Raw genomic sequence first — 56,607 nt, 5'->3', positions numbered from 1 at the left:
CAGCTTGCCGTCCACCACCGACATCTCGTCACGGCCCATCTTGCAGGTGCAGGTTTCGTGGAAGTAGGTGCCGGCGGCGTTGCGGATGAAGCGCTCCAGCTCCTTGCCCTTGAGTTCGCCCGGCATGATCTCGCGCTTGGCGTAGGGCTTGAGGTGCTTGGAGTTGCCCAGTTCGCGGCAGATCTCGACCGAACGGGTGAGCGCCTTGATGTCCTGCTCGGTGGAGAGGAAGTTGGGGTAGATCAGCGGCGGATCTTGCGGGCGCGGGCCGCTGATGGTCATGTGGCCGCGGCTGGTGGGCTGCACGATGGCCGCCGCCAGCACCCAGGCTGCCTTCGGGATGGTGTATTGCTCGCGGGTGACTTCGCTGGTGTAGGGGAATTCCTCCAGGAAGGGCTGCAGGTCGGGGGTCCTCAGCGAGGAATCGCTCTTCCAGAAGAAGGTGAATTCCGCCGAGTTGTTGCGCCCGGGCTCCGGCGTGAAGTACTCCCACATGCAGCCGCCGAGCAGGATGTGATCCTGGAAGTTCTGGCCCACGCCCTCCAGCTTCTGCACCACCGGAATGCCGTGCTTCTTCAGCTCCTTCTCCGGGCCGACGCCGGAGATCATCAGGATGCGCGGGGTGTTGATGGCGCCGGTGGAGAGGATGACCTCATGCTTCGCCGCGATGGTGTGCACCTTGCCCTCATGCACGAACTCCACGCCGGTGACGCGCTTGCCCTTGAACTTGAGCCGGTTCACATGCGCGCCCAGCAGCACGGTGATGTTGGAGCGGTCCATGATGGGGTGGATGTAGGCCACCGCCATCGACACCCGGCGGCCGTTCTTGACGATGAGGTTGGGCATGCCGGCGCCGCCCTCGCCTTCCATGATCTCGCCGTTGAGGTCCACCACCTTGGGCATGCCGAAATCGCCCGCCGCCTCGATCAGCGCCGGCGCCACTGGGTTGATCGGCGCTTCCGGCAGCGACAGGTAGACCTCGCCGCCCTTGCCGCGCCGCTTGGGATCGGCCGGCCCTTGCCAGTCTTCGATGCGGCGGTAGATGCCGAGCACCGACTCATAGCTCCACGCCTTTTCGCCGGACACCTCGGCCCACATGTCCCAGTCGTTCTTGTGGCCGCGCGCCCACACCAGGCCATTCACGCTGGAACCGCCGCCCAGCACCTTGCCCATCGGGAAGGGCGGCGTGCGGCCGTTGAGGGTGGGCGTGGGCTGGCCCTTGAACGCCCAATCGCGTTCGCTGCCGATGTTCTCCGGCCAGCGGGTGCCGTCCATCACCTGCGGCACGTTGTCGGAGCCGCCGGCTTCCAGCAGCAGCACCCGCACGTTGGGGTTGTCCGCCAGCCGGCGGGCCACCGCGCAGCCGGCCGAGCCGGCGCCGCAGACGATGAAGTCGTACTCGGCGGTGAGCGCCGCGCGGTTGGCGGACTGCTGGGCGAAGGCGCGGTCGGCGAAGGCCATCATCGAGGTGGCCGCGGCCATGCTGTAGCCGGCGGCGGTGGCAGCCTTGAGAAACTGGCGGCGGTCGCCGCGGCCACGCATCAGCGCGGATTCGAGGCGGTTCACCTCCTCGTTGAGTTCGAGGCGGGACTTGTTTTCCTTATCCATGGAGTTTTCCTTGTCGGGGGGTTGCGCTTCTCGTTGGGGTCGGGGGAAGGAAGGCGCGGATCGTGTCGCCCGCTGCGTTCAGAAGGGATAGGTGACCGGGCGGGACACCATGGACACCCACTGACTCTGGGTGAATTCCTCGGCATTCACCGGCCCGCCGAAGCGGCCGCCGTTGCCGGAGGCGCCCATGCCGCCGAAGGGCACGTTGAATTCGGCATTCACCGTCTGGTCGTTGATGTGCACCATGCCGGTCTTCAACCGCTGCGCAAGTTCCAGGCCACGGGCGAGGTCGCGGGTATGGATGGCGGCGGAGAGGCCGTAGGGCGAACTGTTCACCAGCGCCACCAGGGCGTCGTCGCCGGCGAAGGGGGTGATGGGCGCCACCGGGCCGAAGATCTCGTCGATGAAGGCCGGCATGTCCGGCGTGACGCCGCCGAGCACGGTGGCCTCGTAGAACAGGCCCTCGCCTTTGCCGCCGGCCAGCAGGCTGGCGCCGCGCGCCAGCGTGTCCCTGACGATGCCGCCCACCTTGGCGCGCTGCTGGGCGTTGATGAGCGGGCCGAGATGCACCGTTTCGGTGTCCGGGTTGCCCACCCGCAGCGCCTTGGCGCGGCGCGCCAGCGCCTCGGCGTACTGCGCCGCTACCGCCTCGTGCACCAGGTGGCGGCCAGCCTGCATGCAGATCTGGCCCTGGTGCAGGAAGGCGCCCCAGGCGCCGTGGGAGGCGGCGGCCTCGATGTCGGCGTCCTCCAGCACGATGAAGGCGTTATTGCCGCCCAGCTCCAGCGCCACCTTCTTCAACAGGCCGCCGCAGAGTTCGCCGATGCGCTTGCCCACCGCGGTGGAGCCGGTGAAGGAGATCATGCCGACGCGGGCATCGCGCACGATAGCGTCGCCCACGTCCGCCTCGCCCGGCAGCACGCTGAGCACGCCCGCCGGCAGGCCGGCGTCGCGGAACAGCTCGGCCAGCAGCAGGCCGCCGCACACCGAGCCTTGCAGCGCCGGCTTCAGCAGCACCGCGTTGCCCAGCGCCAGCGCCGGCGCCAGCGAACGCATCGCCAGCAGCAGCGGGTAGTTCCACGGCGCGATGATGCCGACCACGCCGATGGGCACCCGCGACCACAGATTGGTCCGGCCCGGCACCGAGGACGGCATGATGTGGCCATGCGGCTGGGCGATCAGCCCGGCGGCGTTGTGCAACTGCTCGTAGGAGGCGTTCAGCTCCCATTCCGCCTTGGGCAGAATGGAGCCGCACTCGCGCACGTTCCAGCGGTTGAAGGTGTCGGCGCGCTCGCGCAGCAGCTCGGCGGCACGGCGCATCACCGCCGCGCGCTGGTCGAAGGGCGTCGCCGCCCAGGCGGCCTGCGCGGTGGCGGCGGCTTCGGCGGCGGCAGCCACGTCGGCCACCGAAGCCAGCCGCAGCCCGGCCAGCGTGGCGCCGGTGGCCGGCTCCAGCAGGGGCACCTGCGGGCCGGTGAGCGGAGCGGGGTACAGGTGGGCTATCTTCTCTGTCATGGGATCTTTCCTGTTCAGATGCGGGAAGGAAGAGGGGCAACGGGGGGCGCGGCGGGCGGACCGCATGCGGCGCGCGGGCCGGACGCAATCCACCCCCCGCCCGCCGGCGCCTCAGAAGGCGTAGCCGACGCGCAGGTTCAGCCGGTTCTTTTCCTTGAAGCCGTCGGTGACGTCGATGTCGCGGCCATAGACGAACAACAGCTGGGTGCGCGGCACGATCTGGTAGCCGAAGCCGACGCTGAACTTGGTAACCATGGCCTGGCCGGTGGTCTCCACCCCATCCACCTTCACCTTGCCCACCCAGGAGCGGGCGACGCCGACGCGGAAGTCCAGGTCCGGCCGGATGTGGTAGCGGCCGAAGGCCTGGAACTGGTAGGTCGGGTCCTGCTTCATAGTGGCGCCGGTGCTGCTGTAGTCGGTGTTATCGCCGTGGAAGGTGACGTCGCCCAGCAGATCGACGGTGAACTTGTCGCCTATGCCCTGGATGTAGCCCAACTGCAGTGCATAGCGCCAGCGGTTCTCGCCCATGTTCAGGGCTTCGCCGCGGTCGTAGTTGCCGATGGGCACGTAGAGGAAGGGCGTGATGCCCAGGTAGCGGCGGTTCACCGGGTCGTTGATGGTCCACAGCGTGGCAGCCAGTACCGGGTCGGCAAAGCCGCCGTTGCTGCCCAGGCTGGAGAAATCGCCCGAGCCGCGCAGGTTGCCGAAGGGGATCAGGATCTGGGGGTCGATGATGTAGCCGCCCAGTTCCATGAAGTGGATGAAACGCAGGATGCCGACGTCGCTGCGGAACTTGCCCTTGCCGGGCACCTTGTCGCCGCTGGCGTAGAGGTCTTCGCGCTCCGCGTGCTGCATGTAGAGAAGACCCAGCGTGGTGCCGGCGGGCGCAGCGGTGTAGTCGCCGGCTTCGACGTCGATGGCGTGGGCGGGCGTGGCCACTGCGAGCAGGGAAAGCAGCAGCGGCATCAGGCAGGCGAGGCGGAAACCACGCGACGGTACCGGCCGGCCGGCCGGCGTTCTCTTCATTGGGGTTGGGCGCATCTTTTTCTTTCCTTCGAGGGGTTGAGGATGCTTATCCCGGCGGCTGCCGGGGCTGAGCGTTCGAGGCCTCGAAGAGGAAATAGCAACGCCGGTGCCAGTGCGCGGGAGCGCTCCGGCCCATGCCGCCCTTACGGCGGCTTTTCCTTTTCTTTCAGTCGATTGGATGAGGAATGCACACGGCCAGCGCAAGGGCGGCAGGCGGCGTGGCGGCCGGCGCTGGCGCAGCCCGCCGCGGTGGTGCTCAATCTGACCCGGTCAATCTGACGCAGTGGTCTCGGGCTGCGGTGCCGGAGCCAGAAACGGGGTGGCCGGCGTCCAGCCGCCGGGGCTCGCTCAAGCCGGCTCCTCGCAGGTCTCAGTCAACTGTGCCCGCACCCAGCGGTGGGCCGGCAAGTGATGGGTGCGCTCATGCCAGGCGAGGGTCTTGATGAAGCCCGGATTTGATAGGCCGCGCCCGCCTCGCCAACCCACACTCCCCTACCAAGCCGCGCTGGCGCTGAAGAAGGAGAAGCCGCCCCGGGCGCTGCCGGCGCCTTACGCGCGCTGGCTGGAACGCTACCGGATGCTGGGCTGAGGCAGGCGGGCCGGCCCGCGGTGATGCCCGGGCGCAGCCCCCCTTGGCCGCCGCCGCTCAGGCGGCCTGCAGGCCCGCCAGCGCCTGGGCCAGGCCCGCTTCGATATCCACGCCCTCGTCGCGCTGGCGCACCGCGAACTGGGTGGATTTCTCCAGCACGACCATGCGCACCCGCGCATCCTCGGTGACGTCGTCCATCATCCTGATCGCCACCTCGATGCGGTTCTTGCCGTGCTCCGCGCTGGAAGTGGCCTGCTCGACCCGGCTGCCGGCGTCGGCGGCGGTGCGATGCAGGCCCTGGGCGATGTCGCCGATCTCCTTGCTGGAGAGCGCCGAGCGCTCGGCCAGCTTGCGCACCTCGTCCGCCACCACGGCGAAACCGCGGCCGCTCTCGCCGGCGCGCGCCGCCTCGATGGCGGCATTGAGCGCGAGCAGATTGGTCTGGCTGGCGATCTCCTGGATGCTGGAAACGATGTGCTCGATGCGGTTGGACTGCTCCGTCAGCTCGGCGAACACCTGCGCCACCTGGGCGCTGTAGTCGCGCAGCTGGGTCAGCGCGCCGTCGCTCTCCTGCACCGCCCGATAGCAAGTGGCGATCTTCTCGGATGCCCGCTCGGCGGCACCGGTGCCGCGCGAAAGGTGCTCGCAGAACTCCACCTGGGACGCACACAAGGCAGCCAGCCGAGCGCGCAACCCATCCAGCACCCGGTGGCCGGCGCCGGCGGCCGCCTGGGGCATCGCGGCAGCCTTCGCCTCGGCGGCCCGCAAACGCTGCTCCGCTGCGGCCTGCCCTTCCTCGGCCGCTTGCAGCTCGCGCAGCAGCTTGCCGATCGCCCTGGCCAGGCCTTCGGCAACGCTGCCGGGCGCCGCCCGCTGGCCGAGCGCCTGCGCTCCCGCCCAGTCGCCGGCAGCCAGGGACGAACCCAGAGCGGCGGCATCGGCACGGCTCAAGCCGGCCGGGGCCGCGGCGGCCAGGGCACGCACTGCGAGCGCGGCGAGGACCAGCGCCGCAGCGGCCCCTGCCGGCACACCGCCACCCTCGAAGACCGCATAGGCGGCGGACAACACAGCCAGCGCGAGCAAGGCGCCGTCAGCGTAGCGATTCATGGTTTTCTCCTTGTTTTGTCGGGTATTGCGAGGGGTTGGAAAGCCGCAGCCCCGGCGTCGGGAAACGCCAGGGCTGCGGCAACTCATCGCAAGCCCCGTGCCAGCGGCAGAGGAGGAACATCCGCTTCCAGGAGGGGGAAAGAGTGCGGCAGCCCGGCCACCGGCCCGGGTTCCGCGCGAGCGGCTGTCCAGCCACCGCGTTCGCAACACGGCCGGAGGGGCGGCCACACCAGGGCAGTGCATCGCAGCACCGCCGCCTTGCCGCCTGCGCACCACCGCGGGCACCGGCGCCCAGCCCGGCAGCAAAGACGCAGGCCAGCTGCCATACTCAATCCAGGCGGGCTGCAGCCCGGCTGCGTTGAGCGCCGGCACTTGGCCCGGGCGGCTGCGGTCCAGCCCATTGGCGCGGCCGGAACTGCAAAAAGCGCAATACTTCTTTGTATAATAGCTATCTTTGCCTAGCGATCCATTCCGTTCTCATGCCCGCCAGTACCAAGCGACAAACCACCGGCACCGCCACCACGAAAGCCGGCGCAAGCTCGGCACGAAAGACGTCCAAGCTCACCGTGTCGCGGCCGGAACTGCTGGTGGACGGTAGCGACGCTGCCTTCCGCGCACTGGTGCACGACCTGCTCGCCTTCTCCGCGCGCATCCAGGACATCCGCAACAAGTTCGGCCGCCTGCTGGACCTGTCCGGCACCTCCTACACCATCCTGATGTCCATCGCCCACTTGCAGCATGGCGAGGCCGGCATCAACGCCATTGCCGACCACCTGCACTTCAGCGGCGCATTCATCACCACCGAGGTGAACAAGCTGGTGAAGGCCGGCCTTGTGGCCAAGGTGACCAACCCCGAAGACCGCCGCCGGGTGCGGCTGACGCTGACGCCGGAAGCGCGCACCCAGCTCGACGCCCTCACCGGCATCCAGAGCCCGGTGAACGACATGCTCTTCCCGCTCAGCGCGGAGGAGTTCCAGATGCTGGGACAGATCATGTCCAAGCTGGTGGTTTCCAGCGACCAGGCGCTGCACCTGGTCGATTACCTCGCCCTGCAGGCGAAGGTCGCCGAGGGCTGACGCCAGCCTCCAACGGAGGCACACCCGCTTTTTCCGACACGGGCCGCATCGCGGCCCGTGTGCTTTTGCGCGCCGCAGAAGCCCGCCCGCCCATCCCTTTCGCGCCCCGTGAGCGTGGTCTTCCACTATTTGCCGAACAGGCTTGCCTGCCGCTGCAACAGCTTTCTATAATAGCTTCGCAACCAAGCTAAATTTAGAAAATAACGAAGCCGCCACGGCCCGCCGGAGAAGCCCCCGGAAAGCCCTGGCAGCCAGCCCCAGGAGCCGTTTCGTGCAAGCCCCGACAGACCCTCGCGAATTCCGCCATTCCCTGGGGCAGTTCGCCACCGGCATCGCCGTGGTGACCGCCCATGCCGCCGACGGCGAGCATCTGGGGATGACCGTCAACTCCTTCTCTTCCCTCTCGCTCGATCCGCCGCTGGTGCTGTTCAGCCTGATGCGCGGTTCCGGCGGCCTGGCCCGCCTGCTGGCGGCGGACGGCTTCGCCATCAATGTGCTGGGTGCCGGCCAGCGCGGGCTTTCCGACCTGTTCGCCCGGCCGCAGGACGGTCGCTGGGACAAGGTCGCCCACCGCCCCGGCCATGCGATGGCGCCGCTGCTGGAGGGCGCCCTCGCCCACTTCGAGTGCGGCCACCACTGCCAGTACGAGGGAGGCGACCATGTGATCGTGGTCGGCCGCGTGCTGCGCTTCACCTACGACCCCGCGCCGCCGCCGCTGCTCTATTTCCGCGGCCGCTACCACGGCGTGCAGCACGAGGCCGCGCAGGCCTGAGAACAAGACCGGCGGCTGCAGGCCCCACCGCAGCCGCCCGCTTCCCGCTTCACCCCCATCCCGAACCAAACCGTCCCCAACGGAGCAGAAATGATCAAGACTGGAAGCCAACACATCGCGGGCCTGAACGACGGCCGCGCTGTCTACATCGACGGCGAGCGCGCCGCCGACGTCACCACCCATCCCGCCTTCCGCAACGCGGTGGCCTCGGTGGGCAAGCTGTTCGACTTCGCCCAGGCCAACCAGGAACTGATGACTTTCGAGACGCCCGAAGGCGGCCGCGCCAACCGCATCTGGCAACTGCCCTTCAGCTACGACGACCTGAAGCAGCGCCGCCAGGGCCTGGAAGCCTGGACCGAGCTGCACGGCGGCTTCCTCGGGCGCGCGCCGGACCACGTCGCCTCCTGCATCGCCGGCATGTACATGGGCCTGGAGGTGTTCGAGGCCTACGATCCGAAGCGCGCCGGCGCGTTGGCGGACTACTACAAGTACGCCCGCGACAACGACCTCTACCTCACCTACGTCATCATCAATCCGCAGGCCGACCGCTCCAAGAGCGCCGCCCAGCAGCAGGATCCCTTCCTCTCCGCAGGCGTGGTGGACCGCGACGCCGAAGGCCTGACCATACGCGGCGCCAAGATGCTGGCCACCGGCGGCATCATGGCCGACGAAGTGCTGGTCACCTGCATCCAGCCGCTGCAGCCGGGCGACGAGAAGTACGCCTTCTCCTTCGCCATCCCGATGAACACCAAGGGCCTCAAGGTGATGTCGCGCAAGTCCTATGAAGCCAGCGCGCCGGAGGTGTTCGACAACCCGCTCGCCAGCCGCTTCGACGAGAACGACGCGGTGCTGTTCTTCGACGACGTGAAGGTGCCCTGGGACCGCGTGTTCGTGGTGGACAGCCTGGAGATGTGCCAGAAGCAGTTCCACGCCACCCCGGCCCACGTCTACCAGAACTACCAGGCCATGATCCGGCTGTCGGTGAAGCTGCGCTTCCTCATGGGCATCGCCCGCCGCACCGCCGAGATGAACGGCATCATCGGCTTCCCGCAGGTGCGAGACACCCTGGGCCAGTTGTGCGCCGAGGCGGACATGGTGGATGCCTTCGTGCACGCCATGGAAGCCAAGGGCACCCAGCGCGGCGCCTACTTCATCCCGGACCGCCACAGCCTCTACGCCGCCCAGGCGCTCACCCAGCAGATGTACCCGCGCCTGGTCACCGCCATGCGCGACCTCGCCGGCGGCGGCCTGATCATGCTGCCGTCCTCGGTGAAGGATTTCGCCAACCCGGAAATCGCCTCCATCATCGAGAAGACCCAGCAGTCGCCGGTGGCCGGCGCGCAGGAGCGGGTGAAGTTCTTCAAGCTCGCCTGGGATGCGCTGGGTTCCGAATTCGCCTCGCGCCACACCCAGTACGAGATGTTCTATGCCGGCGCCACCTTCGTCACCAAGGGCCATTCCTTCCGCACCTACGACTGGGACCGCTCCGCCGGCATCCTGGATCGCATGCTGGCGTCGTACTCGCTGTAACCCCAACCCGAGAGACAGGAGAATCCGAAATGGCAGTGAACAAGCTACACGACGAGTTCCATACCATCGACATGGTGGACGGCTGGGAAACCCCGCCGGGCTACCCGCCGGGCGCCCGCGTCCAGCAAAAGATCCTCGCCGGCGGCCTCGACGTGGAGAACAAGCGCGGCAGCCAGACCCGCCTGCTGCGCTTTGAAGGCGGCGTCTTCACCACCAAGCCCTTCGTGCATGACTACTGGGAAGAAGTGTTCCTGGTCAGCGGCGACCTCACCGTCGGCAACGACGAGAACGGCGAGGGCGGCACCAACTACAAGCCCTTCACCTACGCCTGCCGCCCGCCCGGCGCCTGGCATGGCCCGTTCAAGTCGGAGAACGGCTGCGTGCTGCTGGAAATCCACTACTACGATCCGGTCTGAAGAACCGGTTTCACCGGTACCGCAGTTGCTGCCGAAACCCGCCGCGAGGCGGGTTTTTCATTTGAGCTGCCCCACGGATCTCCTCTTCCAATCCGGCCGTAGCAGGCTCGACACCACGAGAGGAAAAAGGAGGTGAGGCGATCCCAGCCAGGAATACGGCCGGGTTCAAGGAGCAGGCCGTCAAGCGAGCCGATGAGGTCGGCAGCATCAGCCGTGCTGCCGGCGCGTTGGGCTGGCTTGAGCAAAGGCTGCGCAACGGGGACAAGGCGGCGAAGGCAGACCGCTGAATCGAGCCGGTGCAGGGCATGGGCCGCGCGACTCGAAATGCGGCGACGAGCGATCCCCTTCAATACATCGCCGTCTTCTGCAACCAGAGCCCCCGCCACTCCGGCCTGGAGTCCCTGTCGCCCACCCCGTTCATGCAGAACCGGATCAGCAAGGAATGGCCGCATGAAGACGGCCGGCTGGAGGGCGGGGAAACGTTGGGCGCCTCATCGCGTCGCCGTTGTTTCTCTGGCGACGCGTTGCTCGGACTCAGGGACCAGCGAGGAGTCCGACCAGCCCGCCCCCAGCGCCTTGTACAGGGCAATGCCTCCTTGCAACTGCGCCAGTTGGCTGAGGGCCAGCGTATCGCGCGCCTGATTCAGGCTGCGCTGCGCCACCAGCACCGGCAGGTAGGCGCTCAATCCTCGCGTATATAGCTGGCTGGCCTGTTGCAGGGCCTGCTGGCTGTCGGCCACGGCCTTCTGCAACGCGGCTTGCCGCTGGCGTTCGCTGGTCCATGCGGTCAAGGCGTCCTCCACGTCGCGCAGCGCCACACTCACGTCCCGCTCGTAGACGCGCCGCACGGCGTCGGCATTGGCCTGTGCGGCGGTCACGCCCGCCCGCGCGCGGCCGCTGTCGTAGAGGGAATGGCTGCCCTGCATCGCCGCCGACCACGCCAGGCTGGCGCCGGAGAACAGGTCGTGGATGACGCTGGCGCTGGTACCGATCCCCAGGGGAATGCGGAACCTGGGGAAGCGTGCGGCCTGTGCCACGCCTATCTGCGCGGTGGCGGCAGCCAGGCGCCGTTCGTCCGCGCGCAGATCGGGCCGTTGGCGAATGACGTCCGAAGGCAGCGACAGCGGCAAATCGGCTGGCATGGGCAACGCGGGAGCGGGCGTGGCGAGGACGGCATGCCAGTCGCCGGGAAACCCGCCCGTCAGCACGCCTATGGCGTGACTGAAGCGGGCGACGTCCGCATGCAGCAAGGGTGGCTGCGCCTCGGCCATTTCGCGCTCGGCGCGGGCCTGGGTGACATCGGCCAGCGCGCCCAGGCCGCTGCGCTGCGCTTGTTCGGCCAAGCGCTCGGCTTCGGCCAGCGTGCGGATGTTGTCCTGCGCGATGGCAAGGCGCCGTTGCGCAATGCGCAGCCCGGCGTAATCGGAGACCAGTTCGGCCACCAGACTCACTTGCAGCGCACGATGGTCCTCGGCCAGCGCCTGGATGCCGGCGTCGGCGGCCTCGACCGCGCGGCGCGTGCCGCCGAACAGGTCCAGCTCCCAACTGGCATCGAAGCCCAGGTGCCAGGTTCGCGCCTGTCCGCCGGGCTGCGAGCCGAGTGCCTTGCTGCCACGCACGGCCTCGCCGGCAACGCCGATCGAGACCTCGGGCATGGCGGCCGCGGCGATCTGCACGCGCTCGGCGCGGGCCTGGCGCAGGCGCGCCAGGGCGATGTCCAGCTCCTGGTTGTGCGCCAGGGCCTGATCGACCAGGCGGTCGAGCAAGGGATCCTGAAAGGCACGCCACCAGGTGCGCAGGCCGTCGTGCTCGCCATCGGGCGGGGCGGCGTCGGCCTCGATCCAGTGCGCGGGCACGTTCGGCGCCTGCGTCTGGTAGTCCGGGCCCACGGTGGTGCAGCCGGCCAGGACGGTCAGCAGCGAGGCCAGCAGTGCCTGCCGAAGGCGCGGCTGCGTGCGAGGGAGGGAGACATGCATGGACTCGCCCTCACATCCAGCGGTGCAGCAGCGAGATCAGCCGGCCCTGGGGCACCGGCACGCCTGCCGAGGGCGTGACCTCGATGCTGCCGGTCATGCCGACCGCCAGCACAAGCTCATGCGGGACATGCTCGAACTCGACACGCACCGGAATGCGCTGCGCCAGCCGGACCCAGCTGAAGCTGGGTTCCACGCTCGGCAGGCCCTGCGCGTCGGCCTGCTGGTTGCTGTCGGTGATGCCCCGCCCGATGCTGGCCACCCGCCCCGGCAAAACCTCGTCGAAGCCCATCAGGCGGATGCGCGCCGCCGCGCCGGGCTGGATGCCGTGCAGCTTGGTTTCCTCGAAATACCCGGTGATCCAGAAGCTGTGGGCGTCGATCACAGCCAGGTTCGGCTGGCCCGCCACCGCGTAGTCACCTTTGTTCAAGCGCAGGTGCGTGACGTAGCCATCGGTCGGCGCCCGCAGTTCGGTGCGCGTCAGGTCCAGCTTCGCCCTGTCCACGGCGACCTGCGCACTGCGCAGTTCGGCCTGGGCGATGGCCATCGCCTGGTTCGCGCGCTGGATGTCCTCGGCGGGCACCAGGCTTTCCATGCCGCGGCGGCGCCGCGCCTCCTCGGTCTTCTGGCGCCAGGACACCTCGGCCGCTGCCAGTTGCGCCTCGGCCTGGGCCAACGCCAGCGCGAAGCCGGCTTTGTCGATACGGTAGAGCACATCGCCCTGTTTGACGTATTGATCGTCCGTGACCGAGACCTCGGCGACGGTGCCTGACACCTCGGGGGCGATGCGCACGATCTGCGCGCTGACACGGCCATCGCGGGTCCAGGGGGCGACGACGTAGGCACGCCACAGCGCGCTGACCAGGAATACGGCAGCGACGGCCACCGCGAGGGTAAATCCTGCCCGTAGCAGCAGCTTGGCGGAGAAAGAGCGTTCAGACATAAAGCACCAGAAGGGAAACGAGGCAGAGGGAAATCGCGAACTCGAACAGGCCCGGATGCCACACCCAGCGCAGCACCCCGCTGCGCGCGAGCACGAAGCGCAGACCCAGGTAGATAGGCAGGGCCAGGCAGGCGTAGACGAAGAAGGGCGGCAGGTAGATGCCGGCCAACGAGAACTCACTGAGCATGGGCGTGGCCTCCAGAGGTCGGTACGGCGGCATCCGCATGGCGCTCCAGCAGCGCGGCGATGTCGAGCAACACGACCGTCACGCGCCGCACGTCATCCATCGCGGCGTGGGAGCGCGCCGGCAAACGCGCCAGGCAAGTCGCCGCGCGACGGGCATGGCGCGCGGCCCGAGCGGGATCGCCCGCCAACTGGCGCATATGACGCAGCGGGCGCGCCACCAACCGCGGCCATTCGGCATCCTGGGGGGCCTCGCGCAGCCAGCGTCGCAGGCGCAGGACTTCCCGGCCCAGATGCAGGCTGCTCAACGCCTGGGCGATGGCACGATCCATCGCCTGCGGCTGCGTCCTGAGCAAGGCCCCGAGTTGCGCGATGCGATGCTGCTGGCGCCATTGCCAGGCTTGCGCATCGGCCGGCTCGCCGCGCAAGGTGCCCAGCGCCGCGTTGCGGATGCGTTGGTGCAAGCGCGTGGCGTCGCGCGCCCCGTTGCGCGGCAGCACGATCCTGAAGCCCAGCAGCGTGAAACACGTCGCCAGGATCCAGGCCACGGCGCCATTGAGGAACAGCGCGAAGTCGTAGCGCATCGGGTTGTCCGCCGCCGCAAGCGTGGTGAACGCCACCAGATAGGCCACGCCCGCCAAGGCATGACGCGGCATCGTGGTGGCATACACGCCGGGCAGCCAGAACAGGCTCAGGATCACCAGCAGCAGCGGCAGGCCTGAGACGTGCGGCAGCACGATGAAGGTGCACAGGAAGGCCATCGCCACGGCGGCCACCGTGCCCTTGATGAATTCGACCGCCCCCAGCGCGGGATTGGGCGCGGTGGACAGCAGCGCGCAGGCCGCCGCCAAGCCCGCCAGCATCATGTTGCCTTCCGTCCAGCCGGTGGCGATCCAGAAGGCGCCGCCCATCAGCACGGTCAGCAGGGCGCGTACGCCGTTCTGGAAAGCCGCCACCGTGTCGCGGTGGAAGGGCACGGACAGACGCGCCGGCGTCGGCCTGGGTTGGTGGAAACGTTCGATGCCTTCGAGGGCTTGCCGGTAATCGTCGAGTTGCTCGATCAAGCGATCGCCCGCGATCATCAGCGCGGCCTGCCCGGCGGCATCGTCCACCGAGGTGGCGGTGAGCGCTGCCACCAGCCGGGCGCGCAACTCGGCCAGCCGCAGGATGGCAAGCGCCCTTCCGGCCGGGCCGGGTTCCCGCTCCAGCACCTGCCCGAGCTCCCGCCATGTCTGTTCCCAGCCCGGCTGCAACGCACTCAGCGCACCGGCGCCGCGTTCGCGCATGGGCGGCGCGCCGCCCACCAGGGCGGAAAACAGCGACACCATCGTGTGTCGCACCGTGCCGGCTCGATGGGCCAGGTCGGCGGACTCGGCCTTGCCCAGCGCCAACAGATCGTCCACGCCATACACCTCGGTGATGAGCGAGCGCCGTGCGGCATCCAGGGGCTGGGCGCCTGGTTCCGCGCCGCCCTGGATGGCCTGGTGATGCGTCGCCAGCACGCCTGCCGTGGCGGCCGCGAGGCGGTCGAGCAGCGCGGCCAGGCGGCTGTGCACGCTGCGGCTGCTGAACAGGGCCGAGACCAGCGCCAGGCAGACCACGCCGATCAGCACGGATGCGCCGCGCCCCATCACCTGGTCGAAGGTGAGTTCCGGGTGCTGCATGGCGCCGTAGGCCGCCAGGCCCACGGTGTAGCCCGCCAGCGTGGCGCCATAGGCCCGGAAGTGACGCAGCAGCGTCATGCCCACCACGCAAACGCCCAGCCACACGCCGAAACCGAGCAGGAACAGCCAGGGCATCTGGCCGCAGGCGCTCATCAGCACGAAGGCCGCCAGCATGCCGACCAGCGTGCCCAGCACCCGCCACACCCCCTTGCCGATCACACCGCCCTGGACGGGGTTGATGACGAGCAGCACGCTGGAAGCCGCCGCGTAGGGCGCATGCAGTTCCAGCAGATAGGCCACCACCAAAGCGAGGCAGGCGGCCAGGATGGAACGCATCACATAAGTCGCGCGCGGCGTCGTCAGATCGAGATAAGGCAGCCCACGCGCAAGCCCCTCCCGAAACCGGGAAAGGCGTGGAGAGACGCACGAATCCGCGTCTGGTGCGTTCGTCGAATGCACGATGCAGCCCTTCTACAGTGATCGATACGCATCACTGTAGGGAGACCGGATCATTCCAAAAAGTGAATTTATTGCAATCTAACCATTGCACGATACGCACGCATGGCGGCGAACGCGCCGCTATGGCTTGGCGCGCTTCGCCGCCTGCGCCTGGCTCTCGTTGCAGAGCGTATGAATGGTCCGCCGCAGCCATTGATGGGCCGGGTCGCCCTCCAGGCGCGGGTGCCAGGCCTGCGTCAGCAGCACCGTTTCCAGCGGTATCGGCAGGTCGAACAGGCGAATGTGCAGGCCCGCAGCCAGCGCGGTGCTGGCCAGATGCCGGGGCAAGGGCAACAGCAGATCCGAATCCAGCAATGCGAACAATGCGGTGTACGGATTGGGCACCACCAGGGCGACATGCCGTCGCAGTCCCTGCGCTTCCAGCGCGGCATCGACGGGCCCGGCGGCCCTGCCGCGTCGCGAGACGTTGATGTGCTCCCAGTGCGTGAGGCGTTCGGGCGTGATCTCCTCGTCGAAGATCGGATGGTGGGCGCGCGCGACGCCCACGAACGTGGTGGTGAACAGCGACTGCACGCGGATCTCCGGCCCCAGCTTGCGCGAGGCGCTGATGAACAGGTCGATGCGGCCGCTGCGCAGCGCCTCTTCGTCCACGTCGTCTTCCTCCGGCGAAAAGCGCAGCATCGCCCGCGGCATTTCCCGCGCCATCGCATCCAGCAGATAGCCCAGATGGATGCTCACGAACTCATCGGTGGCGCGGACGCTGAAGCGCCGGTCCAGCGATTTCAGGTCGATCTCGGCACTGGAGGCGAACACTTGCGAGGCCTGCTCGACCGCCACCCGTACCTGTTCGCGCAGTGCCAGCGCCTTGGGCGTGGGCATGAGTTTGCGGCCGACCTGGACGAACACCGGGTCGCCCAGCGCCTCCCGGATGCGGCTCAAGGTGCGGCTCATCGCCGGCGCGCTCAGATGCATGCGGCGCGCGGCGCCGATGACGCTGCCCTCCTCGAGCAGCGCATCCAGCGCCAGCAGGAGATTGAGATCGGGACGTGGCATGGCGGCCCCTCTTTGGATTTACCTTAATGCAATCATAGGTTCTTTTGAATAACGACAAAAACATGCAATGGAAAGCCCCCCGGCTATTGCCTGTTTCCCATACCCCTCCACGGCTGGGTACCGCCGCACGATCTGCAGCCCAGCCGCTGCGGCACCAGAAAGTTGAACCGCCAGGCCTGAACGCGAAGCAGCGCACCGCGTCCGGCGGACAATGAAAAACGCGCTCCGGGGAGCGCGTTTTCGTTTGCTGCGACAGGAGCAGGAATTACTGCTTGGGCACGCGGCGGTCCAGCAACGTCCATTCGCCCTTCTTCACTTCCAGCACGTAGATGGGCTTCACCGCATCGCCGTCGGCGTCGAAGGTGATGCCGCCTTCCAGCGCCGGGAAGTCCTTCAACTTGACCAACTCGTCTCGGATCACCTTGCGCTCGTCGGCCAGCTTGTCGGCGGCGGCGCCGACCTTGCCGTTGCGCATGGCTTCGGCATACAGGTAGACGATGTCGTAGCTCGCCGCGTCCATCTGGTTGGGCACGGTGCGGGTCAGGCCGGCGGCCTTGGCGCGGCTGGAGAACTCGGCGGAGAACTTCTTCGCCTTGTCGTCGTAGTCCTTGAAGAAGGTGGTGCCTATGGTCATGGTCTCGCCGGCGCCGTCCATGCGCTGCGGCAGATCGGGGTCGGCGATGGTGGTACCGCCGATGAGGCGGGCCTGCACGCCCTGCCGCTTCATTTCCTTGGCCAGGTTGATGGCGGCTTCCGGCGGTGCGCCGACGCCGATCACGTCAGGCTTGATGGCGACCAGGCGGGACACCTGCGGCGACAGGTCGAAGGCCTTGTACTGGAAATCCACCTCGCCCTTCACCGGAATCTTGTATTCGCCGAACAGCTTGGGGAACACCGCGGTGCCCATGGACTTGGAGACGGTATCGTCGGTGGCGTAGGCGATGGCGCCGGTGGCGTGCGGCAGGCCCTTCTCCTTGATGGAGCTGAGCACTTCGTTCACCACCCGGCCTTCGTCGGTGGTGTTGCGGAAGCCGAAGCTGAAGCCCTTGCCCAGGCCGGGCGCGGAGGAGCTCATCGCCATCTGGGGAATGCCCAGGCGCTCGCCCACCGGGAAGGAAACCTTCACTTCGCTGGAGCTGAAGGGGCCGACGATGGCCAGCGCCTTGTCGTCCTCGGCGAAGCGGCGCACCGCCAGCGTGGCTTGCTTGGGATCGCCGCCGGTGTCGAACTTCACCACCTTGATCTGCTTGCCGTTCACGCCGCCGGCCTTGTTGATCTCTTCGACCGCCATGTCCACCGCGATCTCGTTGGTATTGGCGAGGCTCACATAGGGACCGGTCTTGGCCATCGCCAGGCCGAGGACGAGGTCGGCGGCATGCGCCACGGTCGCACCGAACATCGAGACCGCGGCCAGGGCCAGGGTCGCTTTTTTCATTTGCAGCATGGGGAACACCTCTCTGTTAGTCCAACAAGTCCAACACACCGAAGAAAGCGGCAGCCCGTGGGGGAAGCGGGCCGCGCGTCCGTCACCCGTGCGCGCCGTCGCCGGCACGTCCGAGGTAGGCCTCCTGCAGGCGCGGGTCGGCCGCCAGCACCGCCGGCTCGCCCGCCATCACCACCTGTCCGAGCTCGAGCACCGCCGCGTAGTGGGCGTTGGCCAGCGCCTTGCCGGTGTTCTGTTCCACCAGCAGCACGGTGAGGCCGTCGCGGTTGATCTCGCGCAGCAGTTCGAAGAGCTTGGCAACGAACAGCGGCGACAAACCCAGCGAGGGCTCGTCCAGCATGATCAGGCGCGGCCTGGCCAGCAGCGCGCGGCCGATGGCCAGCATCTGCTGCTCGCCGCCGGACAGGCAGGCGGCGGCCATGTGGCGGCGCTCGGCAAGGTTGGGGAAGCGGGCGTAGATGGCGTCCAGCTCCTGCTTCACCGCGGCGTGGTCCTTGCGCAGGTGGGCGCCCAGCATCAGGTTCTCCTCTATCGTCATGGTGATGAGGATGCGGCGGCCTTCCGGCACCAGCACGATGCCGCGCGCCACCCGCTCGCTGGGGCTGGCCAGGGTGATGTCGTCGCGGCCGAGCAGGATCTGGCCGTCCCTGGGCTTGACCATGCCGAGGATGGCGTTGAGCAGCGTGCTCTTGCCGGCGCCGTTGGCGCCCAGCACGGTGACGATCTTGCCTTCCTCGACCTTGAGGTTGACCTTGCGCAGCGCCTCGTTGCGACCGTAGGCGACGCTGAGATTCAGGATTTCCAGCATGTCATTCTTCCTCGCTGCCCAGGTAGGCCTCGCGCACCTGCGGTACCTGGCGCACTTCGTCCAGCGTGCCCTCGGCGATCTTGCGGCCGAAGTTGAGCACCACCACGTGCTCGCAGATTTCGCCGACGAAGGGCATGTCGTGCTCCACCACCAGCAAGCTGGTGCCGCGGCTGGCGAGCAGGCGCAGGTGGGCGAGCAGATCCTGGGTTTCGGTGGGGTTGAGGCCGGCGGCCGGTTCATCCAGCAGCAGCAGCGAAGGGCCGGCCAGCGTCGCCCGCACCAGGTCGATGCGCTTGCGGATGCCGTAGGCCAGCGCGCCCACCGTCTGCTGGGCGTAGGCGCCCAGGCCGCATTCGTCCAGCGCCTGCTGCGCCTCCTTCCACCAGCGGTGTTTCGGCATCAGGCGGAAGGGGCTGAACAGCGCGCCCAGGCCCTGCGCCCGCACATGCTGGCCGATCAGCAGGTTCTCGATCACCGTCAGATGCTGCATCAGGCGGATGTTCTGGAAGCTGCGCGCCACGCCGGCGTGGATGCGGCGGCGGGAAGGCACGCCGGTGATGTCCTGGCCATTCACCAGCACCGTGCCGGCGGTGGGCGTATACACGCCGGACACCAGGTTGAACACCGTGGTCTTGCCGGCGCCGTTGGGGCCGATCAGCGCGGTGGCCTTGCCGCGCGGGGCGGCGAAGCTGAGGTCGCCGATCACTTCCAGGCCACCGAAGGACTTGGACAGGCCGCGCACTTCCAGCGCGTAGTCACTGGCCGTGCTGCCGGCCGCGGAACCAGCCAGCGCGCCGGCATTGCCCAGGGTTGCCGTCGCGCTCATTGCTGCATTCCTTGCTTGCGGCCGCCCAGGCTGCGCAGCAGGGAGGCGGTGAGCAGCCCCTGCGGACGCAACAGCATCATCAGGATGATGAGCGCGGCGAAGATCACGTAGCGCCACTGGTCGCTGGCCCGCAGCGCTTCTGGCAGCAGGGTGAAGAACACCGCGCCCACCAGCGGCCCGAGTACCGTCTGGGTGCCGCCCAGCAGCACGTAGAGCACGGTGAACACGCTCAGCAGCACGTTGAAGTGCTGGGCTTCGATGAAGCTGTAGTGGTGCCCGTAGAGCGCACCGCCGAAGCCGGCGACCATGGCGCCGATGGCGAAAGCGGAGATCTGCATGCCGCGCACGTTCACGCCCATCAGGTCGGTCACCGTGGCGTCGTTCTTGATCGCGGTGAGGTAGAGGCCGTAGCGGGTGCGGGAAAGGAACACCATCAGCAGCACCACGCCGGCGGCGCAAGCCACCACCACCATGGGCGACACGTATTCATTCACCGGGTAGCCGGCGGCCGCGCCCACCACTTCCAGGTTGAGGAAGACCGCGGCGATGATCTGCCCCAGCGCGAAGGTCGCCAGCGCCAGGTAGATGCCGTGGGTGCGCAACACCGGCACCGCCACCACCGTCGCCAGCAGGCAGGAGGCGAGCGCGCCGGCCGGCACGCTGGACAGCATGGACCAGCCCAGCTCGTTGCTGAGGTAGGCCGAGGTGTAGGCGCCTATCGCCATGAAACCGGCGATGCCGAGGTTGAGCTGGCCGGCCGCCATCGGCAGATAGACCGAGTAGGCCGCGATGACGTTGAAGGCCAGGAAGACGAGAACGCCGGTCTGGTAGCCGCTCATTACAGTTTCTCCCGCGAGATCGGACGGCCCAGCAGGCCGGCGGGGCGTACGATCAGCACCAGCAGCAGGAAGCCGTACACCAGGATGTTCACAACGTCGGCACCGAAGAAGTAGATCGACAGCACCTCCACCAGGCCGATGAGCAGGCCGCCGACGATGGCGCCCCAGATCGAGCCCATGCCGCCGACGATCATCGCCGCCACGCCCTTGAAGCCGATGTTCTCGCCCATGAAGGGCGATACCTGGAGGTAGTTGAGCGCGAACAGGATGCCGCCGAGGGCGGTGAACACCGCGCTGAAGACGAAGACACAGGGCACCAGGCGGGCGAGGTTGATGCCGAGGATTTCCGCGGTGTCGCGGTTCTCGGCGATGGCGCGCAGGCGGCGGCCGGTGTTGGTGGTCTTGAGGAACCAGGACAGCCACAGCACCACGCCGACCGCGATCAGGAAGCTGATGAGCTGGGCGGTGCCGATGATGAGGCCGCCGAAGCGCAGATTGAAGTCGGGAATCAGCGCCGGGAAGGACTGCTGGTCCGAGCCCCACTTCACGATCACCAGGTTTTCCATCAGCACCAGGAAACCCAGCGAGCTCACCAGCGGCAGCTCCGGATCGGCGTTGCGCATCGGCTTGTAGGAGAGCTGCTCCACCAGCAGCGACACCGCGGCGGCGGCCAGCAGCGCCACCAGCATCGCCAGGCTCCAGTGCCAGCCGGCGCCGATCAGCGCCCAGGTCAGCACGCCACCGAGCATGAACAACCCCGGCAGGGAGAAGTTGAGGAAGTTCAGGATGCCTATGGCGAGCGTGAAGGAGACGGCGATCAAGACATAGATGCCCCCCAACATCAGCCCGTTAATCAGCTGTTGCCAGATCATACGATCCTCTCTCTGCGGGGAGCCGGTGCAGCGTCGAGGCTGCCCTTTTCCACCAGGGTGACTAACTTAATTTGCTTTATTGCAAAGCTATTTTTCCGTAACTATATCCGGGGAAAAGCCTCGGAGGAAAGGGGTAACAAGCTTTTTTTGCCCGGCCCCGGCAAGCCGGCCGGAAGCGCCCTTTTTTGGGGCGAAAGCGCATTTTCCGAGCCTCAATCCGGTGCATGCCGGAAGAATTTTCCGGCCGATTCCAGCCACCGTCTCGACAGGACGAAGCAGGCAAGACCCAACCGCTGGGGTGGCCTTTTGCACCGCACCAATGGCGGAATCAAAAGCCTTTCCGATCAAGGCGTTCAAGGGCCCACGGACGACGCCGATGGCATTAACTCCGCCCCAGCTGCGGCCTCGACATCCCTGTCTTATATAAGTGTTTTCCACAGTGCGGATGTTCACACTGCCCGCGCGCCATTGATGGGCAAATAATCCGCGGCTCCTGTAGAGGAGACATCCGTGGTCAAGAAAGCGATCTATCGTTCCCTGTACTTTCAGGTCATCGTCGCCATTACGATCGGCGTGCTGCTGGGGCACTTCTATCCGGAGACCGGCACCGCCATGAAGCCGCTGGGCGACGGCTTCATCAAGCTCATCAAGATGATCATCGCGCCGATCATCTTCTGTACCGTGGTCGTCGGCATCGCCGGCATGGAAGACATGAAGAAGGTGGGCAAGACGGGCGGCCTCGCCCTGCTCTACTTCGAAGTGGTCAGCTCCATCGCCCTCATCGTCGGCCTCGTCATCGTCAACGTGGTGAAGCCCGGCGTTGGCATGAACATCGACCCAGCCTCGCTGGACACCAAGGCCATCGCCTCCTACACCGCGCCGGGCGCGATGCAGAGCACCACCGACTTCCTGCTGCATGTGATTCCCAGCACGGTGGTGGATGCCTTCGCCAAGGGCGAGATCCTGCAGGTGCTGCTGTTCTCGGTGATGTTCGGCTTTGCCCTGCACCGCTTCGGCGGCCGCGGCACCCTGGTGTTCGACTTCATCGAGAAGTTCTCCCATGTGCTGTTCGGCATCGTCGGCTACATCATGAAGGTGGCCCCGATCGGCGCCTTCGGTGCGATGGCCTTCACCATCGGCAAGTACGGCGTCGGCACGCTGGCCGAGCTCGGCAAGCTGATGGCGACCTTCTACTTCACCTGCCTGGTCTTCATCTTCGGCGTGCTGGGCACCATCGCCCGCAGCCACGGCTTCTCGGTGTGGAAGCTGATCCGCTACATCAAGGAAGAACTGCTGATCGTGCTCGGCACCTCCTCCTCCGAGTCGGCGCTGCCGCGCATCATGGCCAAGATGGAGAACCTGGGCTGCAACAAGTCCACCGTTGGCCTGGTGATCCCCACCGGCTACTCCTTCAACCTCGACGGCACCTCCATCTACCTGACGATGGCGGCGGTGTTCATCGCCCAGGCCACCAACACGCCGATGGACATCACCCAGCAGGTCACCCTGCTGCTGGTGCTACTGCTGACCTCCAAGGGCGCGGCAGGCGTGACCGGCAGCGGCTTCATCGTGCTGGCGGCGACGCTGTCGGCAGTGGGCGGCATTCCGGTGGCCGGCCTGGCGCTGATCCTGGGCATAGACCGTTTCATGTCCGAAGCCCGCGCGCTGACCAATCTGATTGGCAACAGCGTGGCCACCATCGTCGTCGCCAAGTGGTGCAAGGAGCTGGACGAAGAGCGCCTGCAGGCCCACCTGAACAACGAGACCGAGGAAGAAGCCAGCTCGCCGGAAATGATCGTGCTCGACGCCGAGGAGTCCCACATGAACGTGGCGCGCCCGGAAGCCCGCTCGGCCTGAGCCCGCCCCCTACCCGATACCTACCCCGGAGTCGGCCCTGCGGTGCGCAAGCCCGCGGGGCCGATTTTCATTCGGGGCGGGAACGGGCCGCCGCTTGGCGGCACGGGACGCACCGCCCTTCCTGGGTACGCCGTCTACCAATTAGCGCATCCGCTCAACCCGCTTGGGCGTCGCAGCCCGCCCAGGACACCTCGGCGAAAGCCTCGGCCAGGAAGTCCAGCAGCACCCGCACCTTCAGCGACAGGTGTTTGCGCGAGGGATAAACCGCGTAGATGCCGAGCTCCGGCGGCGGGTAATCCAGCAGCACCGGCACCAGGCGGCCGGCGTGCAAGTCCTCGCCGATGAGAAAGGTGGGCAGTAGGGCGATGCCCTGGCCAGCCAGCGCCGCCGCGCGGCAGGTATCGCCGTTGTTAGCGCGCAGCCGCGGCCGCGTCAGCGCTTCCTCCTCGACGCCATCGCGCCGCCTCAGCCGCCACAGGTCGCCGAACTGGGAGTAGCTGTAGCCGATCACCGCATGCCGGGTGACATCCGCCAGCCGCTTCAGTTGACCGTGCTCGGCGAGATATTCCGGCGAGGCGCAGAACAGCACCCGGGTGCTCGCCAGCCGGCGCGACACCAGCGAGGAGTCCGCCATGCGGGTGATGCGCACCGCCATGTCGTAGCCTTCCTCCACCAGGTCCACCAGGCGGTCGTTCAGCGACACGTCCAGTTCGATGCCGGGATAGCGGGCGAGGAACTCACCCCACAGCGGCGCCAGGTGCCTGAGGCCGAAGGAAAAAGGCACGTTCACCCGCAGCTGGCCCACCGGCTGGCCGGTGACCGCGCCGACCGCGCCGTCCGCCTCCTCCACGTCGGCCAGGATCTGCTTGCTGCGGGCGTAGTAAGCGCGGCCTGCCTCGGTGAGCGACAGGCGGCGGGTGGTCCGCTGCAGCAGGCGGGCGCCCAGGCGGGCCTCCAACTCCTGCACGCTGCGAGACACCGCGGCCTTGGAGACGCGCAGCGTTTCACCGGCGCCGACGAAGCTGCCAGCCTCAACCACGGCGACGAAGGTTGCCATCTCACGGAATCTGTCCATGGGCAGAATTGTTTTCCTGTGCTTTACAGTCTGTCAAATCATCCTGCGTTTATCTCATCCATCAAAGTCAATAGAGTAGCGATTGTCCGCAGCGCCTTTCCTATGCTGCCTAGAACGGACACCTACGGAGACCCAGCCATGTCCGCCCCCGCCTTTCCCAGCCTGTTCATCTCGCACGGATCGCCGATGTTCGCCCTGCTGCCCGGCATTGCCGGCCCGGCGCTGCGCCGCCTGGGCGAAATCTTGCCGCGGCCGCGCGCCATCGTCGTGATGTCGCCACACTGGATGACGCGCAGCGCGGAAGTGCTGTCCGGCCCGGCGCCGGAAACCATCCATGACTTCGGCGGCTTCCCGGCCGAGCTGTACACCCTGTCCTACCCGGCGCCGGGTGCGCCCGGCGTGGCGGCGGAGGTCATCGGCCTGCTCGGTCGCCACGGCATTCCGGCGGTGGCCAACGATCGCGCCGGCCGCGACCACGGCGCCTGGGTGCCGCTGATGCACCTCTACCCAGAGGCCGACATCCCGCTACTGCAGGTGGCGCAGCCCGCCACCCGCTCGCCGGAGGTGGTGTTCGAGTTCGGCCGCGCGCTGGCGCCGCTGCGCGAGCAGGGCGTGCTGCTGATCGGCTCCGGCAGCCTCACCCACAACCTGTACGAGCTGCGGCGCGGCGACGAACGCGCGGACACCTACGCCACCGCCTTCGCCGATTGGATCTGGAACGCAATCGAGGCCGGCGACCTCGAAGCCTTGCTCGACTACCGCCGGCGGGCGCCGGAAGCCGTCCGCGCCCACCCGACGGACGAGCACCTGCTGCCGCTGTACTTCGCCATCGGCGCGGCCGGCAAGGATTGGCAGCAGGCGGCGCGCATCGCCGGCGGCGTCACCAACGGCGTGCTGTCCATGGACAGCTTCGCCTTCGGCCGCCACGCCACCGCCGGCAGCGAGACCGCGCCGCTGGCCGCCTGAGCCTCACCCCGAACAAGGACAACCATGAACAGCCTCGCTCCCCACGGCCCCGCCCGCTATACCCGCACCGCCATCTCGCTGCACTGGCTGATCGCCCTCGGCATCATCGGCATCTTCAGCCTCGGCCTGTACATGACCAGCCTGTCGCTGTCGCCCACCAAGCTCAAGCTCTACTCCTGGCACAAGTGGGCAGGTATCACCGTGTTCGTGCTGGCACTGGCCCGCCTCGCCTGGCGGCTGGGCCACCGGCCGCCGGAACTGCCGGCGAGCATGCCCGCGCTGATGCAACTGGCGGCGAACAGCGCCCATGTGGTGCTCTACATCCTGATGTTCGCAGTGCCGCTGAGCGGCTGGCTGATGAGCTCCGCCAAGGGTTTCCAGACTGTGTGGTTCGGCGTGCTACCGCTGCCGGACCTGGTGTCCAAGAACGCCGAACTGGGCGACCTGCTGGCCACCACCCACGCCTGGCTCAACTGGCTGCTCGCCGCCACCGTCGTCGGCCACGCCTGTGCGGCGCTGAAGCACCACTTCATCGACCGCGACGATGTCCTCACCCGCATGCTGCCGGGCGCCAAGGCCTGAGCCGCAAGCCAACGCAATCCGGCCGCCCCCCGGCGGTCACCCCCAGGAGAGTCAAGAATGAAAACGAGCACCCTGCGCCAGGCCACCCTCGCCGCCGTGCTGGGCCTGTCGGTCTTCACCCTGGCCGCGCCTGCCGCCCAGGCCGCCACCTTTGACCAGGTAAAGGCGGACGCCAGCCGCGTTGCCTTCACCTATCGCCAGATGGGCGTGGCGATGGACGGCAAGTTCAACAAGTTCGACGCCAGGCTCAACTTCGACCCGGCCAAGCCGGAAGCCGGCCAGGCCACGGTGGACATCGACGTCGCCAGCGTGGATGCCGGCTCGGATGAAGCCACCGCCGAAGTCACCGGCAAGACTTGGTTCGATGCCGCCAAGCATCCCAAGGCCAGCTTCAAGTCCAGCTCGGTGAAGGCCCTGGGCGGCAACCGCTACGAAGCCCTGGGCACGCTGACGATCAAGGGCCGCAGCCAGAACGTCACCGCGCCCTTCACCTTCGACCCGGCCAGCGGCGCCTTCGATGGCAGCTTTGTCATCAAGCGCGGCGACTTCGCCATCGGCGAAGGCGAATGGGCCGACTTCGGCATCGTCGCCAACGAGATCCAGGTGAAGTTCCACCTGCAGGCCGCGCACAAGTAAGGCGCCGCAGTCCCATCGCAGGGCTCCCAGCCCATCCTTTTTCCATCCCGCTGATCAAGCACACATCCGGAGAGAACCCATGAAAATGCTGACCCGTATCGCCCTCGCCACCCCGCTCGCCATCGCCCTGGCCGCGCCCGCCCTGGCCGCGCCGGAAACCTACGCCATCGACGGCAGCCACACCTTCCCGCGCTTCTCCTACAACCACCTGGGCTTCTCCAAGCAGCTGTCGCGCTTCAACAAGACCACCGGCACCGTGACCTTCGACAAGGCAGCCAAGACCGGCTCGGTGGACGTGACCATAGACACCACCTCGGTGGATACCGGCTTCCCCACCTTCGACGAGCACATCCAGGGGGCCGACTTCCTCGACACCGCCCAATTCCCCACCGCCACCTTCAAGTCCACCTCGGTGCGCTTCGAGGGCGACAAGCCGGTGGAAGTGGTCGGCAACCTGACGCTGAAGGGCGTGACCAAGCCGGTGACGCTGACCGTCACCTCCTTCCAGGCCATTCCGCATCCGATGCTGAAGAAGGACGCGCTGGGCGCCAACGCCACCGCCGTCATCAAGCGCAGCGACTTCGGCGCCGGCAAGTACGTGCCTTACGTGGGCGACGAAGTGACGCTGGACATCGCCATCGAAGCGATCAAGCAGTAAGCCGCCTCTTCCCGCCCCTGCGCGGGTAAGACAATCAAGGCGCCGTCTCGCCATTCACCGGTGGCGGGCGGCGCCTTGTCATTGCAGGGGCCGCTGCGCAAAATGCCGCCTTCCGCCCATTCCGGGTGCCGCACCGGCCACCATCCAGACGACATGTCCCTATTCGAACAGCACCCGCTACGCCAGACCCTCAACGACGAAGTCCACGCCCGCCCGCCGGTGCCGCTGGATACGCCGGAGTTCGTCACCTACCTCGCCTTCCTGCACCACGAAGGCAGCGCCGGGCGCGAGGCCGCCCACCTGGCCGCGCTCGCCGAACAGCTGGGCGTGGAAGCACCGGCGGTGGATTCCGGCCACGTCTTCCTCGACGGCGGCGGTTTCCGGCTGAAGTGGGAGCGCCACAACGAGTTCTCCAGCTACACCTTCTTCCGCCGCATCCAGCCGGGCGACACCGACGACGAGCATGCCCTGCTGGCGGTGCCCGCCGCCTGGCGCAAGGCCATCCCTGGCCGCCTGATCACCGCCACCCACATCGAGCTGCGCGGCGTGGCCGAGATCGCGCCGGAGAGCGTCACCCAGGCGGTTTCGCCGCGCGGCGAAACGCTGGTGGCCGCGCAGGTGGCCGGCGGCAGCGGCTGGGTGTTCACCGACTTCCAGATCAAGGACGGCTTTTCCCGCTTCCTGCTGCTGGATGCCGGGCTCACCCCACGCCAGGCCGGCCGCACGGTGCAGCGCCTGGTCGAGATCGAGACCTACCGGGTGATGGCGCTGCTCGCCTTCCCGGTCGCCAAGGAAGTCGGCCGCCTGCTCTCCCGCGCCGAAGACGAACTGGCCAATCTGATGGACAGCATGGGCGAGGCCCGCAGCTCCGAGGACGACCGCAAGGTGCTGGGCCGCCTGACCAAGCTCGCCGCCGACGTCGAGCGCTCGGTGGCGCGCACCACCTTCCGCTTCGGCGCCGCAGCGGCGTACTACCGGCTGGTCGGCCAGCGCATCGAGGAACTGCGCGAGACGCGCTACGACGGCTTCCCCACCATAGACGAGTTCATGCAGCGCCGGCTGGCGCCCGCCATCGCCACCTGCGCCACCATCGCCCGCCGCCAGGAAGACCTCTCCGGCCGTATCGCCCGCAACTCCCAGCTGCTGCGCACCCGGGTCGACATCGAACTGGAGCGGCAGAACCAGGAGCTGCTGGCGCAGATGAACCGCCGCGCCAAGATCCAGCTGCACCTGCAGGAAACGGTGGAAGGGCTGTCGGTGGTCGCCATCACCTACTACGCCTCGCAGCTGGTGAACTACGTCGCCAAGGGCGCCAAGGACATCATCCTGCCGGCCACGCCGGAGATCATCACCGCCGTCTCCATCCCGGTCATCGCCTGTCTGGTGGCGCTGGGCCTGCGCCGCATGCGCAAGGCGCTGACCGCCGAGGATGGCGGCGGCCACTGAGCGCCGCCCCGGGACCGCCCGCTCACCAAGCAGGGCAAGCCGTGCCCGCCTGCACCGCCGGACCGCAGCCGGCCGGCGGGCACGCTGGCCTATAATCGCGTTTTACCCAGAAGGGACTCCGCCATCGTGGCCAAGCCGCTTTTCGAATCCTCCATCAAGAGCCTGCCGCTGCTCGGCCGCGGCAAGGTGCGCGACATCTACGCCGTCGGCGACGACAAGCTCCTCATCGTCACCAGCGACCGCCTCTCCGCCTTCGACGTCATCCTGCCCAACCCCATCACCGACAAGGGCCGGGTGCTCACCGCGATGGCCAACTTCTGGTTCGAGCGCCTGGGCCACATCGTGCCCAACCAGCTCACCGGCATCGCCCCCGAAACCGTGGTGACGGCCGAAGAGCGCGAGCAGGTCGCGGGCCGCGCGCTGGTAGTCAAACGCCTGGCGCCGCTGCCCATCGAGGCGGTGGTGCGCGGCTATGTGATCGGCTCCGGCTGGAAGGACTACCAGGACACCGGCGCCATCTGCGGCATCGCCCTGCCCGCCGGCCTGGCCCAGGCCGCCAAGCTGCCCGCGCCCATCTTCACCCCGGCGTCCAAGGCCGACGTCGGCGACCACGACGAGAACATTTCCTTCGAACAGGCCCAGGCCCGCTGCGACACAGTGCTGAAAGACGTGCTGGCCGGCACCGGCAAGACCGGCGCCCAGCTCGCCACCGAAGCCCGCGACGCCGCCATCGCCCTCTACACCCAGGCGGCCGACTACGCCGCCAGCCGCGGCATCATCATCGCCGACACCAAGTTCGAGTTCGGCGTGGATGCCGCCGGCACCCTGCACCTGATCGACGAGGCGCTGACGCCGGATTCCTCCCGCTTCTGGCCCGCCGACAGCTACCGCGAAGGCATCAGCCCGCCGTCCTACGACAAGCAGTACGTGCGCGACTACCTGGAAACCCTGGACTGGAACAAGAAGGCGCCCGGCCCCCAGTTGCCGCCCGAGGTGGTCGAGCGCACCGCCGCCAAGTACCGCGAAGCCTACGAAAAGCTCACCGGCCGCAGCCTGGCCTGAGCCCAGCCCGGCGGGAGCCCGCGCTCCCGCCGCAAGGGTGCTCCGCTGCGGCGTGGCAGCCCTTCATCGGCGGCCCCCGGCCGCCGCATCAGGGGATTCCCTCATCGCCCGGCCGACCAATGACGGTCGCCAAAGCGTCCAAGTCGACCTAACCTGAAAAGCAACCCGAGACCGCCCTGCACGGCGGGGATGGTGAGCGGTGCCACCAGCCAACGGAGGTTGCCATGGACAAGCCCTACCACTCATCGCTGGATCATCACTTCCAGCTTCCCCAGGTCCGCACGGTCGCCGTTTCGCGCCCCCTGCTGTGGTTGCGGCTGGGCCTGCAGGACATGCGCGACAGCCCGGGCGCCAGCCTGAGCTATGGCCTCATCCTCGCCGCCATCGGCTACATGATCCTGGCCTACGCGGCCTCCATGCCCTACCTCTTCACTGCCGCCATCTCCGGCTTCTTCCTGATCGGACCGCTGGCCGCAGCCGGGCTGTACGAGATCTCCCGCCGGCAGGACGGCGGCGAGCGGGTCAGCTTCAGCCGCTCACTCAAGGGGCTGACCCGGCATGGCGACAGCCTGCTCTACTTCGGCGTGTTCCTGGCGCTGGCGCTGATCGGCTGGGAGCGGATCTCCGCCATCCTGTTCGCCCTGTTCTATCACGACGTGGTGCCGGACCTGAGCGACTTCTACCGCACGGTGTTCTTTTCCGGCGAATACACCCACTTCGTCGTCTCCTACCTGGTGGTGGGCGGTGCGCTGGCAGCGGTGATCTACGCCCTGTCGGCCATCGCCATTCCGATGCTGATAGACCGCGAGGTGGACGCCATCACCGCCGCCATGACCAGCGCCCGGGCAGTCGGCGTGAATCTGGGCGCCATGGCCCTGTGGGCGGTGATCATCGTCGCCACGGTGGCGATAGGCTTCGCCACCATGATGATAGGGCTGGTGGTAGTGCTGCCCCTGCTCGGCCATGCCACCTGGCACGCTTACAAGGACATGGTCGGATAGGCCGCTCGCCCCGCGCCGCACCTGCAAACCGGGCGCGGCGCGATTGCTTTTGCCAAGGGCGCCCATAGCGGCGCCCTTCGCGCTTTTTGGGCACAATAGCCGCGTTACCGACCAGCAGGACGATCCAGACATCATGAGCCAGACATCGAACGCCCAGAACCCGCTGCTCGACTTCTCCGGATTCCCCCGCTTCAGCGACGCCCGCCCGGAGCACGTGGCCCCCGCGGTGCGCGGCCTGCTCGAAGAGAACCGCGCACTGATCGCCCGCCTCACCGCCGATACCGCCGCGCCCACCTGGGCCAACTTCGTCGAACCGATGAACGAGGCCGGCGAACGCCTGGGCCGCGCCTGGGGCGTGGTCGGCCACCTGCACAGCGTGATGGACGTGCCCGAGTGGCGCGAGGCCTACAACGAAATGCTGCCCGAGGTCTCCCGCTTCTACGCCGAAGTCGGCCAGAACCTCGCCCTTTTCCACAAATTCAAGGCCCTGCACGACGGCCCGGAATACGCCACCCTGTCGCCGGTGCGCCAGCGCATCCTGGACAACGAACTGCGCGACTTCCGCCTCTCCGGCGCCGAGCTGCCGGACGAAGTGAAGCCCCGCTTCCAGGAAATCCAGGAAGAGCAATCCCAGCTCGGTGCCAAGTTCTCCGAGAACATCCTCGATGCCACCAACGCGCACAGCGAATGGGTCAGCGATGAAGCCGGCCTCGCCGGCATCCCGGAAGATGCCCGCGCCGCCGCCCGTGCCGCGGCGGAGAAGGAAGGCAAGCCGGGCTGGAAGTTCACCCTGCACATGCCCTCCTACCTGCCGGTGCTGCAGTATGCCGACGACCGCGGCCTGCGCGAGCGCATGTACCGCGCCTACGCCACCCGCGCCTCCGAGGCCGGCAAGCCGGAATGGGACAACGGCCCGCTGATCGGCAAGATCCTCGCCCTGCGCGAGGAAGAAGCCCAGTTGCTGGGCTACCGCAACTTCGCCGAGGTCTCGCTGGTGCCCAAGATGGCGGACACGCCGGAACAGGTGCTCGCCTTCCTGCGCGACCTCGCCGCCAAGGCCAAGCCCTTCGCCGAACGCGACCTCGCCGAGCTGAAGGCCTTCGCCGCCAAGGAGCTGGGCCTGGCCGAGCTCTTCCCCTGGGATGTGGCCTACGCCTCCGAGAAGCTGCGCCAGGCGCGCTACGCCTTCTCCGAGCAAGAGGTGAAGCAGTACTTCCCCGAGCCCAAGGTGCTGGATGGGCTGTTCGGCGTCATCCGCACCCTGTACAAGGTGGACATCCTCCCGGACGAGGCGCCCAAGTGGGATCCGGACGTGCGCTTCTTCCGCATCGAGAAGGAAGGCGAGCTGGTCGGCCACTTCTACCTCGACCTCCACGCCCGCGAAACCAAGCGCGGCGGCGCCTGGATGGACTCCGCCCGCAGCCGCCACCGCCGCCCGGCCGGCGGCATGGAAACGCCGGTGGCCTACCTGGTGTGCAACTTCCCCGGCCCGGTCAATGGCAAGCCCGCCACCTTCACCCACGACGACGTGCTCACCCTGTTCCACGAGTGCGGCCACGGCCTGCACCACCTGCTGACCAAGGTGGAAGAACTGGCCGTGTCCGGCATCCACGGCGTGGAGTGGGACGCGGTGGAACTGCCCAGCCAGTTCATGGAGAACTTCTGCTGGGAATGGGACGTGCTGTCCGGCATGACCGCCCATGTCGATACCGGCGAGCCGCTGCCCCGCGCGCTCTACGACAAGATGATCGCCGCCAAGAACTTCCAGAGCGGCATGCAGACGGTACGCCAGCTGGAATTCTCGATGTTCGACCTGCGCATCCATAGCGACATCGTCGCCGGCGGCCAGCCGGTACCGATGGAAAAGGTGTTCGGCGTGCTGGATGAAGTGCGACGAGAGGTGGCAGTACTGTTCCCGCCGGCCTGGCACCGCTTCCCCAACAGCTTCTCCCACATCTTTGCCGGCGGCTACGCGGCCGGCTACTACAGCTACAAGTGGGCGGAGGTGCTGTCGGCGGACGCCTTCGAAGCCTTCGAGGAGGCCGGCGCCGGCAAGGGCAGCCTGCTGGACGCGGAAACCGGCGCCCGCTTCTGGCGCGAGATCCTCGCCGTCGGCGGCAGCCGGCCGGCGCTGGAATCCTTCAAGGCCTTCCGCGGCCGCGAACCGAAGGTGGATGCGCTGCTGCGCCACAACGGCATGGTGGAAGCGTGAGCGCCGGCCGGTTGTGGCAGGGGCTGGCCGCCGTCGTGCTGGCCGCGGCCAGCGCCGGCGCCCTGGCGCAGGCGCCCACCACCTACCGCTGGGTGGACAGCAACGGCCGGGTGAACTACTCCGACCAGCCACCGCCGGCCAGCATCCACAAGCTCGACGAGAAGCGCTACGGCGGCGCCCCCGCCGCCGACACTACGCCTTCCTACGCGGTGCGGCAGGCGATGGCCAACTTCCCGGTGGCGGTGTTCGTCACCCAGGACTGCCAGGCGCCTTGCAACCTGGCGCGCGACCTGCTGAAGCGCCGCGGCATCCCCTTCCAGGAACACAAGCTGGAGAGTACCGAGGAGGTGCAGGCGTATCGTGAGCTGTTCGGCACGCCCGAGCAGGTGCCGGCGATCACCATAGGCCGCATGAACTTCAAGGGCTACGAGACCACCGCCTGGGAGAAGATGCTGGATGACGCCGGCTATCCCAAGTCGGCGGCGGCGGTTCCACGCTGATCGAGCCGGGTGAACGCAAGTGGGGCGGGCCAAGGGCCCGCCCCACTGCATTTCAGACCAGCGTCAGAGCGGCAGGCCCATCGCGCCGAGAGCGCCCAGCGCAGTCTGGTTGCCGTTGATGCTGAGCACGCCGCCCTTGTACTCCAGCGCGCTCACCCACTGGCCATCCTTGGGCACCAGCACGCCCTGCGCGGTCAGCGCCTCCACCCGGGTGCGCACGGTTTCGTCCACCGCGTCGGCGATCTCTTCCTCACTGGCCCCCAGGTCCATCACCTCCATGTAGTTCTCCAGCTCCTGCCGCGCGCGGACCGACAGCACCCGCTCCAGCAGCGGCTGCGGCAGGGCCAGGTTGGCCTGGCCTTCCACGTCCACCAGCGGGTTGAAGCCCAGCCCGCCCGGCTTGCCGACGTAGGCCAGGCGCAGGTCCGCCTTCACCACGCCTTCGGGCAGGGTCGCACCCAGGTTCTTGATCTCCACCACCGGCGAGCGCGCCAGCAAGGCCGGCAGCTGGGAAATCATCGCCGTCAGCAGCCGCTGGTTGTGAGCCTGGATGTCCTCACCGGCGGCGGCACCTTCCTGCGCCATGCGGGAAGCTGCATCCAGCACGCCGGCATCCAGCCGCTGCAGCGACAGGGTGACGCCAGGCGCCTGCAGCACTTCGCCACCGCCGCTGAAGTGGTTCGCCTTGATTTCGATGGTGGTCGAGACCAGATCGCCCTCCAGCGCGGTGGAGGAAGTCAGGCCCAGGCCCTCGATCTCCACCGTCTGCTCCGGCGTACCGCCTACGGCGAGGCGCTCGATGGCGAACAGCGCCTCGCCGGTCCAGAAGTGATAGTTCTGCGGCTGGGTGGTATCGAAGGTGATGGAGGCTTTCTGCAGATCGACGTTCTTGCCCGCCGGATCGCGCACGGTAAGCACCGGCAGCGACAGCGAACCGCGAGTGACCTTGCCGCCAGCGGTGACATCCACGGTGCCCTGCATGCCACCCCAGACGACCTCGCTTTCTTCCACCGGCCCGCGGTAATCCACCACGTTCAGCGTGTGGCTGTGGTCACCGCCCCAGGACACTTTGCTGAGGATCTCCAGCGGCTGGCGCCCCTGCAGCAGCGGCGCCAGTGCCTGGCTGGCCTCGTCATCCAGCTGCAGCGTGGTACGGATCTCCGCCGCCTTGCCGGCCGGCAAAGGGCCGTGGCTCACCGCGTGGGCGAGGGTGAAGCTCAAGGGCTCCTCCTCGCTGGGCAGCGTCCACAGCGTTTCCGCCTCGGCGCCGAACACTCCGCGCCGGTAGTCGAGAACGCGTACGTCGAAGCCCGCGCCGCGGATGCGCTCCACTCCCGTGCGGAAGTCATCCTCGATCTTCCCGCCCACGTAGTAGCTGCCCCCCACTACGCCCACTGCCAGCGCCAGCACACCACCGGCGATCACTACCGTCTTACGCATAGATGTCCTCGACAAACAACGCCCGTGCCGCGCCCGGGCGGCGGAATTATGCCTGCGGCAATGCCCATCCGGCGAGCACCACCGCGTACCCTCCACCACATCCACATGCCTTGCAGCGCCGCCTCGCGCCGGTCCATCCGGGCGGCGGCGGCCCCTGCGGCCGACATCGTTTCCCAGCCACCGTGCTGCCTCGGCCGGCGGATTCCGCGGGCCCCCGCGTGACGCGCGACACAAGCGCTCCGGACCCCCCGTTTCAGGCACATGAAATACTTCTCGATCCCCCCCAAAAGCTATGAATACAAAGAAGAAAGCCGGCTATTGTGAAATCCATGCGCAGCCCCGGGTTTCCTGACGGCAACACTGCGCTCAACCGACACGGAGTTTTCATGTTCAACACTGCGCTCAAGCAGAAGGTCAGCGAACTCGAACAGCAACTCGGCGAGAAGAACGCCCTGCTCAACGCCATCGGCCGGTCCATGGCCGTGATCGAGTTCGGCCTGGACGGCACCATCATCACGGCCAACGACAACTTCCTTCGTCTGATGGGTTACACCGCCCAGGAACTGCGGGGCGCCCACCACCGCATCTTCTGTGAGCCGGAATACGTCGCCAGCCGCGACTACAGCGAGTTCTGGCAGAAGCTGGCACGCGGCGAATTCACCTCCGGCCAGTACCTGCGCATCACCCACGGCGGCACCCCGGTATGGCTGGAGGCCACCTACAACCCTGTGTTCGACGCCCAGGGCCAGCCCTGCCGCATCATCAAGCTGGCCAACGACATCACCTCCCGGGTGCTAGCCGACCAGGAAAACGCGGGCAAGCTGCAGGCGCTGAACCGCTCGATGGCGGTCATCGAGTTCGCCATGGACGGCACCGTGCTTTCCGCCAACGACAACTTCCTGAGGACCATGGGCTATCGCCTGGAAGATCTGCGTGGCAAACATCACCGCATCTTCTGCGAGCAGGACTACGTCCGCAGCCCGGCGTACGCGGCCTTCTGGGCCGACCTCAACCGGGGCGAGTTCGCCTCCGGCCAGTTCCGCCGCTTCACCCGCGATGGCCGGGCGGTATGGATGGAAGCAACCTACAACCCGGTGTTCGACGCCCAGGGCAAACCGAGCAAGGTGGTGAAGTTCGCCAACGACATCAGTGATCGGGTGGAGCGCTACGAGGCCGAGGCGGAAAGCGCCCGCATGGCCTATCACGTGTCGCTGGAAACCGAGACGCTGTCGGCCGAGGGCGATCGGGCGATACGCGAGGCGGCCGCCGAGATGGACAGGGTGGCGGAGACGGTGCAGGTGTCCTCCCGGCTGCTGGAAGAACTGGACACCCGCTCCGGCGAGATCGACTTCATCGTCCGTACCATCCACGAGATCGCCGACCAGACCAACCTGCTGTCGCTCAATGCCGCCATCGAGGCAGCCCGGGCCGGCGAGCACGGGCGCGGCTTCGCGGTCGTGGCCGACGAGGTGCGCAAGCTCGCCGAACGCACCGGCAGCTCCACCGGCCGCATCTCCGAGATCACCCGCGCCATTCAGGACAGCACCAAGGCCGCCATCGAGCGCATGGGCGATACGGCCCGCCAGGCCGACCGCGGCGCGGAGCTGACCAACGAGGTCGGCACGACCATTTCCAAGATCCACGACGGCGCCAGGGAAGTCGTGCGCGTGGTCGGCCAACTCTCTTCCATCCGGGAGAGCAGCGCGGGCCACTGAGCCGGCTTGCCGCGCTGCGCAGCAGGCTTACCGCCCGGAGCAGCGGCAACCTGCGCCGGCCGCCTCGGTCCAAGCGAGAGACGGCCGGCTGCCGGCCCGGCCGGAATCCGTGAGGAAGCCGCCATGTCTCCCCGTCTCCTGCTGCACATGCTGTCGCTCTCGCTGGCCGCGCTGCTCAGCCCCCCCTCGATGTCGGCGCCGTCGGCGGACACAGGGCCGCGCATCGAAGTGCGCTACGACCACCCGGAGCGCTTCAGCGAATTCTCCGGCTTCAACGCCGGCCTGGAGCGCAAGGACAGCGCAGCCTGGCTGAAGGCGCTGCGGGCTCACCTCACCCGCCAGGCCGACAGGACACTGCCCGCCGGCCAGCGCCTGGACATCACCATCACCGAACTCAGGCGCGCCGGCAGCTACGAGCCCTGGCACGGCCCCCGGTTCAGCGACGTGCGCATCGTCCGCGACATCTACCCGCCCCGCATCGACCTCAGCTTCCGCCTGACCGACGCCGAGGGCCGCGAACTGGCGCGCGGCAGCCGCCAGCTGCGCGACCCCGCCTTCATGATGAGCAGCAACCGCTATCCCGGAGATGAGCTTCGCTATGAGAAGGCGCTGGTGGACGACTGGCTACGGCGGGAGTTCGGCCGCCGCTCCTGAGCTTCCGCACGCGAACGGGCAAGGCGCCGCTCGGGCCACAGCCCCTCCGGCCATTCCGGCGCCCTTGCCTTCCCCTGGCGCTGGCCTAGATTGAATTTCGCTGCCCGCACAAGAACAAAGGCGTCGGACCGCCAGCAGCCCCCGACCCCCCAGCCGCGACAAGGCCGCCCCCAATGCCGCCCACTTCCCGCTATCCCGGCGTCTACATCGAAGAGATTCCAGACGCGCTCGTACCCACGCCCGGCAGAAGCAGCACCCTTGCGGCATTCATAGGCGGCGCCCGCCGCGGACCGGTCAACGTTCCACTGAAAGTTGGCAGCGCCCACGACTACGAGCTCCACTTCGGCAGCCCCCGCGCCGAAGACACGCTGGGCCACGCGGTGCAGCACTATTTCCGCAACGGGGGCCACGAAGCCTGCATCGTCCGCGTGTTCAACGGCGATCCCGCCGCCTGTACCGCCACCCTCGCACTACCCGCCGGCGACAAGCGGCTTACGCTGGAAGCCGCCAGCCCCGGCAGCTGGGGCCAGAAGCTGCGCGCCAGGGTGGACCACATGACCGGCGGCGTGGCGGACGAGTCCTACTTCAACCTCACCCTGGAGGAGATGGGCGCAGGCGGTAACCCCGTCAACACCGAGGTATTCCGCGACCTGTGCTGCGATCCAGGCAGCCCGCGCTTCATCGATGCCGCCCTTACCCGCAGTTCCCACCTGGCGCGGGTGCGGCACGGCCTGCCGGCGGGCACGCGCCCCGATCCGGCCATGGTTGCCGTACTGGACGAGCAAGGCCGGCCCGGCGCAGCAACAACGTCCGGCAGCGATGGCGCCCCGGTGGGCGACGCCGAGCTCCTCGGAGACCAACACGCCGGCACCGGACTCCACGCGCTGGAAGGCATCCCCTTCAAGCTGCTCTGCCTGCCGCCGCCGCAGCGGGACACCGAGGTGGCGCCGGCAAGCTGGGCCGAGGCCGCCGCCTACTGCCAGCAGCGCCGGGCAATGCTGCTGATGGACGCCCCCGCGCACTGGAGCGCCCCGCTGCTGGGCGCGGAACTGCGCGCGCTGCGGGAATGCATCGGCCTCCCGGCCGCGGCCAACGTCGCCCTCTACTTTCCCCGCCTGCTGTTCGCCGACCCGCTGGCCGGCAACCGCGCCGCCGCCTTCGCCCCCTGCGGCGCCATCGCCGGCGTCATCGTCCGCAACGACGCCGAACGCGGTGTGTGGAAAGCCCCCTCCGGCGAGTCGGCCCAGCTCCTCGGCGCCCAGGACGGCGCCCAGCGCCTGGACGATGCGCAGCAGTGGCAACTCAACCAGCAGGGCCTCAACTGCCTGCGTAGCTTCCATGGCCGCGGCTGGGTGGTGTGGGGAGCACGCACCCTGGCCGGCGCCGACGAACTCGGCTCCGAGTGGAAGTACATCTCGGTGCGCCGGCTGGCGCTCTTCATCGAACAGGGCCTGGAGGATGCCCTCGCCTGGGCGGCATTCGAGCCCAATGGTGAAGCGCTGTGGGCCCGGCTGCGGCGGGAAGCCGGCAGCTTCCTGCTGGCCCTGATGCGCCAGGGCGCCTTCCAGGGCGGCAAGCCGGAAGAAGCCTTCTTCGTCCATTGCGGGCGGGAAAGCACCAGCCCGGCCGAACTCGCCGAAGGGCACATCGTTGTGCAAATCGGCTTCGCCCCGATCAGGCCGGCGGAATTCATCCTGCTCCGCCTGCGTCTGCCCACGGCGGACCTCAGCGCCTGAAGGCGGCCGGCTTGGCCTCGCCCCCAAGCCTCGGTACCATCCATCGCCATTCGAATATGCCCCCACTCCCAATGAAAATCGCCACCTGGAACGTGAACTCGCTGAAGGTACGCCTTCCCCATGTGCTCGACTGGCTCGCCGCCAACCAGCCGGATGCACTATGCCTCCAGGAGCTGAAGATGGAAGACAAGGCCTTCCCGCTGGCCGAGTTGCAGGCGGCGGGCTACCACGCGGTGTACAACGGCCAGAAGACCTACAACGGCGTTGCCATCCTCAGCCGTGCCGCGCCCACCGAAGTGCTGCGCGACATCCCCGGTTTCTCCGATGAGCAGAAGCGCATCATCGCCGCCACGGTGGATGGCGTGCGGGTGATCTGCGGCTACTTCCCCAACGGCCAGGCGGTGGGCTCGGAGAAGTTCGCCTACAAGCTGCGCTGGCTGACCGCGCTGACCGAATGGCTGCGCGAGGAAATGCGCCAGCACGAACGGCTGGTGCTGGGTGGCGACTTCAACGTCGCCCCGGAAGACCGCGACGCCCACCCGGACTGGAAGGACGAGATCCACGTCTCCGAGCCGGAGCGTGCCGCCTTTGCCGCCCTGCTCGGCCTCGGCCTGGTCGACACCTTCCGCCTGTTCGAGCAGCCGGAGCGCAGCTACTCCTGGTGGGACTACCGCCTGTTCGCCTTCCGCCGCAACTTCGGCCTGCGCATCGACCACCTGCTGGTCTCCCCGGCGTTGACGGCCGCCTGCCGCAGCTGCGCGGTGGACAAGACCCCGCGCTCCCTGGAGCGCCCCTCCGACCACGCCCCGGTGGTGCTGGAGCTGGCGCTCTGAGACGGCACCCCGCGCCATGAAGCGGCCGGGCATCGTGCTCGCCCACGGCAAGTGGGACAAACCGCCCTATGCCATCGGCACGCTGGCGGACGCACTGCGTGCCGCCGGTCACCCGGTGCTGACGCCGGAACTCCCCTGGTCGCTGGCCCGTCTGTACGACGCCTCCTTCCACGACGCGCTGCTGATCCTGGACGCCGCTGCGCAGGCCCTGCGCCGGCAGGGCTGCGACCGGGTGGTGCTCGGCGGCCACAGCATGGGCGCCAATGCCGCCATCGCCTGTGCCCGCCGCCACGCTTCGGCCGACGGCCTGCTGGTGCTCGGCCCTGGCCACTTCCCGGACTGGCTGCACCAGCAGGGAATCAGCACCGACTCCCTCGCCCGCGCCGCCCATGCCGTCGCCAGCGGCGAACAGGAACGCCTCACCCTGACCGACGTCTTCCAGGGCCGCCCACGGCCGGTGCGCATTCCACCGGCGCACTACCTGGAGTACTTCGCCGCGGACGGCCCGGCGGTGATGCCGGACAACTGCCGCCACCTCGAATCGCTGCCATTGCTGTGGGCAGTTGGCCGCGCCGACGCCCACTTCGACCTCGGCCGCGGCTACGCTTACGCACTTGCACCGCCGCATCCGGCCAGCGCCTATCACGAGCTGGAGGCGGACCACATCGGCACGCCACAGGCGGCTACCGCGCTGGTACTGGCCTGGCTGGCGCGCACTTTCCCGGAGCCGGCATGAACGACGTCGCCACCTTGCTGACACGCTACCCCGCCATCGCAGCGCTGGCCGAAACCGACCGCGATCGTCTGCTGGCGCCGGCCCGCTGGATGGCGGTTCCCGCCGGCAGCGTGCTGTTCGACGAGCGCCAGGGCTGCGAGGGCTTTCCTTTTCTGCTCGAAGGCTCGGTACGGGTGAGCAAGCGTTCGCCCAGCGGCCGTGAGCTGCCGCTCTACCGCATCATCGCCGGCGAAACCTGCATTCTCTCCGCCTCCTGCCTGCTCGGCCGGGCAGACTACAACGCCCGCGGCATGGCCGAGACGCCGCTGCGGCTGATGCTGTTGCCGGCACCGGTCTTCGACCAGCTCCTCACCGTGCCCCCCTTCCGCGATTTCGTCTTCCACCTGTTCGCCGAGCGCATCGCCGACCTGATGCAGCTGGTGGAGGAGGTCGCCTTCCGCCGCCTGGATCAGCGCCTGGCCGCAGTGCTGCTGGGCAAGGGCCGGGTGCTGCATGTGACCCACCAGCAGCTGGCGGACGAACTGGGCAGCGTGAGGGAGATGGTCAGCCGTCTGCTCAAGGGCTTCGCCGACCAGGGGCTGCTGCGGCTGTCGCGGGAACAGGTGGAGATCCTCGACCCGGCGGGCCTGCGGGCGCTGGCGGGCGGAGCGGGCTGAAGCCGTTCCTGCCGCTTCCAGGCCAGCACAACAGGGCAGTACAACCAAGGAGCGGGCAGGATGCCGATTGCCCGCGCCACCACCGCGCCCGACCCTATGTAACCCAGGTCACAGACCCGCCCATCCTCCGGCTGGTGCAATCGCAAGCGTTTGCCAACGACCGAAGGAGAAAGCCATGAAAGCCAATGTCGGCGGAATCGACCGGATGCTGCGCATCCTGGTGGGCCTCGCACTGATCGCCTGGGCCTTGCTGGGCGGACCGCTGTGGGCCTGGATAGGCGTGGTGCCGCTGGCCACCGGCCTTGCCAGCCGCTGCCCGCTCTATCCCTTGCTGGGGCTCAGCACCTGCGCGGCGAAGAAGCCCTGAGACACCGGACCTGAGAGAGGCGCCGCGAGCGCAGCGCCAGCAGACGCCCCAGGCTCAGGCCGCCGTACCGGCCCGTGCCCCCTTGGCGGCGACATGGTTGGCGATGGCGACGAACTCCGCCATCGCCAGGCGCTCGCCGCGCAGGCCGGCGTCCAGGCCGAGGGCCTCGAAATCCATCTCGTCGAGGAAGTCGCGCAAGGTGTTGCGCAGAGTCTTGCGCCGCTGGCCGAAAGCGGCGGTGACGATGCGCCCGAGCAGCGCCTCGTCCGTTGCCGTCAGTTGCTCCACCGGCAGCGGCACCATGCGCACGATGCTGGACATCACCTTGGGCGCCGGCCGGAAGGCGCCCGGCGGCACGTCGAACAGCCGGCCCATGCGGAAGCGGTACTGCAGCATCACCGACAGGCGGCCGTATTCCTCGGTGCCAGGCTCGGCCACCATCCGCATCACCACTTCCTTCTGCAGCATGAAGGTCATGTCCTTCACCGCTTCGGCAAATTCCGCCAGGTGAAAGAGGATGGGAGTAGAAATGTTGTAGGGCAGGTTGCCGACGATGCGCAGTGGCGCCCCCAGGCTGCCGAAGTCAAACTTCAGCGCGTCGCCCTCGTGTACCGTGAGCCGCTCCGCCGTGTAGTTCTCGTGCAGGCGGGCGATGAGGTCGCGGTCGATCTCGACCACATGCAGATGGCCCAGGCGCTCGACCAGCGGCGCGGTCATCGCTCCCAGGCCGGGGCCGATCTCCACCATGAGTTCGCCGGCCTGCGGCCGGATGCCGTCGATGATGCGGCGGATGATGTTGGGATCGGACAGGAAATTCTGGCCGAAGCGCTTGCGCGCGCGATGCTCTTCCATCGAAGGATTCCTCAGGCGCGGCAGGCTGCGGCCATGGCGGCCGCCAGCTCGTAGGCGGCGAACAGGCTGCCGGCGTCAGCGCGCCCCGTGCCGGCCAGGTCCAGCGCAGTGCCGTGGTCCACCGAGGTACGGATCACCGGCAGGCCGAGGGTGACGTTCACCCCGCCGCCGAAGCTGGCGTGCTTGAGCACCGGCAGCCCCTGATCGTGGTACATCGCCAGCACCGCGTCGCCCTGCTCCAGGGTGTGCGGCACGAACAGGGTGTCGGCCGGCAGCGGGCCGGTGAGACGCATGCCCTGCTCGCGCAGGCGCGCCAGCACCGGGGCGATGACGTCTATCTCTTCCCGCCCCATGTGGCCGCCCTCACCCGCATGCGGATTGAGGCCAGCGACCAGGATGCGGGGCGAGTCCACGCCGAAGCGATTGCTCAGGTCGGCATGCAGGATGCGCAGGGTGTCTTCCAGCAGCGGCTGGGTGATGGCGGCCGGCACCGCGGCCAGCGGCAGGTGGGTGGTGGCGAGCGCGACGCGCATGCCGCCCCCCACCAGCATCATGACGACCAGCGGCGTGCCGGTCTTGGCGGCCAGGTATTCGGTGTGGCCGGAAAAGGGCACGCCGGCTTCGCAGATCACGCCCTTGTGCACCGGCGCGGTAACCATGCCGGCAAACTCGCCGTAGGTACAGCCGGCCAGGGCGCGATCCAGCAGCTCCAGCACGTAGGCGGCATTGGCCGTCGCCAGCGCCCCCGGCTGCGACGGCGCGGCCAGCGGCACGTGCAGCACGTCGAGCACGCCGCGTTCAGGTGCGAGGGCCGGGTCGTACTCCCGCAGCCGCGGCGCCACGCCGATGAGGCGGGCGCGCTCGGCCAGCAGCCCGGCATCGCCCAGCACCACTGGCCGCAGCGACCAGTCGCGCTCGGCCAGGCGCAGGCACAGCTCCGGGCCAACGCCCGCCGGCTCTCCGCTGGTAACGGCGAGCACGCCGGGCTGCGGGGCGGTCACGCTCACTCCTGTTCCTGGCGGTATTCGACGTAGGTGCTGTCGCGCAGCTGGCGGACCCAGTCCTCGTAGGCGTCTTCGGACTTGCGCTCGCGCAGGATGGAGCGCGCGGCGTTGCGCTTGCGCTCGTCGGTGACGTCCTGCATGCGGCGCTCCACCACCTGGATCAGGTGCCAGCCGAAGGGGGAGTGCACCGGCGGGCTGACTTCGCCCGGTTTCAGCGCGTTCATCGCGCGCTCGAACTCCGGCACGGTATCGCCTGGATTGACCCAGCCGAGGTCGCCGCCCTTGGCGGCAGAGAGGTCGGCGGAGTTGGCTTTGGCCAGTTCGCCGAAATCGGCGCCGTTCACCACGCGCTCGCGCAGACCCAGCAGGCGGGACTCGGCTTCAGCGTCGGACACCACCTCGGAGGTCTTGATCAGGATGTGGCGGGCGTGGGTCTGCTCCAGCTGCTGCGGCCCCGCCGCCGAACCGCCGCGGGACTCCACCAGCTTGACGATGTGCAGGCCAGCGGCGCTGCGCATCACCGGCGACACCTGGCCAGGCTGCAGGCTGCGCACCGCATCGGCGAACAGCGCCGGCAGGCGGTCACGCTCGCGCCAGCCGAGGTCGCCGCCGCTGAGGCCGTCCGGCGCATCCGAGGTTTCGGCGGCGACACGGGCGAAGTCCTCGCCCGAGCGCAGCCGCGCCATCACCGTCTCCGCACGCTGGCGCAGGCGGGCGATCTGCTCCGGCGAGGCGCCTTCCGGCGCACGCAGCAGGATGTGGGCGACGTGGTACTCGACGCCGGAGAAAGCGTCCGGATTGTTGGTGAGGAAGTTGTCCACCTCGGCGTCGGTCACCACCACCTTGCTGTCCACTTCGCGCTCGCGCAGGCGGGTGAGCAGGATCTCGGTGCGGATCTCGTCGCGGAACCGGCTCCAGGACACGCCGTCGCGCTCCAGCGCCGCACGCATCTCCTGCGGTGACAGGCGGTTGTTCTCGGCGATGCGGGCGATGGCACGCTCCAGCATGCCGTCGTCCACCCGCAGCGAGGTCTCGCGGGCGAGCTGCAGCTGGGCGCGCTCGACGATCAGGCGTTCCAGGATCTGGCGCTGCAGCACGTCCTGCGGCGGCAGTTGGTTGCCCTGGCGGCTGAACTGGCGAACGATCTGATCGACCCGGGCGCGCAGTTCCTGGGAGGTGATGACTTCGTTATTCACCACCGCGATGATGCGGTCCACCTCGACCGGGCGCACCGACGCAGCGGAAACCGGCTGGGCCAGGGCCGCGCAGGAGAGGCCGGCGACGATCAGCGACCGGAGGAGAGACAGGGATCGATTCATGATGCCTCGGGAACGGATGGGGCGGAGAGGTGCAGGAAAAGCTCAGTCGAAACCGAACACCCGGTTGGATACCGGCTCGTTGATCGTGCCATAGCCAGGCACGCTGCGCTTGATCAGGCTGACCGGACTGGTGCCGATGCTGGCCAGATCGTTCAGCTCGAGCTGGATGAAGAAGGCCTGGGTGGTGTCTTCGGAGTTGGTGGCGAAGCGGTGCGCCGCGACGCGGAACACCCAGCAGCCGCCATCGTACTCCAGGCCGGCGATGGCCTCGGTCAGGCGGTCGTCCTTCAGCGAGTGGGTCAGCCGGCTGACGCCGTACCAGCGGCCACCCAGCGGCCACTGGCCGGAGACGTCGACGTCGCGCAGGATGTCACGGGCGTAGCGGTAGCTGAGGTTGAGCGCCTTGGCGAAGTCCGGCTGGTAGCGGTAGACGACGTTGAAGCGCTCGGTCCAGTTGTCCCGCGGGTTGTACTGGATCAGCGAATCCAGCGAGTTCTCGCGGTTGAAGTGGCCGCTGAAGCCGGCCAGGATGTCGGCGCGCCGGCCGGTGCGCGGCTCTTCGACCACGCTGCCGCCCAGTTGGTTGATGGTGACGCGCTGGTCTTCGAAGTAGTAGCGCTGGCCGATCAGCGCGCGCAGGCGCTCGCCGCCGGTGGTGGGGTCGATCAACCGGGTGGTGACGGCGGCGGTGATCTGGTTGGCGTCGGCGATGCGGTCGCCGCCGGTATACAGGTTCTCGGAGAAGATCTGGGCGAAGCCGAAGTCGTAGCGGCTGGTGTCGAAGATCGGGATGTCGTCCTGCCGGCGGTAGGGCACGTTCAGGTAGTAGAGGCGCGGCTCCAGGGTCTGCACGTAATCGCTGCCGAACAGATTGATGTCGCGCTCGAAGGTCATGCCGGCATCCACCGAGTAGATGGGCACGGTACGGGTGATGGAGTCGCGCCCGCCGGGCAGGCCGCGATCCAGGTCGTACTGGGTCTGGTGCACGCCGATCTTGGGCGTGATGTAGTAGCCCGCTCGCTGGATGGGCAGCGACAGCGAGGGATAGACAGTGACGCGCGTCCCCTCAGGCATACCTTCATCGGGGTGGGCGAACTTGACGTACTCGCTCTGGAAGGTGGCGGCCAGCCCGCCGATGAGGTCCGGCCTGTTGGCGTTCAGCATGAGTTGAGGCAGACGGCGGTAGGGCGTGGTGTAGGTGACGTCCGGGTCCGCATTCAGCGTCTGGTAACTCTGCACCAATGCCGAGGCCGACCACCAGTCGCCGCCGACATACATCAGGCGGCCCTCCCGCACCAGGTTGACCTTGGAGGCCACCGAGATGCGGGTGCTGAGATCCTCGAAGTACTCGTCGTCGGACACGCCGTTGACGTCGAAGGAGGCGTACAACTGCGGCGTCAGCCACTGCTGGTGCTGCCAGGAGCCCAGGCTGCGCTCTTCGCCGCTGACGTTGTCGCGCGGCAGCCATTCCACCCGCGCCTCGCCCTTGTAGGTCTCGCCGAGGTAGCGCCCTTCGATCGCCAGCTGCAGGCCGCGGCGGCTCATGTAGCGCGGCGCGATGGTGGCATCGTAGTTGGGCGCGATGTTCCAGTAATAAGGAACCGACAGGTCCAGGCCGGTCTTGTTCGAGGTACCGAAGGTGGGCGCCAGCAGGCCGGACTGGCGCTGGCCGACCAGCGGGAACTCAGCCCAGGGCGTCCACAGCAGCGGCACGTCCTTGAACACCACGGTGCCGCTGCGGGCGGTACCGATCTCGCGGTCATAGTCCAGTTGCAGGTCGCGCGCCTTGATGTACCAGTCGGGATCGTCCGGCGTGCAGGTGGACCAGGTGGCATTCTCCAGGCGGTAATGGTTCTCGCCCTCGAAATACATCACGTCAGCCTGGCCGCCGCCTGATACCACCCGCGGCGGCTCGCCTTCGATCAGCGAGGGGCGCTCGCGGGTGATGCGGTAAGCGGGCGACTGGAACTCGCCCACCTGCTCGCCGACGACCAACTGCGCCGCCGGGCCGGTGACCTGGCTCTGGCCCTCGCGCAGGCGCACGTTGCCGTCGGCCAGCGCTTCATCAGTAGGCTCGCGGTAGGTGAGCTTGTCAGCGCTCAGCACCGTCTCGCCACGCTGCAGTTCAGCGTCGCCATCGGCCACCATCTCCACCGCGCGGGTGCCGCTGATGCGCAGAGCGCGGATTTCGGTGCCGCCGGGGGCGGGCGTCGCCGCACTGGGCTGGGCTGCCGGCATGGCAACCGGTGCCCGGGTCTGCTCGGGACGCACCACCTGCCCGCTCGCACCGGCAGAAGGCCTCGGTTGCACCGGCACCCCAACGGCGGCGCCTTCGTCACCGGCGGGTCGGACCGGACGCACTTCCACGGCAGAGGAAGAAGACGAGGACGGTGCAGCCGTAGCCGCGGCCGGCTTCTCGGTGACGGCACCCTGCTGCGCCGCCGGCTTGTCCGCAGCCTGAGCGGCGGCAGGCGTGGCAGCCTTGTCGCGGGAACCGCGCACCAGATCGGGAGAAACGACCAGGGGAGACAAGCCCGCGGCGAAAGCCGTCCCCGACATCCAGCACAACAGCAGCGGAATCAACCGCATCCGCGTCTTCAAGCCCATGTCTGGCAAAGCGTTCCCCGTCGTCCCGAAGATGGCCGGATGCGCGCGCAGCGGCCGTGTTGATAAACTCGCGGATTCTACACGAACGTACGCGGAGAACCCGCTTGCAGCGACTCGAACAACTCCACGCCTGGCTGGAGAAAACCCTGCCCGGCCGCGCCTTCGAACTCACGCCGGCGTCGGCCGACGCCAGCTTCCGCCGCTACTTCCGCGCCAGCTTCGCCGACGGCTCGCCCAGCCTGGTGGCGATGGACGCACCGCCCGAACGCGAGGACTGCGGCCCCTGGCTGCGGGTCGCATCCCTGTTCCGCGATGCCGGCGTGCATGTGCCGGACGTGCTCGCCGAGGACCGCGCCCAGGGCTTCCTGCTGCTCTCCGACCTCGGCAGCACCACCTACCTGTCCGCGCTGCGCGGCAGCCACGCCGATCCGCAGGCCGCGGCCCACCTCTATGCCGACGCCCTCGGTTCGCTGGCCGCCATCCAGGCCGCCAGCCGGCCGGGCGTGCTGCCCGAGTATTCGCGCGAACTGCTGCTGCGCGAGCTGATGCTCTTCCCGGAGTGGTACATCGCCCGCCACAAGGGCGTGGCGCTGAACGACAAGGAGAAGGCCATGCTGCACCAGGCCTTCGAGCGCATCCTGGCGGCGAACCTGAGCGAGCCCAAGGTCTTCGTCCATCGTGACTACCACTCGCGCAACCTGATGCTGATCCCCGCAGGCCGCAACCCCGGCGTGATCGACTTCCAGGACGCGGTCTACGGCCCGCTCACCTACGATCTCGCCTCGCTGTTCAAGGATGCCTACATCCGCTGGGACGAAGCCTTCGTCCTCGACATGCTGGCCCGCTACTGGGAAACCGCCCGCAGCCTCGGCCTGCCGGTACGCGAGGCCTTCGACGACTTCCACCGCGACTTCGAATGGATGGGCGTGCAGCGCCACATCAAGGTGCTCGGCATCTTCGCCCGCCTCTACCACCGCGACGGCAAGGACGGCTACCTGGCCGACATGCCCCTGGTGATGGACTACCTGCGCCGCGCCTGCGCCCGCTACCGCGACCTCGGCCCGCTGCTCAAGCTGCTCGACAGGCTGGACCCGGAGCCGGTCACCGTGGGCTACACCTTCTGACCATGAAGGCGATGATCCTGGCCGCCGGCCGCGGCGAGCGCATGCGGCCCTTGACCGACGACCGCCCCAAGCCGCTGCTCGAAGCCGGCGGCAAGCCACTGATCGCCTGGCAGATCGAAGCCCTCGCCCGCGCCGGCCTGCGCGACATCGTCGTGAACCATGCCTGGCTGGGCGCGCAGATCGAAGCCACTCTCGGCGACGGCGCCCGCTTTGGCGTCCGGTTGAGCTACTCCGCCGAAGAAGAAGCGCTGGAAACCGCCGGCGGCATCGCCCAAGCCCTGCCGCTGCTGACCGAGGGCGCTGGCGGCGACAGCAGCGTCTTTCTCGTCGTCTCCGGCGACATCTACAGCGACTACGACTATCGCAAGCTGCTGCCGCTCGCCGCCGGCATGGTGGATGCCCCGGAGCCGATGATGCATCTCGTCATGGTGCCCAACCCCGCATTCCATCCCGCTGGCGACTTCGCCCTGGACGACGCCGGCTGGCTCCACGGCGACGGCGCCGAAAAGCTCACCTTCGGCAACATCGGCCTCTACGACAGCCGCAGCTTCGCCCACCTCGCCCCCGGCACCAAGGCCGCCATGGGCCCGCTCTACCGCCGCGCCATCGCCGCCGGCCTGGCCACCGGCGAGCGCTTCGACGGCACCTGGGAAAACATTGGCACGCCGGCCCAGCTGCACGCCCTGGACCAGCGCCTGCGCGCCAACGAGCTAGCCGGCACGGCGTGACATAATCGAGCCCATGAACGCCCCGACCCCGCCCATCCCGTTCGACGCCGCCCCCTTCCGCGCCCGCCGCGAGCGCCTGCTGGCACGCATGGCCGAAGCCGGCGGCGGCATTGCGGTGCTGCCCACCGCGCCGGAACGCACACGCAACCGCGACACCCACTACCCCTATCGCCACGACAGCTATTTCTATTACCTCAGCGGCTTCCGCGAACCGGAAGCGGTAGTGGTGCTGGTGGCGGGCGACACACCCGGGCAATACCTCTTCTGTCGCGAAAAAGACGAAGAAAGGGAAATCTGGGACGGCTTCCGCTACGGCCCGGAGGCCGCCCGCGAACTGTTCGGCTTCGACGACGCCTGGACCATAGGCGACCTCGATCGCCGCCTGCCCGAATTGCTGTCCGACCAACCCGTGCTGTGGTGCGGCCTGGGCTACGACGACGCCTGGGACAAGCGCCTGCTGGATGCGCTCAACGGCGTACGCGCCAACACCCGCGCCGGCGTCGCCGCGCCCCACTCGCTGCGCGACCTGCGCGCCGAGCTGGACGAGATGCGCCTGGTCAAGGACGCCCACGAGATCGCCATCATGCGCCGCGCCGGCCAGCTCTCCGCCGCCGCCCACTGCCGCGCCATGGCCGCCAGCCGGCCAGGCCGCTATGAATACGAAATCGAAGCCGAACTGCTGCACGCCTTCCGCGTCGCCGGCAGCCAGTACCCGGCCTATCCCTCCATCGTCGCCAGCGGCCCCAACGCCTGCATCCTCCACTATGTGGAAAACGACCGCCTGATGGCCGATGGCGACCTGCTGCTGATAGACGCCGGCGGCGAACTGGACGGTTACGCCTCCGACATCACCCGCAGCTTCCCGGTGAACGGCCGCTTCAGCGGCCCGCAGCGCGCGGTATACCAGCTGGTGCTGGACGCGCAGCACGCCGCCAAGGCCGCGATCAAGCCCGGCGCCCACTGGAACCAGCCCCACGAAGCCGCGGTGCAGGTGCTCGCCCAGGGCATGCTGGACCTCGGCCTGCTGAAGGGCAGCCTGGACGAGATCATCGAAACCGGCGAGTTCCGCCGCTTCTACATGCACCGCACTGGCCACTGGCTGGGCATGGACGTGCACGACGCCGGCGAATACAAGGCGCGCGGCCAGTGGCGCACGCTGGAAGCGGGTATGGTGCTCACCGTGGAGCCGGGCTGCTACATCCGCCCTGCCGACGACGTGCCTGAGGAGTTCTGGAATATCGGCGTGCGCATCGAGGACGATGCCCTGGTCACCGCCGATGGCTGCGAATACCTCACCGAAGGCGTGCCGCGCGAGGCGGACGACATCGAAGCCCTGATGCGGGACGCCCGCAGCACCGCTGCATGACGGCCCCAGCGCAAAGCCTCCCGCAGCACGACCTCCTGATCGTCGGCGCCGGCCCGGTCGGGCTGGCGCTGGCCCTGGCCCTCAAGCACAGCGGCCTGGACATCGTGCTGGCCGACGCCCGCCCGCAAGGCGCCGCCGACGCCGATCCCCGCGTGCTTGCCCTCGCCCACGGCACCCGCCAGACACTGGAACGGCTGGGCGTGTGGGCCGGCCTGCCCGCCACGCCGATCAAGACCATCCACGTCTCCCAGCAGGGCGGCCTGGGCCGTACCCTGCTGCAGGCCGCGGACTACGACATCGACGCGCTGGGCTACGTCGCCCCCGCCGGCGCCCTGGCCACCGCCTTGCGCAAGGCGGTCGAAGAGGCTGGCATCGCCATCCTGAACGACGCCGAAGTCCGCGCGCTGGACGCCCGGGCCGACTGCATCGTCGCCACGCTGGAAACGCCAGATGGCAGCCGCAGCCTCACTGCCCGCCTCGCCGCCTGCGCCGAAGGCGGCATGCAGGCGGGCGAGGGGGACATCGCCGAGCGCGACTACGGCCAGCATGCGCTGATCGCCTATGTAGACGTCGCCGGCGGCCACCACTCGACCGCCTTCGAGCGCTTCACGTCCCAAGGCCCGCTTGCGCTGCTGCCCTGCGGCAACCGCTACGCGGTGGTGCATGCCGCCTCGCCAGCGGAAGCCGACCGCCTGATGGCTATGGATGACGCAGCCTACCTCGCCCGCATCCAGGCCCACATCGGCAATCGCGTGCAGCTCACCGCCGTGGCCGAACGCCTGCGCTATCCGCTGGGCCTGCGCTACCGCCGCGAGCCAACCGGGGCGCGCACCGCCTGGCTGGGCAACGCCGCGCAGACCCTGCACCCGGTGGCCGGCCAGGGCTTCAACCTGGCGCTGCGCGACGTCTGGGCGCTTGCCGGGGTGCTGCTGGAGCAGCGCGGCGACCCCGGAGCGCCGGCGGTGCTCGCCGCCTACGCCCGCAACCGCCGGCTGGACCGCCTGGGCACCATACGCTTCACTGACACCCTGGTACGCCTGTTCAGCAACGACATCGCACCGCTGCGCCATCTGCGCGGCGCCGGCCTGGTGGCGCTGGACCTCTTCCCGCCGCTGCGCCACTTCGTCGCCAAACGCATGATGTTCGGCGCCCGCGCCTGGCCCTAGACCGGGCAGGCCCGCCGCACCGCCTGTCGGCCGGCAGGCATCGCGCTCCGCGAGCAAGGACACGGAGCGCGCACCGGGCTGCCCCGGCCCCTGCCTCCTGGGGTAAAATGCCGCTCTTTCCCCGCACCGCCCCTCTCCCTCATGCAGTTCGCCGGCTTCACCTTGCGCAATAATCTTTTCGTCGCACCCATGGCGGGCGTGACAGACCGGCCGTTCCGGCAGCTGTGCAAGAAGCTGGGCGCGGGCGTGGCGGTGTCCGAGATGGTCACCTCCAACTCGCTGCTGTACGGCAGCGCCAAGACGCAGCGGCGCGCCAACCACGAGGGCGAGGTCGATCCGATCTCGGTACAGATCGCCGGCGCCGACCCGGCGATGATGGCCGAGGCCGCCCGCTACAACGCGGACCGCGGCGCCCAGATCATCGACATCAACATGGGCTGTCCGGCCAAGAAGGTCTGTAACGTGATGGCCGGCTCGGCGCTGATGCAGGACGAACCCCTGGTCGCCCGCATCCTGGAGGCGGTGGTCAAGGCGGTGCCGCACACGCCGGTGACGCTCAAGTTCCGCACCGGCTGGAACCGCCAGAACAAGAATGCACCCACGGTGGCGCGCATTGCCGAAGAATCCGGCATCCGCGCCATCGCCATCCACGGCCGCACCCGCGCCGACCAATACACCGGCGAAGCCGAGTACGACACCATCGCGCTGGTGAAGACCCTGGTGAAGATCCCGGTGATCGCCAACGGCGACATCACCACGCCGCAGAAAGCCAAGCACGTGCTGGACTACACCGGTGCCGACGGCGTCATGGTCGGCCGCGCCGCCCAGGGCCGGCCGTGGATCTTCCGCGAGATCGAACACTTCCTGCGCACCGGAGAGGAACTGCCGCCACCGCTGGTCTCCGAGATCCACCAGGTCTGCCGCGAGCATCTGGCCGACCTCTATGCCTTCTACGGCGAAGATGCCGGCGTGCGCGTCGCCCGCAAGCACATCTCCTGGTACACCAAGGGGCTGGTCGGTTCGGCCGCCTTCCGTTTCGCCATGAACCGCCTTCCCGACGTCGCCAGCCAGCTCTCCGCGGTGGATGAGTTCTTTGGCCGTCTCGCCGATGCCGGCGCGCGCCTCGAGTACGCCGCCGACAGCGCAGAAGAACAGCCCCAGGAACTTGCAGCATGAGCCGCTCCAACGAGATCGCCGACTCGGTATTCCGCACGCTGGACCAGTATTTCCGCGACCTCGACGGCGAAAAGCCGGCCGCCATCTACGACATGGTGATCCGCAACGTCGAGCGCCCGATGCTGCAGTTCGTGCTCCAGCAGGCCAAGGGCAACCAGACGGTCGCCGCCGAAATGCTCGGCATCAACCGCAACACCCTGCGCCGCAAGCTCACCGACTACGACCTGCTGTAAGCCCGGCCGCGCCCACAGGCGCCCCGGCCGCTCCGTCGCACCTCTTTCTCCTTTCTGCCTGAACCCAGATGAACGTCTCCCAAGCCCTGATCAGCGTTTCCGACAAACGCGGCGTGGTCGAATTCGCCCGCGAGCTCGCCAGCCTCGGCGTCAAGCTCCTGTCCACCGGCGGCACCGCCAGCCTGCTGCGCGACGCCGGCCTCGCGGTCACCGACGTGTCCGAGCACACCGGCTTCCCGGAAATGCTGGATGGCCGGGTCAAGACCCTGCATCCGAAGGTGCACGGCGGCATCCTGGCCCGCCGCGACCTGGCCGAGCACATGGACACCATCGCCGCCCACGACATCAGCCGCATCGACCTGGTGGTGGTGAACCTCTACCCCTTCCAGGCCACAGTGGCGCGTCCGGACTGTGCGCTGGAAGACGCCATCGAGAACATCGACATCGGCGGCCCCACCATGGTCCGCGCCGCGGCCAAGAACCACGGCGATGAAAACGGCGGGGTGGGCATCGTCACCGATCCGGAAGACTACGCCGGCATCGTCGCCGAGCTGAAGAAGGGCGGCGGCAAGCTCTCCTACAAGACCCGCTTCGCGCTGGCGGTGAAGGCCTTCACCCACACCGCGCGCTACGACTCGGCCATCTCCAACTACCTGACCTCGCTGGTGGGCAACGACAGCGGCGACATCTCCCGCCAGGCCTACCCGGAGCGCCTGCAACTGGCCTTCGACAAGGTGCAGGACCTGCGCTACGGCGAGAACCCGCACCAGACGGCGGCCTTCTACAAGGAGCCGGGCGCGGCCGAAGGCGGCGTCGCCGGCTACACCCAACTGCAGGGCAAGGAGCTGTCCTACAACAACATCGCCGATGCGGATGCCGCCTGGGAGTGCGTCAAGGCTTTCGACACCACTGCGTGCGTCATCATCAAGCACGCCAACCCGTGTGGCGTGGCGCTGGGCGCGACCCCGCTGGAAGCCTACAAGAAGGCCTTCTCCACCGACCCCACCTCCGCCTTCGGCGGCATCATCGCCTTCAACTGCGAAGTGGATCGCGCCGCCATCGAAGCCATTTCCGCCCAGTTCCTGGAAGTGCTGATCGCGCCCTCCTACACCGCCGATGCGCTGGAGCTGGTGCGCGCCAAGCAGAACGTGCGGGTGCTCACCTGCCCGCTCGGCAAGCCCGCCGGTGCGCTGGACTACAAGCGCGTGGGCGGCGGCCTGCTGGTGCAGAGCGCCGACGAAGCCCGCATCCAGCTTGCCGACCTCAAGGTGGTGACCAAGCGCGCGCCCACCCCGGCCGAACTGCAGGACATGCTGTTCGCCTGGCGGGTGGCCAAGTACGTCAAGTCCAACGCCATCGTCTATTGCAAGGACGGCATGACGATCGGCGTCGGCGCCGGCCAGATGAGCCGCGTCGATTCCGCCCGCATCGCCAAGATCAAGGCCGAGAACGCCGGCCTGCAGATCGCCGGCTGCGTGGTCGCCTCGGATGCCTTCTTCCCCTTCCGCGACGGCCTGGACGTGCTCGCCCAGGCTGGCGCCACTGCGGTGATCCAGCCCGGCGGCTCGATGCGCGACGCCGAGGTGATCGCCGCCGCCGACGAGCAGAACATCGCCATGGTAGTCACCGGCTACCGCCATTTCCGTCACTGATGGAATGCAGGGCCGGCCTCGCCGCCGGCCCGCCCTTGCTAGAGAAGAAGCAACACTGATCCGGAGCAACCCATGAAAGTCCTCGTCATCGGCTCGGGCGGACGCGAACACGCACTGGCCTGGAAGCTTGCCCAGTCGCCCAAGGTCACCCGCGTGCTGGTCGCCCCCGGCAACCCCGGCACCGCGCGCGAGCCCAAGCTGCAGAACGTGGCCGTCACCGCCGTCGAGGATCTCGTCGCCCTGGCCCGCAGCGAGCAGGTCGGCTTCACCGTGGTCGGCCCGGAAGCGCCGCTGGCCGCCGGCGTGGTGGACGCCTTCCGCGCCGCCGGCTTGCCCATCTTCGGCCCCATCCGCCAGGCGGCCCAGCTGGAAAGCTCCAAGGACTTCGCCAAGCAGTTCCTGGTCCGCCACAGCATCCCCACGGCCAAGTACCAGACCTTCTCCGACGCCGCCCAGGCCCATGCCTATATCGACGCCGAGGGTGCGCCCATCGTCATCAAGGCCGACGGCCTCGCCGCCGGCAAGGGCGTGGTGGTGGCGATGACGCTGGAAGAGGCTCACGCCGCCATCGACATGATGCTGCTGGACAACAAGATGGGCGACGCCGGTGCGCGGGTGGTCATCGAGGAGTTCATGCAGGGCGAGGAAGCCAGCTTCATCGTCATGGCCGACGGCAGGCATGCCCTGCCGCTGGCCACCAGCCAGGACCACAAGCGCCTGAAGGATGGCGACCAGGGCCCCAACACCGGCGGCATGGGCGCCTACTCGCCGGCGCCGGTGGTCACGCCCGAAGTCCACGCCCGGGTGATGCGCGAGATCATCCAGCCGACGCTGGCCGGCATGGCCGCCGAGGGCCTGCCCTACACCGGCTTCCTTTACGCCGGCCTGATGATAGACGGCGAAGGCAAGCCCCGCGTGGTGGAATTCAACTGCCGCATGGGCGATCCGGAAACCCAGCCCATCATGATGCGGCTGAAGACCGACCTCGCCGACCTCGTTGAAGCCGCCATCGCCGGCAAGCTGGACCAGGTCGAAGCGGAGTGGGACCGCCGCGTCGCGCTGGGCGTGGTCGTCGCCGCCGAAGGCTATCCCGACAGCCCGCGCAAGGGCGACCTCATCGATGGCCTGGACAAGGCCGGCAGCGAAGACGCCCATGTGTTCCACGCCGGCACCGCCGAGCGCGACGGCCAGGTCGTCACCGCCGGCGGTCGCGTGCTGTGCGTCACCGCGCTGGGCGAAAACGTGCGCCAAGCGCAAAAGCAGGCCTACGAACTGCTGAGCCGCATCGGCTTCGCCGGCATGCAGTACCGCCGCGACATCGGTCACCGCGCAGTGGATCGCTGAACCGCAACCCAGGCATCACAGGCCGCTGCCCGGCATCACCCCGCCGGCAGCGGCTTTTTCTTTTCCCACGGCTCTTTCCGCCGTCGCTCCCCGGAGGCTGCGCATGGATCTCGATCTCGGCACCATCAAGGACTACTTCACCGGCCTGCAGGGCCGCATCGTCGGCGGGCTGGAGAGCTTCGACGGCCAGCCCTTCCGCAGCGACGCATGGGAGCGTCCCGGCGGCGGTGGCGGGCTGACCCGCGTCATCGAGGGCGGCGACTTCTTCGAGCGCGGCGGCGTCAACTTCTCGCACGTGATGGGCGCCGGCATGCCGGCCTCCGCCACCGCCCACCGGCCGGAGCTGGCTGGCCGCCGCTTCGAGGCGATGGGCGTCTCGCTGGTGCTGCATCCGCGCAATCCCTACTGCCCCACGGTGCACATGAACGTGCGCTGCTTCGTCGCCCTGGCCGAGGGCAAGGCACCGGTGTGGTGGTTCGGCGGCGGCATGGACCTCACGCCCTACTACGCCTTTGAAGAAGATGTGCGCCACTTCCACGCCACCTGCAAGGCGGCGGTACTGCCCTTCGGCGGAGAAACCGAATACCGCCGGCTCAAGGAATGGTGTGACGACTACTTCTTCCTCAAGCACCGCAACGAAGCCCGCGGCGTAGGCGGACTGTTCTTCGACGACCTCGGTGCCGACGGCAGCACGCCTTTCGACAGCGCCTTCGGCCTCACCCGCTCGGTGGGCGACGCCTTCCTCGACGCCTACCTGCCCATCGCCGCCCGCCGCCGCGAACTGCCTTGGGGGGAGCGCGAACGCGACTTTCAGGCCTACCGCCGCGGCCGCTATGTGGAGTTCAACCTGGTTTTCGACCGCGGCACCCTGTTCGGCCTGCAGTCCGGCGGCCGCACCGAATCCATCCTGATGTCCATGCCGCCCGAGGTGAAGTGGCGTTACGACTGGCGCCCGGAGCCGGGCAGCGCCGAAGCGCGGCTGCAGGAGGAATTCCTGGTGCCACGCGACTGGGCCTGAGTGGAGATGGAATGAAAAAAGGTTCTTCGCGCAATCTGGGGGAAGTAGTGGTTGACGGTTCGGAGGTTGGTAGATTGGCAGTCGCCAAACAAACCGATCCCCTTCCTCTTCCCCGTCATGCGCGATGCTATGTTGGGCGTGGTCTTCTGGGAAGGCCACGTCGTCGATTCATCTCAGGAGCAA

50 protein-coding genes and 1 pseudogene (1 of these 51 only partly in view) are annotated in these 56,607 nt (G+C 68.2%); 31 read left to right on the top strand and 20 right to left on the bottom strand.

All coding sequences use genetic code 11. The features are described 5' to 3' along the window. The 3 genes from C7389_RS21715 to C7389_RS21705 all read right to left on the bottom strand — a co-directional run. On the bottom strand, positions 1-1,608 hold the 5' portion of the coding sequence (locus tag C7389_RS21715; protein ID WP_133594759.1) for a GMC family oxidoreductase. Its footprint begins 138 nt before the window's first position; 1,608 of the gene's 1,746 nt are visible here — the first part of the coding sequence; the start codon lies at positions 1,606-1,608; its stop codon lies off the left edge, out of view. A gap of 78 nt (positions 1,609-1,686) precedes the next feature. Next, positions 1,687-3,123, bottom strand: coding sequence for an aldehyde dehydrogenase family protein (locus C7389_RS21710; protein WP_133594758.1), 1,437 nt, complete (start codon positions 3,121-3,123; stop codon positions 1,687-1,689). A gap of 111 nt (positions 3,124-3,234) precedes the next feature. Further along, positions 3,235-4,164 carry a transporter gene (locus C7389_RS21705; RefSeq protein WP_246034926.1) on the bottom strand — a complete coding sequence of 310 codons (930 nt, stop codon included), beginning with the start codon at positions 4,162-4,164 and terminating at the stop codon, positions 3,235-3,237. Between the two features lie 427 nt (positions 4,165-4,591). Here C7389_RS21705 and C7389_RS21700 point away from each other — a divergent pair, with 427 nt between their 5' ends. Beyond that, positions 4,592-4,738, top strand: coding sequence for a hypothetical protein (locus tag C7389_RS21700; protein WP_246034925.1), 147 nt, complete (start codon positions 4,592-4,594; stop codon positions 4,736-4,738). Positions 4,739-4,795: 57 nt separating this feature from the next. On the opposite strand, the pseudogene C7389_RS25900 reads toward C7389_RS21700, so the two are convergent. Continuing rightward, positions 4,796-5,245 (bottom strand): annotated as a pseudogene (locus tag C7389_RS25900) (methyl-accepting chemotaxis protein); the annotation flags it as partial. A gap of 1,079 nt (positions 5,246-6,324) precedes the next feature. Between C7389_RS25900 and C7389_RS21690 the strand changes: the two are divergent. The 4 genes from C7389_RS21690 (at position 6,325) to C7389_RS21675 (ending at position 9,639) form a co-directional block, all read left to right on the top strand. Further along, positions 6,325-6,921 (top strand): MarR family winged helix-turn-helix transcriptional regulator, encoded by a 597-nt coding sequence (locus tag C7389_RS21690; protein ID WP_133594756.1) that lies wholly within the window; start codon positions 6,325-6,327, stop codon positions 6,919-6,921. A gap of 271 nt (positions 6,922-7,192) precedes the next feature. After that, the gene (locus tag C7389_RS21685) at positions 7,193-7,693 is read left to right on the top strand and encodes a flavin reductase family protein (RefSeq protein WP_133594755.1); all 501 of its coding nucleotides are present in this window, start codon (positions 7,193-7,195) and stop codon (positions 7,691-7,693) included. Positions 7,694-7,783: 90 nt separating this feature from the next. Beyond that, complete coding sequence (locus tag C7389_RS21680; RefSeq protein WP_133594754.1) at positions 7,784-9,223, top strand: 4-hydroxyphenylacetate 3-hydroxylase family protein; 1,440 nt, start codon at positions 7,784-7,786, stop codon at positions 9,221-9,223. A 29-nt stretch (positions 9,224-9,252) separates the two neighbouring features. Beyond that, positions 9,253-9,639: a cupin domain-containing protein gene (locus C7389_RS21675; RefSeq protein WP_133594753.1), complete on the top strand. Its 387-nt coding sequence runs from the start codon at positions 9,253-9,255 to the stop codon at positions 9,637-9,639. Positions 9,640-10,130: 491 nt separating this feature from the next. Here the strand turns inward: C7389_RS21675 and C7389_RS21670 are convergent, their stop codons facing one another. From C7389_RS21670 to C7389_RS21625, 10 genes are all read right to left on the bottom strand, one after another. Continuing rightward, a complete protein-coding gene (locus tag C7389_RS21670; protein ID WP_133594752.1) occupies positions 10,131-11,615 on the bottom strand; it encodes an efflux transporter outer membrane subunit in 1,485 nt (494 codons plus the stop codon). A 10-nt stretch (positions 11,616-11,625) separates the two neighbouring features. Then, complete coding sequence (locus C7389_RS21665; RefSeq protein ID WP_211342529.1) at positions 11,626-12,498, bottom strand: efflux RND transporter periplasmic adaptor subunit; 873 nt, start codon at positions 12,496-12,498, stop codon at positions 11,626-11,628. 49 nt (positions 12,499-12,547) lie between these two features. After that, positions 12,548-12,742, bottom strand: a complete 195-nt coding sequence (locus tag C7389_RS21660) for a DUF1656 domain-containing protein (protein WP_133594750.1) — start codon at positions 12,740-12,742, stop codon at positions 12,548-12,550. Then, positions 12,732-14,738 (bottom strand): FUSC family protein, encoded by a 2,007-nt coding sequence (locus C7389_RS21655; RefSeq protein WP_133594749.1) that lies wholly within the window; start codon positions 14,736-14,738, stop codon positions 12,732-12,734. The genes C7389_RS21660 and C7389_RS21655 overlap by 11 nt, the downstream gene beginning before the upstream one ends. A 243-nt stretch (positions 14,739-14,981) precedes the next feature. Further along, positions 14,982-15,914, bottom strand: a complete 933-nt coding sequence (locus tag C7389_RS21650; protein WP_133594748.1) for a LysR family transcriptional regulator — start codon at positions 15,912-15,914, stop codon at positions 14,982-14,984. Between the two features lie 265 nt (positions 15,915-16,179). Continuing rightward, the gene (locus tag C7389_RS21645; protein ID WP_162851806.1) at positions 16,180-17,349 is read right to left on the bottom strand and encodes an ABC transporter substrate-binding protein; all 1,170 of its coding nucleotides are present in this window, start codon (positions 17,347-17,349) and stop codon (positions 16,180-16,182) included. Between the two features lie 91 nt (positions 17,350-17,440). Beyond that, positions 17,441-18,166: an ABC transporter ATP-binding protein gene (locus tag C7389_RS21640; protein ID WP_133594746.1), complete on the bottom strand. Its 726-nt coding sequence runs from the start codon at positions 18,164-18,166 to the stop codon at positions 17,441-17,443. A gap of 1 nt (position 18,167) precedes the next feature. Then, a complete protein-coding gene (locus C7389_RS21635) occupies positions 18,168-18,992 on the bottom strand; it encodes an ABC transporter ATP-binding protein (RefSeq protein WP_133594745.1) in 825 nt (274 codons plus the stop codon). Beyond that, complete coding sequence (locus C7389_RS21630; RefSeq protein WP_133594744.1) at positions 18,989-19,831, bottom strand: branched-chain amino acid ABC transporter permease; 843 nt, start codon at positions 19,829-19,831, stop codon at positions 18,989-18,991. Before C7389_RS21630 ends, C7389_RS21635 begins: the two co-directional genes overlap by 4 nt. Further along, on the bottom strand, positions 19,831-20,703 hold the full coding sequence (locus C7389_RS21625) for a branched-chain amino acid ABC transporter permease (protein ID WP_133594743.1): 873 nt from the start codon (positions 20,701-20,703) through the stop codon (positions 19,831-19,833). The genes C7389_RS21630 and C7389_RS21625 overlap by 1 nt, the downstream gene beginning before the upstream one ends. 510 nt (positions 20,704-21,213) lie before the next feature. Here C7389_RS21625 and C7389_RS21620 point away from each other — a divergent pair. Beyond that, entirely contained in the window at positions 21,214-22,560 is a 1,347-nt protein-coding gene (locus C7389_RS21620; RefSeq protein ID WP_133594742.1) for a dicarboxylate/amino acid:cation symporter, read from the top strand. Between the two features lie 154 nt (positions 22,561-22,714). On the opposite strand, the gene C7389_RS21615 is transcribed toward C7389_RS21620, so the two are convergent. After that, positions 22,715-23,635: a LysR family transcriptional regulator gene (locus C7389_RS21615; RefSeq protein ID WP_133594741.1), complete on the bottom strand. Its 921-nt coding sequence runs from the start codon at positions 23,633-23,635 to the stop codon at positions 22,715-22,717. Positions 23,636-23,773: 138 nt separating this feature from the next. Here C7389_RS21615 and C7389_RS21610 point away from each other — a divergent pair, with 138 nt between their 5' ends. The 9 genes from C7389_RS21610 (at position 23,774) to C7389_RS21570 (ending at position 32,698) form a co-directional block, all read left to right on the top strand. Then, complete coding sequence (locus C7389_RS21610) at positions 23,774-24,601, top strand: DODA-type extradiol aromatic ring-opening family dioxygenase (protein WP_133594740.1); 828 nt, start codon at positions 23,774-23,776, stop codon at positions 24,599-24,601. A 24-nt stretch (positions 24,602-24,625) separates the two neighbouring features. Further along, positions 24,626-25,183 carry a cytochrome b gene (locus C7389_RS21605; protein ID WP_133594739.1) on the top strand — a complete coding sequence of 186 codons (558 nt, stop codon included), beginning with the start codon at positions 24,626-24,628 and terminating at the stop codon, positions 25,181-25,183. Between the two features lie 57 nt (positions 25,184-25,240). Beyond that, on the top strand, positions 25,241-25,819 hold the full coding sequence (locus C7389_RS21600) for a YceI family protein (RefSeq protein WP_133594738.1): 579 nt from the start codon (positions 25,241-25,243) through the stop codon (positions 25,817-25,819). A gap of 79 nt (positions 25,820-25,898) precedes the next feature. Further along, entirely contained in the window at positions 25,899-26,477 is a 579-nt protein-coding gene (locus C7389_RS21595; protein ID WP_133594737.1) for a YceI family protein, read from the top strand. Between the two features lie 153 nt (positions 26,478-26,630). Next, on the top strand, positions 26,631-27,923 hold the full coding sequence (locus tag C7389_RS21590) for a DUF3422 family protein (protein ID WP_133594736.1): 1,293 nt from the start codon (positions 26,631-26,633) through the stop codon (positions 27,921-27,923). Between the two features lie 126 nt (positions 27,924-28,049). Beyond that, a complete protein-coding gene (locus C7389_RS21585; RefSeq protein WP_133594735.1) occupies positions 28,050-28,985 on the top strand; it encodes a phosphoribosylaminoimidazolesuccinocarboxamide synthase in 936 nt (311 codons plus the stop codon). A 224-nt stretch (positions 28,986-29,209) separates the two neighbouring features. Next, entirely contained in the window at positions 29,210-29,986 is a 777-nt protein-coding gene (locus C7389_RS21580) for a DUF2189 domain-containing protein (RefSeq protein WP_133594734.1), read from the top strand. Between the two features lie 133 nt (positions 29,987-30,119). Beyond that, on the top strand, positions 30,120-32,198 hold the full coding sequence (locus C7389_RS21575; protein WP_133594733.1) for a M3 family metallopeptidase: 2,079 nt from the start codon (positions 30,120-30,122) through the stop codon (positions 32,196-32,198). Then, on the top strand, positions 32,195-32,698 hold the full coding sequence (locus tag C7389_RS21570; RefSeq protein WP_162851805.1) for a DUF4124 domain-containing protein: 504 nt from the start codon (positions 32,195-32,197) through the stop codon (positions 32,696-32,698). The genes C7389_RS21575 and C7389_RS21570 overlap by 4 nt, the downstream gene beginning before the upstream one ends. Before the next feature lie 63 nt (positions 32,699-32,761). Here the strand turns inward: C7389_RS21570 and C7389_RS21565 are convergent, their stop codons facing one another. After that, positions 32,762-34,138: a YdgA family protein gene (locus C7389_RS21565; protein WP_133594731.1), complete on the bottom strand. Its 1,377-nt coding sequence runs from the start codon at positions 34,136-34,138 to the stop codon at positions 32,762-32,764. A 386-nt stretch (positions 34,139-34,524) separates the two neighbouring features. On the opposite strand from C7389_RS21565, the gene C7389_RS21560 reads away from it, so the two are divergent. The 7 genes from C7389_RS21560 (at position 34,525) to C7389_RS21530 (ending at position 40,835) form a co-directional block, all read left to right on the top strand. Then, on the top strand, positions 34,525-35,853 hold the full coding sequence (locus C7389_RS21560) for a methyl-accepting chemotaxis protein (RefSeq protein WP_211168364.1): 1,329 nt from the start codon (positions 34,525-34,527) through the stop codon (positions 35,851-35,853). A 123-nt stretch (positions 35,854-35,976) separates the two neighbouring features. Then, positions 35,977-36,507 (top strand): DUF3016 domain-containing protein, encoded by a 531-nt coding sequence (locus C7389_RS21555; protein WP_133594729.1) that lies wholly within the window; start codon positions 35,977-35,979, stop codon positions 36,505-36,507. Positions 36,508-36,680: 173 nt separating this feature from the next. Beyond that, positions 36,681-38,243 carry a phage tail sheath family protein gene (locus tag C7389_RS21550; RefSeq protein WP_133594728.1) on the top strand — a complete coding sequence of 521 codons (1,563 nt, stop codon included), beginning with the start codon at positions 36,681-36,683 and terminating at the stop codon, positions 38,241-38,243. Positions 38,244-38,314: 71 nt separating this feature from the next. Beyond that, a complete protein-coding gene (gene xth, locus C7389_RS21545) occupies positions 38,315-39,076 on the top strand; it encodes an exodeoxyribonuclease III (RefSeq protein ID WP_133594727.1) in 762 nt (253 codons plus the stop codon). Between the two features lie 16 nt (positions 39,077-39,092). Beyond that, the gene (locus C7389_RS21540) at positions 39,093-39,812 is read left to right on the top strand and encodes an alpha/beta hydrolase (protein WP_133594726.1); all 720 of its coding nucleotides are present in this window, start codon (positions 39,093-39,095) and stop codon (positions 39,810-39,812) included. Then, the gene (locus tag C7389_RS21535; protein ID WP_133594725.1) at positions 39,809-40,468 is read left to right on the top strand and encodes a Crp/Fnr family transcriptional regulator; all 660 of its coding nucleotides are present in this window, start codon (positions 39,809-39,811) and stop codon (positions 40,466-40,468) included. The genes C7389_RS21540 and C7389_RS21535 overlap by 4 nt, the downstream gene beginning before the upstream one ends. 175 nt (positions 40,469-40,643) lie before the next feature. After that, positions 40,644-40,835, top strand: a complete 192-nt coding sequence (locus C7389_RS21530) for a YgaP family membrane protein (RefSeq protein WP_133594724.1) — start codon at positions 40,644-40,646, stop codon at positions 40,833-40,835. Between the two features lie 54 nt (positions 40,836-40,889). On the opposite strand, the gene rsmA is transcribed toward C7389_RS21530, so the two are convergent. From rsmA to C7389_RS21510, 4 genes are read right to left on the bottom strand one after another with little or no spacing between them, the layout of a single operon-like run. After that, on the bottom strand, positions 40,890-41,687 hold the full coding sequence (gene rsmA, locus C7389_RS21525) for a 16S rRNA (adenine(1518)-N(6)/adenine(1519)-N(6))-dimethyltransferase RsmA (RefSeq protein ID WP_133594723.1): 798 nt from the start codon (positions 41,685-41,687) through the stop codon (positions 40,890-40,892). Positions 41,688-41,698: 11 nt separating this feature from the next. Further along, positions 41,699-42,688 carry a 4-hydroxythreonine-4-phosphate dehydrogenase PdxA gene (pdxA, locus tag C7389_RS21520; RefSeq protein ID WP_425455589.1) on the bottom strand — a complete coding sequence of 330 codons (990 nt, stop codon included), beginning with the start codon at positions 42,686-42,688 and terminating at the stop codon, positions 41,699-41,701. Between the two features lie 2 nt (positions 42,689-42,690). Further along, positions 42,691-44,010: a peptidylprolyl isomerase gene (locus C7389_RS21515; RefSeq protein WP_133594721.1), complete on the bottom strand. Its 1,320-nt coding sequence runs from the start codon at positions 44,008-44,010 to the stop codon at positions 42,691-42,693. Between the two features lie 42 nt (positions 44,011-44,052). Beyond that, positions 44,053-46,599, bottom strand: coding sequence for an LPS-assembly protein LptD (locus tag C7389_RS21510; protein ID WP_246034924.1), 2,547 nt, complete (start codon positions 46,597-46,599; stop codon positions 44,053-44,055). A gap of 122 nt (positions 46,600-46,721) precedes the next feature. Between C7389_RS21510 and C7389_RS21505 the strand changes: the two genes are divergently transcribed. The 9 genes from C7389_RS21505 (at position 46,722) to hemF (ending at position 56,424) form a co-directional block, all read left to right on the top strand. After that, complete coding sequence (locus C7389_RS21505) at positions 46,722-47,741, top strand: aminoglycoside phosphotransferase family protein (protein WP_133594719.1); 1,020 nt, start codon at positions 46,722-46,724, stop codon at positions 47,739-47,741. A 2-nt stretch (positions 47,742-47,743) separates the two neighbouring features. Next, entirely contained in the window at positions 47,744-48,469 is a 726-nt protein-coding gene (murU, locus tag C7389_RS21500) for an N-acetylmuramate alpha-1-phosphate uridylyltransferase MurU (protein ID WP_211342528.1), read from the top strand. A gap of 13 nt (positions 48,470-48,482) precedes the next feature. Then, positions 48,483-49,835 carry a Xaa-Pro aminopeptidase gene (gene pepP / locus C7389_RS21495; RefSeq protein WP_133594718.1) on the top strand — a complete coding sequence of 451 codons (1,353 nt, stop codon included), beginning with the start codon at positions 48,483-48,485 and terminating at the stop codon, positions 49,833-49,835. After that, the gene (locus C7389_RS21490) at positions 49,832-51,001 is read left to right on the top strand and encodes an FAD-dependent monooxygenase (RefSeq protein ID WP_133594717.1); all 1,170 of its coding nucleotides are present in this window, start codon (positions 49,832-49,834) and stop codon (positions 50,999-51,001) included. Before pepP ends, C7389_RS21490 begins: the two co-directional genes overlap by 4 nt. Before the next feature lie 141 nt (positions 51,002-51,142). Further along, a complete protein-coding gene (dusB, locus tag C7389_RS21485) occupies positions 51,143-52,177 on the top strand; it encodes a tRNA dihydrouridine synthase DusB (protein WP_133594716.1) in 1,035 nt (344 codons plus the stop codon). Continuing rightward, positions 52,174-52,410: a helix-turn-helix domain-containing protein gene (locus tag C7389_RS21480; protein ID WP_133594715.1), complete on the top strand. Its 237-nt coding sequence runs from the start codon at positions 52,174-52,176 to the stop codon at positions 52,408-52,410. Before dusB ends, C7389_RS21480 begins: the two co-directional genes overlap by 4 nt. 68 nt (positions 52,411-52,478) lie before the next feature. After that, positions 52,479-54,062 carry a bifunctional phosphoribosylaminoimidazolecarboxamide formyltransferase/IMP cyclohydrolase gene (gene purH, locus C7389_RS21475; RefSeq protein ID WP_133594714.1) on the top strand — a complete coding sequence of 528 codons (1,584 nt, stop codon included), beginning with the start codon at positions 52,479-52,481 and terminating at the stop codon, positions 54,060-54,062. 72 nt (positions 54,063-54,134) lie between these two features. Continuing rightward, positions 54,135-55,406 carry a phosphoribosylamine--glycine ligase gene (gene purD, locus C7389_RS21470; protein ID WP_133594713.1) on the top strand — a complete coding sequence of 424 codons (1,272 nt, stop codon included), beginning with the start codon at positions 54,135-54,137 and terminating at the stop codon, positions 55,404-55,406. A 103-nt stretch (positions 55,407-55,509) separates the two neighbouring features. Further along, on the top strand, positions 55,510-56,424 hold the full coding sequence (gene hemF / locus C7389_RS21465; RefSeq protein ID WP_133594712.1) for an oxygen-dependent coproporphyrinogen oxidase: 915 nt from the start codon (positions 55,510-55,512) through the stop codon (positions 56,422-56,424). Positions 56,425-56,607 lie beyond the last annotated feature (183 nt).

The organism is Azoarcus indigens (assembly GCF_004361735.1).
In the GTDB taxonomy this organism is placed as follows: Bacteria; Pseudomonadota; Gammaproteobacteria; order Burkholderiales; family Rhodocyclaceae; genus Azoarcus; species Azoarcus indigens.
Note: the sequence above shows the minus strand (reverse complement) of the source record. Positions and strands in the feature narration are given on the sequence as shown.

Excerpts from the sequence above, each read along its gene's own strand:
- C7389_RS21710 (WP_133594758.1), bottom strand. The coding sequence starts at position 3,123 with ATGACAGAGAAGATAGCCCACCTGTACCCCGCTCCGCTCACCGGCCCG.
- C7389_RS21705 (WP_246034926.1), bottom strand. The coding sequence starts at position 4,164 with ATGCGCCCAACCCCAATGAAGAGAACGCCGGCCGGCCGGCCGGTACCG.
- C7389_RS21700 (WP_246034925.1), top strand. The coding sequence starts at position 4,592 with ATGAAGCCCGGATTTGATAGGCCGCGCCCGCCTCGCCAACCCACACTC.
- C7389_RS21690 (WP_133594756.1), top strand. The coding sequence starts at position 6,325 with ATGCCCGCCAGTACCAAGCGACAAACCACCGGCACCGCCACCACGAAA.
- C7389_RS21680 (WP_133594754.1), top strand. The coding sequence starts at position 7,784 with ATGATCAAGACTGGAAGCCAACACATCGCGGGCCTGAACGACGGCCGC.
- C7389_RS21675 (WP_133594753.1), top strand. The coding sequence starts at position 9,253 with ATGGCAGTGAACAAGCTACACGACGAGTTCCATACCATCGACATGGTG.
- C7389_RS21670 (WP_133594752.1), bottom strand. The coding sequence starts at position 11,615 with ATGCATGTCTCCCTCCCTCGCACGCAGCCGCGCCTTCGGCAGGCACTG.
- C7389_RS21660 (WP_133594750.1), bottom strand. The coding sequence starts at position 12,742 with ATGCTCAGTGAGTTCTCGTTGGCCGGCATCTACCTGCCGCCCTTCTTC.
- C7389_RS21655 (WP_133594749.1), bottom strand. The coding sequence starts at position 14,738 with ATGCGTTCCATCCTGGCCGCCTGCCTCGCTTTGGTGGTGGCCTATCTG.
- C7389_RS21650 (WP_133594748.1), bottom strand. The coding sequence starts at position 15,914 with ATGCCACGTCCCGATCTCAATCTCCTGCTGGCGCTGGATGCGCTGCTC.
- C7389_RS21645 (WP_162851806.1), bottom strand. The coding sequence starts at position 17,349 with ATGAAAAAAGCGACCCTGGCCCTGGCCGCGGTCTCGATGTTCGGTGCG.
- C7389_RS21640 (WP_133594746.1), bottom strand. The coding sequence starts at position 18,166 with ATGCTGGAAATCCTGAATCTCAGCGTCGCCTACGGTCGCAACGAGGCG.
- C7389_RS21635 (WP_133594745.1), bottom strand. The coding sequence starts at position 18,992 with ATGAGCGCGACGGCAACCCTGGGCAATGCCGGCGCGCTGGCTGGTTCC.
- C7389_RS21630 (WP_133594744.1), bottom strand. The coding sequence starts at position 19,831 with ATGAGCGGCTACCAGACCGGCGTTCTCGTCTTCCTGGCCTTCAACGTC.
- C7389_RS21625 (WP_133594743.1), bottom strand. The coding sequence starts at position 20,703 with ATGATCTGGCAACAGCTGATTAACGGGCTGATGTTGGGGGGCATCTAT.
- C7389_RS21615 (WP_133594741.1), bottom strand. The coding sequence starts at position 23,635 with ATGGACAGATTCCGTGAGATGGCAACCTTCGTCGCCGTGGTTGAGGCT.
- C7389_RS21610 (WP_133594740.1), top strand. The coding sequence starts at position 23,774 with ATGTCCGCCCCCGCCTTTCCCAGCCTGTTCATCTCGCACGGATCGCCG.
- C7389_RS21605 (WP_133594739.1), top strand. The coding sequence starts at position 24,626 with ATGAACAGCCTCGCTCCCCACGGCCCCGCCCGCTATACCCGCACCGCC.
- C7389_RS21600 (WP_133594738.1), top strand. The coding sequence starts at position 25,241 with ATGAAAACGAGCACCCTGCGCCAGGCCACCCTCGCCGCCGTGCTGGGC.
- C7389_RS21595 (WP_133594737.1), top strand. The coding sequence starts at position 25,899 with ATGAAAATGCTGACCCGTATCGCCCTCGCCACCCCGCTCGCCATCGCC.
- C7389_RS21590 (WP_133594736.1), top strand. The coding sequence starts at position 26,631 with ATGTCCCTATTCGAACAGCACCCGCTACGCCAGACCCTCAACGACGAA.
- C7389_RS21580 (WP_133594734.1), top strand. The coding sequence starts at position 29,210 with ATGGACAAGCCCTACCACTCATCGCTGGATCATCACTTCCAGCTTCCC.
- C7389_RS21575 (WP_133594733.1), top strand. The coding sequence starts at position 30,120 with ATGAGCCAGACATCGAACGCCCAGAACCCGCTGCTCGACTTCTCCGGA.
- C7389_RS21565 (WP_133594731.1), bottom strand. The coding sequence starts at position 34,138 with ATGCGTAAGACGGTAGTGATCGCCGGTGGTGTGCTGGCGCTGGCAGTG.
- C7389_RS21560 (WP_211168364.1), top strand. The coding sequence starts at position 34,525 with ATGTTCAACACTGCGCTCAAGCAGAAGGTCAGCGAACTCGAACAGCAA.
- C7389_RS21555 (WP_133594729.1), top strand. The coding sequence starts at position 35,977 with ATGTCTCCCCGTCTCCTGCTGCACATGCTGTCGCTCTCGCTGGCCGCG.
- C7389_RS21550 (WP_133594728.1), top strand. The coding sequence starts at position 36,681 with ATGCCGCCCACTTCCCGCTATCCCGGCGTCTACATCGAAGAGATTCCA.
- xth (WP_133594727.1), top strand. The coding sequence starts at position 38,315 with ATGAAAATCGCCACCTGGAACGTGAACTCGCTGAAGGTACGCCTTCCC.
- C7389_RS21540 (WP_133594726.1), top strand. The coding sequence starts at position 39,093 with ATGAAGCGGCCGGGCATCGTGCTCGCCCACGGCAAGTGGGACAAACCG.
- C7389_RS21535 (WP_133594725.1), top strand. The coding sequence starts at position 39,809 with ATGAACGACGTCGCCACCTTGCTGACACGCTACCCCGCCATCGCAGCG.
- C7389_RS21530 (WP_133594724.1), top strand. The coding sequence starts at position 40,644 with ATGAAAGCCAATGTCGGCGGAATCGACCGGATGCTGCGCATCCTGGTG.
- rsmA (WP_133594723.1), bottom strand. The coding sequence starts at position 41,687 with ATGGAAGAGCATCGCGCGCGCAAGCGCTTCGGCCAGAATTTCCTGTCC.
- C7389_RS21515 (WP_133594721.1), bottom strand. The coding sequence starts at position 44,010 with ATGAATCGATCCCTGTCTCTCCTCCGGTCGCTGATCGTCGCCGGCCTC.
- C7389_RS21510 (WP_246034924.1), bottom strand. The coding sequence starts at position 46,599 with ATGCGGTTGATTCCGCTGCTGTTGTGCTGGATGTCGGGGACGGCTTTC.
- murU (WP_211342528.1), top strand. The coding sequence starts at position 47,744 with ATGAAGGCGATGATCCTGGCCGCCGGCCGCGGCGAGCGCATGCGGCCC.
- pepP (WP_133594718.1), top strand. The coding sequence starts at position 48,483 with ATGAACGCCCCGACCCCGCCCATCCCGTTCGACGCCGCCCCCTTCCGC.
- C7389_RS21490 (WP_133594717.1), top strand. The coding sequence starts at position 49,832 with ATGACGGCCCCAGCGCAAAGCCTCCCGCAGCACGACCTCCTGATCGTC.
- dusB (WP_133594716.1), top strand. The coding sequence starts at position 51,143 with ATGCAGTTCGCCGGCTTCACCTTGCGCAATAATCTTTTCGTCGCACCC.
- C7389_RS21480 (WP_133594715.1), top strand. The coding sequence starts at position 52,174 with ATGAGCCGCTCCAACGAGATCGCCGACTCGGTATTCCGCACGCTGGAC.
- purH (WP_133594714.1), top strand. The coding sequence starts at position 52,479 with ATGAACGTCTCCCAAGCCCTGATCAGCGTTTCCGACAAACGCGGCGTG.
- purD (WP_133594713.1), top strand. The coding sequence starts at position 54,135 with ATGAAAGTCCTCGTCATCGGCTCGGGCGGACGCGAACACGCACTGGCC.
- hemF (WP_133594712.1), top strand. The coding sequence starts at position 55,510 with ATGGATCTCGATCTCGGCACCATCAAGGACTACTTCACCGGCCTGCAG.